We start from the raw sequence: 50,865 nt of genomic DNA, 5'->3' as shown, positions 1-50,865 counted from the left end.
AAATGGAGAATGTGGGCTTCTCGCGTGACCCGCAGACGTACATTGACGCCTTCATGGGTGGGGCGTGGTATGACCGGGCCGGGCGGAAGGAAGCCGAGCCGTTCGCGCAGGGCATTGCCCAAATCGCCAGCCAGACCGCCGGGAACCTTTTGGATATTGCCGGGGCGCTGCCGGAGCAGATCCGCCAGCAGGCGCTTTCCGGGCTTGAGACGGCAACATGGTCAGCCGGGCGTGGCATCTCCGATGCCTCGTGGAATTTCCAGTGGTGGGAAGAGGGCATGGCCGAAGAACGGCTTGAGGAAGCCGCCGAGGACATGCGCAACCAGATGACCGCCGTGGCGCAAAAGGTGTTTGCGGACGCGGGCATCTCGCAGTTCTTTGATTCGTTCGACGTCACCACCGACGAGGGGTTGCAGAAGGCGTCTACGGCGCTTTCCGCCATCAACGCGGTGACGAGCGCGACCGAAGCCATTACAAACCCGCTGTCCGAGATGGAGCAGCAGGCGCAGTCCGCCAAGGAGCAGCTCGACGCATGGACGCAGGGCATGAAGGATTCCGGTGTGAACGCGCAGTACGCTGCGGATCTCATTGATGAGTACCGGAACGCCTTCATCAACGATTACATCAATACGTTGGATGAATCGCTGCATCCGCTTTCCGCCTATGAGCAGGCGGTGAAGGCGGCGAACGAGGCTGTCGATCAGCGCAAGAAGGCGCTTGAAATCATCGGGGCTACGGAATCGCAGCTTGCGCAGGTGGAGGCCATGCGCGCGGAAGTGGTGAAACAGGCCACTGAGGAAATGCTGCGCACGTTCGATCAGTCCATCGCGCAGCGGTGGGCGGCGCTTGACGGCACCAGTGACGAAGTAAGCCGGGCCATTTCGCAGGAAAACGAATTGCGGGAAGCGATCAGCCAGTTCGGTGAAGGCTCCGCGCAGGTTGCGGAACTCATGAAGCTGCACGCGGCGGAAACGGCAAAGGCCGCGCAGGACGCCGCGAAATCCGAATATGATTCGCTCAAGGCGCAGATGGATGCGCTGGAGCAGCAACGGCTCCAGTTGCAACAACAGGCGATCCAAGAAGAGATCAACGCCCTTAACGAGCAGCTTTCCGCCGCGCAATCTCTCAAGAACACATGGGAAAACCTTGATAAGAGCCTTGAACAGTCCCGTTACGGCCTGTTCGCCGGGAACGCCAACATTGACGCGGAGAACCGTCTCGGCACGGTGCAGGCCGAGTTTCGGAGGCTGTCAGGGCTTGCTCTGGGCGGCGACTCCGACGCTGCGGGCCAGCTTGCGGGCGTGGGCAATTCCCTGCTCGATCTGGTGAAGCAGACGGCGGGGACGGAAGAGGAATACCTCGACGCGTTCTGGGCGGTGAATGCGCAGTTGAAAGCCGCGCAAGAGGCGGCGGGTGCGCAGGTGTCCGCCGCCGACAAACAACTTGAAACGCTGCAAGGCCAGCTTGATGCCCAGAATGCGGCCCTTGAGCAGCTTCAAGGTCAGAGCGCGACACTTGAAGAAATCGAGAAGCAGATTGCCGAGCTGAAACCGCTTTTGGATGCGGCGGCGGACAAGGCCGGGGTCAAGGCGTTCGCGGGAGGCGGCCTTGCCATGCCGGGGTGGGCGCTTGTGGGCGAAAAAGGGCCGGAACTGGTGAATTTCTCGCAGCCGAGACGCGTCTACACTGCGGCGGATACGGCGGCAATACTCCGGGGCGCGATACCTGGGGCAACATCCGGGGAAAGCCGCGAAAGCGGTGGGGAGGCAAGGGCATTGCGGCAGGAAGTCCATCAGCTTCGTCGGGATATGAATATTCTCCTCAGTGAGGTGGCAAAGTACGGGCGGCGCGTGTCGGATTTGGTCGAACTCTGGGATGTTGAAGGCGTGCCGACGAAGGTGGGCGTATGAAGGTCATAGAGCCACAGGCCGTCAGGCTGTTGTCCAGTTCCGTGCCGGAAGATGACGCCCCGGCGTGGGCTACGGAAGCCGCGTATGGCGTCGGGGATTCCGTCGTCTACGGGCATGAGGTTTACAAGGCCGTAGGCGCCAGCACAGGCAAACAGCCGGATCTGCATTGCGAAGGGACAGACGCGGTGTGGCGGCTCATGGGGCCGACGAACCGGTACGCCATGCTCGACCAGTACGTGTCTACGCAAACCGTTGCCCCGGCGGACGCCGAGACGCTGACGTTCACGGTGTCTTTCAACCGCTGTACGGCGTTTGCGCTCCTGAACTTCAAAGCCACGAGCATCCGGGCCGTGGTGAAGGACGGCGACGGCCTCGTTATGTACGATAACACCGTAAACACATTGAAGGATGTTGACGGTTATTGGGAATACTATTTCAGGCCCCTTGAGCGGGTTGTTGATCAGGCCGTGACCAACATTCCCTTGTCGCCCGTGGCCACGCTGGAGGTGACGCTCACGCAGAAGGGAGGCCCGGCGCTCGGCCATGTCGTGGCCGGACAGGCATGGCCCCTTGGCCTGACGCTTTACAACACGCAATGCTCCATCCGCGACTATTCCCGGAAGGATACCGACGAGTTCGGCAACACGCGGCTGGTCAAGCGGGCCAACGCCAAGCGCACGAGCCTGCCCTTGTATCTGCATCCGTCCCGGCTCGATACCGTGCGGGAAATCCTTTCCCGGCTGCATGGCCTTCCGGCGCTGTGGCTTGGCGACGACAACGAGGGCATCGGCTCCTACCAGTCGCTGACGGTTTGGGGGTGGCTTGAGGATTGGCGGGCAACTTTTGAAGGGCCGAACGAAATTTCCATGAGCGTTGACATACAGGGGTTGAAGTAATGGCAGTAAAACAGATTCCCAAGATTTCGGATCTCCCGGAGCCGCCGGACAGGCTGGTGGGCGATCAGGAACGGTTTGACGTGCTGACGTTCAACAGTCTGAAAGCGCAAAAGAAGATGGTCAACGAAGACCTGAACAAGACGCTTATTCCAGCATTGAACCAGTTCGCCGTGGATGTGAATGGCAGCGTCGAAGCAGCCGCAGCCTCAGCTACGGCAGCCGGGGAAAGTGCAAACCGGGCTCAGAGCCTCGTCAATCAGTACAGGGAAATGACCGCTGAGGCCGTCACTCTGGCGTCGGGGGCCGACGCGACCGCAACCTTTGATCCCGGCAATTCCAAGCTCACGCTCGGCATCCCACGCGGCGACACGGTAGTAGGTTTGACGAACGTCTCAAGTTTCAGGCTCGATCCTGACACCGGGCATTTGCGGTTTATGGTCGTGACATCGTCCGACATCACGGATGGTTACATTGATGATCGTGGAAATCTCATTATTTCCGTCAGCTAAAGGAGGACAAGCATATGGCGGGCAATACGCTTGACCTTGGCCGCGTCCGGCTTGTGCATAAAGGTGTGTACAGTTCCGGCACGGCTTACGAGTTTTTTGACTGTGTGACCTATAACGGTTCGTCATACGTATGCACGGCGTCAGGCGGGAGCCCCGCCGGGACGTTGCCCACGGACACATCAAAGTGGGCGCTCATGGCTCAAAAAGGCAATACGGGGGCTACGGGCGCAACGGGGGCTAAAGGCGACAAAGGGGATACCGGAGATACGGGAGCGAAAGGCGCAACCGGGGCCAAGGGCGTTTCGTTTGCGGTGAAGGGCGCATGGGCCAGCGGAACGGCCTACGTAAACAACGCTGCGCAAATTGACGTGGTGACGTATAGCGGCAGTTCCTACGCCTGCGTCAAAAGCCATACGTCTTCATCTTCCATTCTGCCGACCAACGCTACGTATTGGACGCTGATCGCACAAAAGGGAGCGACTGGAGCGACAGGAAAACAAGGAGAGAAAGGGGATAAGGGAGACAAGGGGGAACAAGGGCCGAAAGGCGCAACCGGAACGAAAGGCGCAACTGGAGCAACAGGACCGCAGGGGCCAAAAGGCGATGCGGGGGCGAGCATTACCGCAGTGGCCATCAACGCCAACGGGCATTTGATCGTTACGATAGGAGATTAACAAATGGCGCAACAAACATATGATCTTGGGCCGGTGTGCCCGATCTATAAAGGGGATTGGTCGGCAAAGGCCACATACGAAACCTTGAACATGGTTCGCCACGGCACTGCGCTGTGGGTAATGACCGCAAAGACCTATACTGTGGGCTCCACACCGTCCGACTCATCGACGTTCTGGAAAAAGGCCGCACAGGACGGAGCGGCGGGAGCGAAAGGCGCAACCGGGGCCAAGGGCGCTTCGCTTGTGGTGAAGGGCGCATGGGCCAGTGGAACGGCCTACGTAAACAACACTACGCAAATTGACGTGGTGACGTATAACGGCAGTTCCTATGCCTGCAAGAAAAGCCATACCTCCACCACCTCCATCCTCCCCACGAATACGGCTTACTGGACGCTGATCGCGCAAAAAGGCGCGACTGGAGCCAAAGGCGACAAAGGTGACAAAGGGGCCACGGGGGAACAAGGGCCGAAAGGCGACAAAGGTGATACGGGCGCTACTGGGCCGCAAGGCCCTAAAGGAGCCACGGGAGCGACAGGGCCACAAGGCCCGCAAGGGCCTGCGGGAAGCACTAGTTACGCGGCACACTCGGCAGTAGTTACGCCTAATGTAGTTGCTATATCTGAAAGGACTGGCGTTAACCTACCGAATGGAGGAACATGGCGGTATCTTGATAAGGGAACAAAAGCAATAGATGAAGCTGGAGGAACAATGGTTACCGGGCCAGCCCTTGCTATCAGAATAGCATGAAAAGGATAAAAAGATGACGGACTACAGACAAATCATCCACCGCACTTTTGACGACTCATACGTCATCACGAAAAATGGCATGCCCTACCATGTCTATCCCTACGCCGCCGAATTCGCGGAAGAATGGGACGAGGTGTTTGCCTACGCCGAAGCGCATCCGGAATGTGTGACCGAAGAAAAACCCTATGTGCCCACGCTGGAAGAGCTGAAAGCAGCGAAGAAGGCCCGGATCGACGCGGAAACGTCCGCCGCCATTGCTTCCGGGTTCGACTATGCCGTGGGCGGAGTCACCTATCATTTCAGCTATGACACCTTTGACCAGCAGAATTTTGCGGATACGGCGAATGTCTGCCTGATGAAGCAATCGGGAATGCCCGGCCTGCCCGAATCCGTGACGTGGAACGCCTACACAGTACCGGGCGGTGAACTTGAGCGTTTGACGTTCGACGCATCGGGCTTCCTCGCGCTCTACGCGGGCGGGGCCATGAATCACAAGAACGAGACGATGCAGCGCGGCGGGGAACGTAAAGCGGCTGTGGAGGCCGCGACCACGCCGGAAGAGGTTGAAGCCGCATGACCTACGGAAAACACATCCTCATCGGCTTCGATCAGTTCCTCAACACCCTCTTCATGGGCTGGCCTGACGAAACCTTGAGCAGCCGATGCTGGCGGTGGGAACAGGCAGGCATACGCACATGGCCCCGCAAGCTCGTGGACGCGCTGTTCTTCTGGGAAAGGGAACACTGTAAGAGCAGTTACGAAAGCGAGAGGGAGGGCAGGCAGTCGCCCCCTGAACTGCGGCGCGTGACCCCGGAAGCGTAAACCGTTAGAGTATGTTCAGGCAGAGGCGGGGGAGATTGGAGCCTCCCCCACCGGCTCGGCGTCTCACCGCCGAACCACGGCCCCACACGATGATTGCAGCATCGTGCAAGGTTTCCGCCAGTGTTTGTGCCCATTCTACGGGGCGCACGAAGGGTAACAGGCGGAACGGCGGGGCGCAAGACAGGACTCAACTCAGTGATGATAGGAGCTGAACAGGATAAGCGGCAGGATTGGACGTTTCAGGGGTTTGCCCCTCAGTTTGATGTCCATGTACGGGAGCAGTTGCCGTGGTATGGGATGGTGACGGAATCCATCGTGCTGATTGCGCGGCATTACATTCCTCGGCGGGGTCTGGTTTATGACCTTGGGGCCAGCACGGGGAACGTCGGGCGGGCTCTTTCGCCGACGCTGACGGAGAGAAACGCACGGCTTGTTGCGCTTGATGAAGTCCCGGACATGGTGAAGGCGTACAATGGGCCGGGTAGGGCGGTCATGGCTGACGTAGCCCGATATCCCTATAAGCCGTTTGATGTTGCTATCTGTTTCCTTGTCCTCATGTTCCTGCCCGTCCCGGAGCGGCGGCGTTTGCTTGCGACGCTGAGGGGGAAGGTGAAGCCGGGCGGGGCGATTATCGTGGTGGACAAGGAAGAATCCCCCGGCGGTTATCCGGCAACGGTGCTGTCCCGGCTGACGTGGGATTGCAAGCTCAGGCAGGGCGCGGAGCCGGGGGCGGTGATGCGGAAAGAGCTTTCACTGTCCGGCGTGCAGCGGCCTCTTTACCGTGGGGAGTTGGGGCCCGACGCCGTGGAGGTGTTCCGGTTCGGAGATTTTGCGGGATGGTTGATTGAGGGATAGAAAAAGCCCTCTCGGTAGTTCCGGGAGGGCTTTTTAGGCACATATTTTGACACATATTTGTGGTCTATTTCGCCACATTTTGACACATTATGCTGAGTGTAAGTTTAATTATTTAAATATATTAAACTATTGTCTAGTCCCTACGACGGGGACAAGGCCGTCGAAACAGTTATCCGCGAAGCCCGTGAACACGGTTTTCAGGGGATAAAGCTGCATCCCCTTTTCAATGCTTTTACGGCGAATGACGCCGTGGTGCATCCCCTGATGGAAGTCGCGCAACAGATGGATTTGCCTGTATTCATCCATTCGGGGCATCCACCTTTTTCCCTTCCCCACAGCATCATCCAGCTTGTGGAGGATTTTCCGAAAGTACGGATCGTGATGGTACACATGGGACATGGAAACGGCATCTACATTCAGGCCGCCATTGATCTTTCCAAGAAACACGACAATGTGTACCTCGAAACATCGGGGATGCCCATGCACACCAAAATCCGCGAGGCCTATAATACGGTCGGCAGCGAACGGGTTTTCTGGGGGAGCGATGCGCCGTTCCATCATTACCGGGTGGAAATGCTGCGGACGGAGGTCTGCGGATTGCCGGAGAACGCCCTTGAGAAGATCTTTTATCGCAATATCAAGCAGTTCTTAGGATTCTAGTTCAGATCCACAAAAAAAGAAGGCTGTATCATAGAAAACGGTTGATGCTTTATTTCCTTGAAATTCCAAAGAAATAACTAATAAAATCCCCCAATCACAGAGCCCACCAGCAGAAAGATTAAAGGAAAAGCATATATTTTCAATATATTGCTGAAATAAGACAACCATGTACTATGACAGAGCCAAAAAGAAAAGCCCCGTATGACGGGGCTTTCTGTCATCTGGAGGAGAAGATGAGCAGGAGCGCCAATGCGGTGAAGATGCATGCGGTGATCCGGTTGAGGATGATTTGCCCCCGGATGGAGGCGTTGAACCACTCGGCAAGCCTGCCGCCAAGGAACGAAACACCTCCGAAGACGATTAGCGTAGCGAGCTGAAAGAGGAGGCCAAAAGTGATGATCTGAAACGGGACATTTCCAAGTTCCGGTTTGGCGAATTGCGGAAGGAAGGCGAGGAAGAAAAGCGTAACCTTGGGGTTGGTAATGTTCATGATCACACCCCGCCGATACAAGGCCCAGTATCCGGGAAAGGTGCTTTGTTCAAGCCATGCCCTAGATGCGCCGCTGCGGAAGGAAAGCCATGCCAGATACAGCAGGTAGGCCGCCCCTGCACATTTCAAGACAGTAAAGGCCATCTCGGATGTCTGGAACAGTGCCGCAACGCCGAGGGCTACGGCTGCCGTATGCCCGAAAAGCCCGGTCATCAGCCCTAACGTGGTCATGATGCCGGCCCGAAAGCCATACAGGGCGGACTGGGTTAAAACGAAAATATTATCGGGGCCGGGGGCTAATCCCATTACTATGGCAGCAACAAAAAACGCTCCGAGGGTTTCAAGAGGCAGCATGTTCATATTCCCTATGGCATTGATGTGTATGACAGGCTGTATCTCTAATGCCTCGAAGCGGAAAAAGCAAACTTCAGAAGTGAGCGGATCAACCAAGCTCCATATGCCGATGCTCCACGGAAACAGCATAATCTTGCCGTTTGAGTGCCCGCATAAGGGCTTCTGTCATCGCCACGGAGCGGTGTTTCCCTCCCGTACATCCTAAGGCTACCGTAATACGGTAACGTCCTTCAGCATCATAAAGGGGCAAAAGAAAAGATAAAAAATCAATAAGCCGTTTTTTGAATTCTTTACCTGAAGGTTCACTGAAAACATATTCGGCAATGGCGCTCTCTTTTCCCGTCTGCGGGCGCAACGCTTCGACGAAGTAGGGATTGGGGAGAAAACGCAGATCAAAGACAAGATCCGCTTCGCGGGGAACGCCGTATTTGAACCCGAAGGAAATCAGATTGACCTTGATGGTGTGAAGGCGTTCTTGGGTGCTGTTCCATTTGCGTTGAATGCTCCGCCGCAAGTCGTGGATGGAAAAGGAAGAGGTATCGATGACATTATCGGCGATTTCCCGAACGGGAGCAAGGCGTTCCATTTCTTCGCGTACGGCCTGTTCCAAGCCGACGCCTTCCCGCTCAAGCGGATGGGGACGGCGAGTTGTGGCGTAGCGCCGCATGATGACGGCTGGATCTGCTTCCAGATAAAGGATCTTCGTGCGGAATCCCATACCGGACAGCCGATGCAGCGCCTGATCGAGTTCAGCCATAAACTCGCTGCGCCGCTGATCGAAACCGAGAGCTATGCCATGAGAAGGCTCAACGGAGGAACCCTGTAGAAGGCGCACCATCTCCGGCATGAGCTCTGGCGGCACCCCGTCCGCCGTGAACAGGCGCATGTCCTCAAAGACATGAAGTACAGTACTTTTGCCTGCACCGGAGAGCCCGGTGATGATGAAGATCGGCTTATCAGCATTCGCTTTGAGGCCTTCGGGAGTAGGGTTCATCGACTTTGTCACGGCATGTTTAGGAAGGAGAGGCTGATCCGTCATGAGTGCTTCCGTAGTAACAGGAAGCCCGCCCGGTGATACTCTCCGGGCGGGCTTGTTGAAATTACTTTATCGTATCGGCACAAGCCCTAGAAAATAGGATCTATCAATCCAAGGTTACCGTTCTTACGCCGATAGATGACATTGATGCGATCATTTTCCGAATTTAGGAAAGTGAGGAATTCAAAGTCATTTGCGTCAAGCTGCATGGCCGCTTCGTCGGGACTCATGGGCTTGGGAGAAAAATGGTCGCGCCCCGTAATCGTGCGTTCACCATCCTCTTCCGTTACTTCAAACGTATACACGTCAATATCATTGGCGCGCCCCTTCCGATGGATTTCCTTGTTCCGGGAAACAAACTTCTTGACCTGAGCTTCCAGCTTATCAAGAACAAGGTCGATGGAGGCGTACATATCTTCCGAGGCTTCACTGGCGGCAATATTGATGCCGTCACCGGTAAGCTGAACTTCAACGCGCTGGCGGAACTTGTCGACCGCCATATTTACCTGCGCATCAAGAGCGGGGTTCTTGCCGAAGAACCTTCCCAACTTCTCCATACGGCGACGGGCATACTTACGTAAATGTTCAGACGGCTCGAAATTCTTGAAAGTAAAGGAAATGTGCATGAAGCCTCCTTTGGCTGCTAACCAGTCCGCACAACGAATACCAAGATATCCGCAACGGACATTGCTTTGTCAGGCATGATTCCTTTACAACAACCTTTTTGAGGTCCTGTCAAGGGCTCTCAAGCGGCCTCGAACGGCTAAAAATGGGCCTTCCTTCTGGATGATGACGGAATATCCATTGCCATCCGGTACTTGGCTACCGTTCTCCGGGCTATATTCACCTTTAAGTGTTCCTTGAGAATTTCACCGATGCGTTCATCCGAGAGGGGATTTTTAGGATCTTCTTCACTGATGCACTTTTTGATGAGCGCCTTAACGCTCTCCGAACCCACTTGGCTTCCGTCATCCAATTCCAGCGCGCTGTTGAAGAAGAACTTGAGTTCGTACACGCCAAAGGGGGTTGCCACATACTTATTGGTCGTGATGCGGCTGACCGTGGATTCGTGCATGTTGATATCGTCGGCGATGTCTTTCAGGATAAGCGGCTTGAACTTGCTGATCCCTTCCTCAAAAAAGCCGCGCTGATGTTTTACAATACTTTCGACAACTTTGTACAATGTCCGCTGCCGTTGGTGCAGGCTTTTGATAAGCCACGCCGCGGAACGGATTTTTTCGTTGAAGTATTCTTTTTCCTTGCTGGACGCGTTTTCCGATGCATTATCATACACAGGGCTCAAGTGCAGATTCGGCAGTCCGTCCTCATTGAGGACAATAAGGAATTCTCCGTCCACCTTGTATACAAAGACATCAGGGCTGACATAAGTGGACACACCTTCGCCAAAACTCGCTCCAGGCATGGGATCAAGGGACTGGATGATATCCAGGTATTCCTTGAGTTCATCCATATCCAGCCGGAACTTGCGGAGCAGGGGCTTGTATCTGTGGGCCTCCAGATCCTCAAGGTGATCGCGCACGAGATCGACAAGGACCTGATCCCTGTCATATCCTAACGCCTTTATCTGGATGAGGAGGCATTCTTGAGGTGTTCGGGCGGCGACACCCACCGGATCGAATAACTGGATGGCCTTAAGAACCGTCTCTACCTCTTCGGCTGTAGGCCATGCCTTGTCTTTCGTTTCGTCGGTTGAAGCCTCGCCAGCAAAATCCGCACGTGCCATCTCCGCCATTTCTTCAAGGGATGCTTGAAGGTAGCCGGAAGAAGAAAGATTTCCGATAATGATTTCACCGAGTTCTTTCTGATCGTCAGTAAGGGAGGAAAGGCGGAGCTGCCACATAAGGTGGCTTTCAAGCGTGGGGCTGGAGGCATATCTGGCTTCCAGAGAACTCATTTCTTCGGGGAGCTCATAGTCTCTGGGCTGGACTTGCTGCGGGGTACTTGCGAATTCTCCGAGATAGTCTTCCCAGTCTTCGGAGCGGGCCACTTCCCGATCGTATGTAGGCTCATCGCGTGGGGATTCGGGGCGGACTTCTGCGGGGGGCTCGTTGGAGGGCTCATCCTGTATTTCTTCGAGAAACGGGTTTTCCAGCAGCTCCCGCTGAACCGTTTCCACAAGCTCCAAGCGGGATAGCTGCAATAGGCGGATAGCCTGCTGCAATTGTGGTGTCATCACCAGCTGTTGTGAAAGCTTAAGCTGCTGTCTGAGTTCCAATGCCATGCAAATATCCCGTTGTCATAAGAGTCTGTCCAACCCGCAGGAACACCTTAAAGAGGAGGGGAACCGACGGTACCCGTCAGGCCAAGAGCAACCGAGCATCTTTATGCCTCACATGCAGGGATTATGCCACATGCTCAGGGATGTTGCAAGAACAGGGATGCTTTTTTCTTCTGTTCTTTTCTTGTAGGTGGTTATTTGATAAAAAAGAAATGAGAAAAAAACTGGTTATTGCATTTGCCACAGAAAAAAAGATCGGTACCGGAGTACACGATCTTTTTTATCATTACAAAGAATAGCGGGCTATGGAACCTCAGAGCGAAAACCCTTCTCCAAGATAGACGCTCCGAGCCTGTTCATTATTGACAATGGTTTCCGGTGTCCCGGAAAGAACGACCTGCCCTTGCACCATGAGATAGGCCCGGTCGCAAATCGTCAGAGTTTCACGGACGTTGTGGTCAGAGATGAGAACTCCGATCCCGCGATCGCGCAAGGCGCGCACCAAACCTTGAATATCGCCCACCGCAAGGGGGTCAATCCCGGCAAACGGCTCATCGAGCAGGACGAATTTCGGTTCCCGAATAAGCGCACGGGCAATTTCCAGGCGTCGGCGTTCCCCACCGGACAGGTGCATAGCGTGGGATTTTTCCAGCCTGGTGAGGCCGAAATCTTCAAGCAAGATATTCGCCCTTTCTTTCTGCTCCTTGCGGGAAAGACCCGTATGCTCCAGAATAATCTGAAGGTTTTGACGCACCGTAAGTTTTCTGAAGACGGAACTTTCCTGCGGGAGGTAGGAAATGCCCACACGTGCGCGCTCATGGAGCGGCCAAGTTCCAATATCCTGAGCTTCAAGGAGAACCCGCCCTGAAGACGGTTTGATGATCCCGGTCAGCATATAGAACGAAGTGGTTTTACCCGCCCCATTCGGGCCGAGCAGACCAACAATTTCCCCTTGGTTCACTTCGGGGGAAACGCCGCGCACGACCTCGCGTTGGCCGTACCATTTACGTAAATCAACTCCAGACAGTCGGGCCATCAGCGGTTCCCCCGGATCGGGCTGGAGCTTTTAGAGCCGGAAAAGACCGCTTCGACGCGCTTCTTGGAGCCGCCCATGACTTCACTACGGTTTTCTTCCGTAAAATATTTGATGGTCTCCCCAGTAACCGTGTTTTCCCCGTCGGTCAGACGGGGATCGCCTTCCATGAGAAGGACGCCGTCGTCCATCGTATAGGTCGCTTTCGCGCAAGTGCCGTTGCGGTTTTCGCTTTTCATGCGCACACTCCGTTCGGCGACGATACGCTCTACATCACCGGCGACCATTCCGGCAGGCATGCCGCCTTTTTCGTTTTCTTTCTTCTGTGCGTCCCCTTTGGGCGGCTTCAAATAAACCGTGATCCTGCTGGCCCATATTTCAATATCCGGTCGGACTACATGGACGTTTTTGTCAAAGATGACGAGCTGTTTTTCAGCGATATAGGTCAGCTGATCGGAGGTGATCCGTGTTTCAACATTTTTGGCGGGCTTTGGCGGCGTCACCGGCGCTGCCCACAGCGGAGCAGAGCAGAGCAGGCTTAAACTCAGTGTGGTTATACCTAAAAAAAGTTTTTTCATAATGTTTTCCTAGCCGTAACCCATTGAAGCTATAGCGGCTTATTTCTTTGCAGGTTGAGGTAATTCTTGCTGGGGATTGGCCTGCGTTTCATGCGGGGAAGGTGCGGCATTGGCGTTTGTGGCATCGGGGCGGGGCTTGAGTACGACCAGTACGCCTTCCGAACCATGTACTTCATTGGCAGCAAGATCCCAAGCAAGAAGGGTGGCTGTCCCGGATGCCGTGGGACTTTCAAACACAGCACCTTCTGGAAAGGTCATAAGGCGCTTATTGGCATCGTAGTTCATGCGCGAACTGGTGATGACTTCATCATAACGAGTGATGACGACATCATCCCAAAGTGTGAGGAATCGCTGGTTGTCGGTGATTTTTCCAAACTGGGCCTGCACATCAAGAACATCATCGTCAGGGTTGCTTGCGGAACCTTCACCGAGCGCATAACGGACGACGGGCTTGTCCACATCGATCGTATCGCCGTTTTGGGACATATGGGCCCAGCTCGCTTTGAGACGCCACAGTTCCAATCCTTTATTTCCTTGGAAGAGGTTGATCCCCTTAATGGCCAATCCAGCCACTTCCTCAAGCGGGTTGCCGGGTTGTGTGGCGTTGTCTTGCAGCTTCGCCCCGTCAAGAGACTTGATGCCGCCCTTGTTGGCGACATCAAGCAGCCTGCCGATCAGCGTTGTTTCCCCGCCACGCTTCGCGACATACCAACCTCCAGCGAGAAGTGCCGCCAGAGCGGCAATAAGCAGGATTCGTGACCGTTTCATTCCAACCGCATCCAATGCTCAAGCAGAGCGTCACGTTTCCCTTGGCAAGTCAACAACAAATCGACAAATTCCCGGACGGCGCCGCATCCGCCTTCCTTTTGGGTTACGAACTTCGCCAGTTTTTTGACGTCCGGCATGGCATTCGCAACGGCGGCGGGCAGCCCCACACGAGACATCGGTGCAAGATCGACCCAATCATCCCCAAGGTAGGCGATTTCGTGCCACTCAAGGGACATCCGTTTACGCATCCCGTCAAGGATAGTACATTTATTGTCGGATCCGCCGTGATACTCGGTCACGCCAAGGACTTCGAGCCGCCTCACGACGCAGGGCACATCCATGCCGGAAAGGACGGCGACTTCAATCCCCGCTGTTTTGGCCAGCCGAATGCCGATCCCGTCAAGGACATGGAACCTCTTCATGGCGAGTCCGTTAGCGTCATAGTAAAGGCCGCCGTCCGTCATGACACCGTCCACATCCAAGACAAGAAGACGGATGCGTTTGGCGAGGCTTTCAAGCGATTCGTGCCGTGGAGTGGAGGACTGGCCGGATCTTCCGATCCCATCGGAATAAAGGGTATTACAAGTCATAAGGAATGTTCCATATGGCTGAAAGTTGCTTCAAGAGCGCCGGAAGCTTGGCCACGGGCCAACTGTTGGGGCCGTCGCACAGGGCTTTGTCGGGATCCGGGTGGCATTCCATAAAAATACCGTCTGCCCCAGCCCCCGCAGCGGCACGGGCCAGTGTGGGCACGTGATGCCGTTCACCGCCGGAGCAGCTGCCTTTCCCGCCGGGGAGCTGAACGGAATGTGTCGCGTCAAAGATTACCGGGGCGCCCAGCGCACGCATGATGGGTATGGAACGAAAATCGACCACAAGGTTATTGTATCCGAAAGAGGAGCCTCGCTCCGTCAGAAGGACGCGGTTATTGCCAGCCCCGACCACTTTATCGCGCACGGGGGCCATATCCCACGGGGCTACAAACTGGCCTTTTTTGACGTTGACGACACGGCCCGTCCGTGCCGCCGCCAAGAGCAGATCCGTCTGGCGGCACAAAAAAGCGGGGATCTGAAGAATATCCGCCACCTCACCGACAGGCCCGGCCTGTTCGGGCAGATGGATGTCCGTCACGACGGGCAGCCCCGTTTCCTCCTTGATCCGAGCCAGCCATTCCATGCCTTTAGCCAAGCCCGGGCCACGGAAGCCTTTCCCAGACGTTCTGTTGGCCTTATCCCACGAACTCTTGAAGACGGCAAACAATCCGGCCTCCCTGCTGGCCTCGGCTACGGCGTGCGCCGTGTCCAGCGCCAATTCAAAGCTCTCCAGAGCGCAGGGGCCCGCAAAAATAAAGTGCTCCTTCCGAAGCTGGCTATAGAGCTCGTCCGATGTCATCATGGGCATTCCTTAACGGTAAAAGGGGTTCTCGCTAGGAGACGACCTTGCGGTCATTCCGGTTTTATCACCGGAATGACCGCAAAGGAATAAGCATTATGGGAGGGAAGTCTACTTCTTGCGAGCCATGCAAGACGCACGGATGAAGTCCTTGAACAGCGGGTGGGGCTTCATCGGGCGGGACTGAAATTCAGGATGGAACTGACAGCCCAAGAACCACGGGTGATTGGGGATTTCAACGATTTCCACCAGCGTACCGTCGGGAGACTGGCCGCTGAAAACCATGCCCATATCCGCAAGACGTTCGCGATAGGCATTATTGAATTCGTAACGATGGCGGTGACGTTCGTTGATATTGGCCGTTTTGTAGGCCTCAAAAGCGTGGGTCCCTTCCGAAACGGTGCAGGGATACGCGCCGAGGCGCATGGTTCCGCCCTTGTCGCTTTCCGCATCGCGGCGTTCCACGGCCTTTTTGCGGAAATCGTACCATTCGGTCATCAGGTAGATGAGCTTATCCTTGGCAAATGGATTGAATTCTTCGGAGTTGGCTTCTTCGATGCCGACGACGTGGCGGGCGAATTCGATGACCGCACACTGCATGCCGAGGCAGATTCCGAAGAAGGGGACATTGTTTTCACGAGCGTAGCGGATAGATTCGATTTTCCCCTCGACGCCGCGATACCCAAAACCGCCGGGAACAAGGATGCCGTCAGCGCCCTTAAAGGTTTCGGCGACGTTTTCAGCCGTTACCTCTTCGGAGTTCACATAACGGAGATCCACAGCGACCCTGTTGGCGATGCCGCCATGCACCAAAGCCTCGTGAAGGCTCTTGTAGGCTTCCTTCAGTTCGACATACTTGCCGACGATGGCGATGGTGACCCGGCCCTGCGGATTCTTGACGTTGTGGACCAGCTCTTCCCACGGCTCAAGCTTGGCGTTGCGGGCGGGCAGGCGCAGCATGATGGCGACCTTCTGATCCAAGCCTTCTTCATAAAGCTTTAAGGGCAATTCGTAGATGTTGCTCACATCCACGGCGGAGAACACGGCGTCTTTGTCCACATTGCAGAACAGGGCGATTTTGGCGCGGAGGTCGGCGGGGACGGGCTCTTCGCAGCGGCAGAGGATGATGTCAGGCTGGATGCCGATGGAACGGAGTTCCTTGACGCTGTGCTGCGTGGGTTTGGTCTTGTGTTCCCCGGCGGAACGGAGGTAGGGCACGAGCGTCAGGTGGATGTAGAGGCAGTTGTCGCGGCCCAGTTCGGAGCGGAGCTGACGGATGGCTTCAAGGAAGGGCAGGCCTTCGATGTCGCCCACCGTGCCGCCGATTTCAATGATGGCGACGTCGGGAGCGGGATTTTCGGGTTCATCCTTGGCGAGGCTGAGGATGGCGTTTTTGATTTCATCGGTAATGTGGGGGATCACCTGCACCGTGCCGCCGAGGTAGTCGCCGTGGCGTTCCTTGGTGATGACCTTATAATAGATGGAACCCGAAGTCGTGTTGTTTTTCTGGGAGAGCGCCGTATTGAGATAGCGTTCGTAGTGCCCCAAATCGAGGTCCGTTTCCGCACCGTCATCCGTAACGTATACTTCACCATGTTGATAGGGGTTCATGGTTCCGGGATCCACATTGATATAGGGATCAAGTTTTTGGATGGTCACGGTCAGCCCACGCGTTTTCAACAGTGCGCCGATGGAAGCCGCCGAAAGCCCTTTGCCGAGAGAGGAAAGGACGCCACCAGTGATGAAGATAAACTTGGTCTTCATGAAAAACCTCGATTTATGATTTTCCCGCCGTGACGGAGGGGATACAGTGTACGAAACTCGCTCTGAAACAGGATACATCAGAAAAGGAGAGAACGCGAACACAAAAAGCCCGCCTGAGCGGGTCGATACGCGGCTGGTTCTGTAACGGAAACAAGGCGTTGACTTAGGCACCCGCCTGTTCCAAAAACATAATTCCTCTGCTCTTCAGCAGGCCATTCAGATGCACGCAAACAATATCTGCCAACTATAGCCTGTTTTCAGAAAAAAAACAGCCATTGACTGAAAAGAAACACCCGCATAAAGTAAATCCCCCATTCCAGACTGGCTCCTGTTTTTGTTTCATCAAAGGACGCAGCTGGAGCATGCAGGCGCGTTATCGCTTTTTCGTTAAGTAAGATTTTAATTTTTATGCAGGAAAAGGGTGGACAATGAGTCAGGTCAACACGCTGGTCATTACCGGATACGGCACCAATTCGCATCAGGAAACAGCGCATGCCGCACGTCTGGCTGGTGCGGACAGGGCTGATGTGGTGCATTTTTCCGACATTGTGGCTGCGAAGGTCCGCCTGAGCGAGTATCAATTCCTTATTTTCCCCGGCGGATTCCTTGATGGAGACGATCTCGGTGCGGCACAGGCCGCGGCACAGCGCTGGCTGCATCTTTCCGATGCTGAAGGTCAGCCCCTGTTGGACAGCTTGAACCGGTTCGTCGATGCGGGAGGTCTTGTGTTGGGGATCTGTAACGGATTCCAGTTGCTCGTCAAGCTCGGTATCCTCCCCGCCTTGGACGGGAAGCGTTTTGAGCGGCAGGTTTCCCTCAGCCATAATGACTCCGCCCGCTATGAGGACAGATGGGTTCAGCTCAAACCTAACCCTGACAGCCCTTGTATTTTTACCAAAGGATTGGCTGTCCACGGGGTGCTGCCGATGCCTGTCCGTCATGGCGAAGGCAAGTTGGTGGCCCGCGATGCCGCGACCTTGCAGCGGTTGCAGGACGAAAATCTGATTGCGTTGCAATACACGCACCCGGAAACTGGCGAGGTCACGCAAGAGTATCCTTGGAATCCGAACGGTTCCCCGCTGGGCATTGCCGGCCTGACGGATCCGACCGGGCATATCCTCGGACTGATGCCGCACCCTGAAGCATTCCATCACGCTACGAATCATCCCGGTTGGGCGCGCGGGGAAGTCGCGGTGCCCGGAACCGCACTTTTTGCAAACGCTGTCCGATACCTGCGTGAGAATCCCGTTAACCACAGCTAGAAATCTACTGTTCGGCAAGATAGAGGAATTGGGAGCATGAAACAGTCGGAACTCATTGCGCTCATTGAACGGACGGCACCGCTCGCGATCGCCGCGCCTTGGGATAAGTCGGGTGTTCAGATCGCTTCCGCACGGCAGGACATCAATCGCCTCGCCGTGTGCCTTGATCCGACGCCGGAATCTATCCGCATCGCACTGTCCGAAGGGGCTGAAATGATTTTGGCCCATCATCCGCTGACGCTGGAGGGACGGTTCACGGATCAGCTGGACAGCTACCATGAAGTCCTTTCGCTGGTGTTTCGGGCCGATGTGCTGTTGTACTCGGCGCATACGTCCCTTGATGCGAATCCTTTGGGACCTGTCTCGTGGCTGGCAGACGAACTGGGGCTTTGCCGTATTCCTTCCTCTGATACCAAGGATGGCGAGGCGGCACATGGAATGCCATTGCCGCTGACTGTGCTGGAACAGACGGGGACAATGGAGCGGGGCGGCAGTTCGTACGCCTGCGGCTTCGGTGTCGTCGGTGATTGTGCGGTTGACATCACCCCGGAAGAGTTGAAAAAAATGTTGGCCTTATGGCTGGTGGGGAGTTGTCCCCGCTTGGCTGGAACCTTGCCTGAGCGCATCCGCCGCATTGCCATCTGCCCCGGATCGGGAAGTTCGCTTGCGCCTGAGGCCGCTGCCTGTGGCGCGGATCTGCTCATTACCGGTGACTTGAAGTATCACGCTGCGCTCGATCTTCCCCTTCCAGTGCTGGATGTGGGGCATTTCAGTCTTGAAGAAGAGATGATGCGGCGTTTTGCCCTGCAATTGAAAGAGAATGTGTCTGATGTCGCCGTGCAGTTCGTGCCCGCGCAGGATCCTCTTGCGCCGTTTTCCCCCACAGACTGAGGCGTAATTCGTTATCAGATTTCAGGAGAAGAGTTGTGAGCCTTTATCTCGAACAAATCCGCCAACTCGTGGCCCTTCAGCGCGTGGACGATGCCATCCATTCTGTGGAGATGGAACTCGAACAGGCCCCGAAGGAATTGGAAGATCTCAAAAAACGTTTTGCTGCTGCAAATACGCAGCGCGAGCGGGTACTGGAAAAGCTTGCGCACTTGAAGGAACAGGAAAAGCGTATTGCCGGCGAACTTGATGACGACAGCAGCCGCATCAAAAAGAGCAAGAGCAAGATGATGCAGGTATCCAACTCCCGGGAATATCAGGCTATGGCTCGGGAGATGGACAATATGGAAAAGGTGAACCGTTCCCGTGAAGAGGAACGTGCCGCCTTGTTGGAGGAAAAACTGCATCAGGACAACGCACTGCAGGAAGTTGACGCTATATGGGCCGACCTCAAGGCCGAATTGGAAGCTAAGCAGATCAGCCTTGAAACGCGGCAGGATGAGGCCCGTAAGCGCTTGGATGAGCTGGCCCAGGTGCGTTCCGAAACAGGCTCCGCTGTGCCGCGTCCTGTCCTTGATCGCTATGAGTTCATCCGCCGTCGTCTGTCCCATCCCGTGATTGTGCCCGTGACCGCCGGAGTTTGTTCCGGTTGCCGGATCATGATTCCCCCCCAGACGTTCATTGAACTGCAGGGCGGCCATAAGATCATCAACTGCCCCAACTGTCAGCGTTTGATTTACTGGGTGGAGCACTTCAACGAAGAGACCAACCAGACGGCTGATGAAATGGCGCACGACGCTGAATAGTATTTAAGTTTGGCTCTGTTATAGTATGTGGTTGTTTCATCTCCACAATGCGGTGAAAATATAGCATTTTTCTCTGGTTTTCCCCTTGGCGGGAGCCACAGATAAGGCATTTTGTCGGTTATCCCTTTGGAGCTTCAAGTAAAAAAGCATCAACCATAACCATTTTCTATAACACAGCCTTAAGTTTTCGGGAGCCGGATGGATTGTCGCCGCGTTCATTGCGTTTCGGCGTGACGGACGGAGAGGAAAGTCCGGGCTTCATAGGGCAGGACGCTGGGTAACGCCCAGGGGGAGCGATCCTCGGAGAGCGCCACAGAAAGCAAACCGCCGCCTTCGGGCGGTAAGGGTGAAACGGTGGGGTAAGAGCCCACCAGTCGGCACGGTGACGTGACGAGCTCGGCAAGCCCCGTCCGAAGCAAGACCAAATAGGGAAGCGGATCGGCCCGATCAACGCTTCCGGGTAGGTTGCTTGAGGGTACAGGTAACTGTGCTCCTAGAGGAATGACAGTCGCCATACCATCCGTAAGGATGGGGTGGTACAGAACCCGGCTTATAGTCCGACTCCCGATTTGAAGCTCCGGTGACGGTTTTTGCATATGCAGACTTCACCGGGGCTTTTTCGCATCCAGCATATAAACGAGGTTAGTCATGGCGTGGGCACTTCTTCTTGCAGCAGGGCAGGGGAATCGGTTGGCTTCGGCTACGGGCGGGCTTGCCAAGCAGTTTTTGGACTGGAAAGGTGCCCCGTTGTATTGGGAATCGGCACTTGTCTTCTCACGATGTGCGCGTGTAGAGGGGCTTGTTTTTGTGTTCCCGGAAGCGTGCATTGATGAAGAACACAAACGGGTTACGGTCCTGATGAGGGATGCTTCCCTAGGGCTTCCTTGGAAAGTTGTGGCTGGCGGGGCGTTACGCCAAGATTCCGTCCGAAACGGTTTGTCCGTTTTGCCGGATGATTGCGAGGAAGTTCTGATCCACGACGCGGCAAGGCCGTTTGTTTCGCCAGCTTTGGTCAATCGGATATTGGACGGGCTGCACGGCGAAACTCCGGGGGAGCGTATCGCGGCATGTATCCCCGGCGTTCCCGTGGTGGACACTATTAAAGTAATGGATGGAGATGGAAAGGTTGTTGCCACGCCTGATCGGAAACATTTGAGAGCGGTTCAGACCCCGCAAGGTTTTTCCCTTGCTTTTCTACGGGCTGCCCATCAGCGTGCGGAGCAGGAAGGCTGGGTTGTCACTGACGACGCCAGCTTGCTCGAATTGTGCGGGCACGCTGTGCATGTTGCGGAGGGAGAAGTGGGGAACAAAAAGATCACGACACCTGAGGATTTGGAAATGTTGCGTATGGCAGGAGAGCGTATCCCGTGTGTCGGGTATGGATATGATGTCCATAAGTATGCCGGTGGCAGTGAGACGAAACAACCTGCCCGGCCCATGCGGTTGGGGGGGGTGCCCATTGCCGGTTCGCCAGACGTGCTGGCCCATTCTGATGGGGATGTTTTGCTGCACGCGCTGATGGATGCCTTGCTCGGCTGCATCGGAGCGGGGGATATCGGAACCTTCTTTCCTGATTCCGATCCTGCATTCGACAATGCCAATTCGGCTGTCTTGCTGGACACTGTTCTGGAGCATGTCCATAAGGCCAATGTACAGATTACCCATGTGGATCTGACTGTCATTGCCCAGGTTCCTAAAGTTAGTCCGTATAGGGAGGCTATCCGGCGGAATATAGCGCGGTTGCTCGGATTGGACATGGGAGCGGTGAATGTGAAGGCGACGACGGAGGAGGGGCTTGGTTTTACAGGGGAACGGCTGGGAATAAAGGCCGTCGCCGTCGTTATGGGACTTCGTAACAATAGAGACGCATAATTATTTATATTATGTAAAATTTAAAATCCAAACAAATACACTGAAAATAACAGATAACCCTTTGGGTTAAATGGAAGTTCCATGTCGTCCTTGTAAAAGTTCGTATGTTGGTGTAACAAGCAATACGGACCCTTTCCGGGGGTATTTCTAACCTTTTTCGCATCGTGAGCCGTTATGAGCGACCTTCAGCAGGGTATGGACTGTCCTTGGTTTTCTTCTTACGACAAAGGTGTGCCGCATGACATAGCCATCCCCGAGGGGGGGCTGCAAAATATCCTCGATACTGCGGCGGAAGCATACGGACAGCGTGAAGCCATCGTCTTTCAAAATACGCATATTTCCTACAAGGAACTGAAAGAATTAGCTGAAAAACTTGCCGCTTCGCTTCGGCGGCGCGGGATTAGGCCGGGAGATCGTGTTTCCATCATGCTCCCGAACCTTCCCCAGACATTCATAGCATTTTGGGGCGTCATGAAGGCCGGAGCCGTCGCCGTCATGACCAACCCTCTTTATATGGAATCCGAGCTGACGCATCAGATCAAGGATTCCGGCGCAAAACATCTCATCACCCTTGATATTTTTTGGCCCAAGATCGCGGCGCTGCGGGAACAGCTCGAATTGGACGTTTGCTATGTGACGCGTGTCCGTGATGCGTTGAAATTCCCCTTGAGCTGGCTGCAGCCGTTTTCGGCTCGGCGGCAGGGTACATGGGTTCCCGTTCCCTTTGACGGAAAAAAGGTCGTAGCATGGAAAGACCTTTTCAAAACAACCGAGCGCCTGAGCGTGGAAGTGACGGATGCTCACGAGACCATTGCCTTGTTGCAATATACGGGAGGCACTACGGGGCTTTCCAAGGGGGCTATGCTGACCCATGCAAACCTGTTGGCCAACCTTACCCAGCTGATGGCGATCATTCAGCAGCCCCCGGAAAAGGAGCATGTGTTTCTGGCCCTATTGCCTTTGTTCCACGTGTTCGGTTTGACGATTACATTGTTGTTGCCCGCAAGGATGGCCGCACGAGTGGTTCCCATGCCGCGGTATGTTCCTGCCGACATGCTGGAGGCATTCAAAAAGTATCAGTTTACGGCATTCATTGGCGCTCCTTCCGTCTATATTTCCCTGTTGCAGCAGAAAAATTTGGCCCACTACGATTTGCACCATATCGTATTCTGTATTTCGGGGTCAGCCCCCATGCCTGTAGAATGGCTGAAAAAATTTGAAGAAGTGACGGGTACGCCCATCACGGAAGGCTTTGGGCTGACGGAGGCTTCGCCCGTTACCCATGCCAACCCCGTGTTCGGGAAGCAGAAACCGGGCTCCATAGGCGTGCCGGTTCCCGGAACCCTCGCCCGGATTGTCGATACGGAAAACGGTGAAAAGGTTTTGGCGCACAACGAGATTGGGGAATTGGTCGTCAAGGGGCCGCAGGTTATGAAGGGCTATTGGAAGCGCCCGGAAGAAACCGCCCGAACCATTCGCGACGGCTGGTTGTACACCGGTGATATCGCGTACATGGATGAAGAAGGCTATTTTTATATTGTCGACCGTAAGAAAGATTTGATCATCGTTGGAGGGTATAATGTCTATCCTCGTGAAATTGATGAAGTCCTTCATACGCACCCCAAAATTCGGGAAGCTGTTACCGTAGGCGTCAATCACCGTTCCCGTGGTGAGACGGTCAAGGCGTATATCGTCCCGAAGGAAGGGGAGAACCTGACCGTACCGGAAGTCGTGGCTTTCTGTCGCCAGAAGCTGGCTTCGTTCAAGGTGCCTCGCTTGATCGAGTTCCGCGAGGAACTGCCGAAGACGATGGTAGGTAAAGTTTTGCGGCGCATTCTGCGGGAAGAAGAACTGCACAAGAGTGATGCGGAACAGAATAAAGAGCAGCTTGTCCCTGAGGATGCGCTGAAGGAAGAAGGTTCCGCTCCGAAACAGGTCGAAACCGAAGAAAAGGAAACAAAACAGGGTAGCTCCGAAAAGACGGACGGAAACGTATGAGGTTGCTTCTTCAGCGGGTTCGTGAGGGAAAAGTCACCATTGAAGGTCAAGATGTGGCAGCTATTGGCAAGGGCTTGGTTGTCCTCGTTGGTTTTGGCCCGGAGGATACGCTTGCTTTGCGCGGCGGCAAACTTTGGAATATGCTGATCGAAAAGATGGTGGGGCTCCGCATTTTTCCTGACGACGGGGGAAAGATGAACAGAGGGATAGAGGAGGCCGGCGGGGAAATCATTCTGGTTTCCCAGTTCACGCTGTACGCGGACTCCCGAAAGGGACGTCGCCCTTCGTTCCACCTATCGGCCCCTCCGGGCGTGGCGGAACCGTTGTTTCAGCAATTTGTGGAAGATGTACGAGCCAGACTGCCGGGACGGGTTCAGCAGGGCGTGTTCGCTGCGGATATGGACGTTTCCCTCACGAATTGGGGGCCTGTAACGATCTTATTGGACTCAGCAGATTTTAGCGGATAAGCGAATGTGATAGATAAACAAAAAGGACGGCGTTTCAACGAGCCGTCCTTTTTGTTTTGTGTGATTTTTGGGGCTGTCAGCAGTTACGCTTTGAAAAGCTGGGTTGAGAGATAACGTTCGCCGGTGTCGGGCAGAACCGTCACAAGGCGCTTTCCTTTCCATTCCGGTCTGTTCGCCAGAAGAAGCGCGGCCGCGATGTTGGCGCCGGACGAAATACCGCAGGAAATGCCTTCTTCCGTCATGACGCGCCGAGCCATTTTGATGGCTTCCAGACCAGGGATAGGCAGCACTTCAGTCAACAGAGAACGATCCAACAACGTGGGAACGAAACCGGCGCCAATGCCTTGAATGAGATGCGGCCCTGCGGGATTGCCCGAAAGGACGGCTGATTCCGCAGGCTCGACAGCGAACAGCCCCACTGAGGGAAGGTGTTTGCGCAGGTAGCGCCCTGTCCCCGTGATGGTTCCGCCTGTACCTACGCCCGCGATAAAGGCATCTACCGTTCCTGCATCTGCGAGAATTTCCGGCCCCGTCGTGCGGTAGTGCGCTTCCGCATTCTCCGGATTGGAGAACTGATCCAGAAGTACATAGCCTTTCGTGGCGGCCAGCCGTTGGGCTTCCTCAACGGCCCCTCCCATGCCCTTCGCGGCGGGGGTGAGAATGAGTTCCGCCCCAAAACCACGGAGCAGGGCTTTGCGTTCGTCACTCATGGATTCCGGCATCGTCAGGATAAGCTTGAACCCCATGCAGGCGGACACGACCGCCAAGCCGATGCCGGTGTTTCCGCTGGTCGGTTCGACAATGGTTCCGTTTGGCTTGAGGATGCCTTTCTCGATAGCCCCCTGAATCATACAAAGGGCGGCACGGTCTTTGATGGAGCCGCCCGGATTGCGGGATTCGACTTTGACCAGAATTTCCGCATCAAGGCCTTCAGTCAACTTGGTGAGCCGTATCAACGGCGTTTTTCCGATGCTCTGCAACAGATCCATGATGTTTTCCTTTTGCTCCGAGAGCAGATTACAGGACGGAATGATATATTTTTTCCAATTCGATACATCGCGCTTCGACGGAGTAGCTTTGCCCTCTGCGGGCGCTGTTGGCTCCCCACAGTTTACGGCGTTCAGGGTCAGCAGCCATTTCCTGCAAAGCTCGCGCTAAGGCTTCCGTATCATCCGGTGGGACGAGCAGCCCATTATTTTGAGCTATTTCCGGAACTCCACCCACCGTCGTCGCCACTATAGGCAACCCCATACGGATAGCCTCAAGAAGCGTATTGGGAGCCGAGTCCATATTTTTTGAAGGAAAGACAAACGCATCGCCTACCTGGAGGTAATCGCTGACGCATTCGGTCTGCCGTATAAGGCGGACTTTTTTTCGGATTCCCAACGTATCGCAGAGAGGAAACCAGAGATCGGGATTGGCTCCCACCATGACCAGATACGCGTCAAGGCGTGCGGCGGAAAAAGCCTTTAGAAGCGGTTCTATCCCCTTGGCAGGATTGTTATTTCCTACATAGGTAAAGATAAGGGCGTGTTCGGGGATGTCCAGTTCCTGTTTTACGGCGGAAGCGGAGCGCGTGGGAATCACGCGGGCATCGGGAATGCCGTTCGGGATGACGTGGATTTTGTGTTTGGGGCAACACCAGCTGATTGCCTTGGCACAGGCTTCCGAATTGGGGAGGAAGGCCTTCATCGAGGGCGAAAGGTAGGGGAGGGGATTGCCCGGGCGGTATATGACGCCGCGATGTGCGACGCAGGCCAGCTTCCGTTTCTGCCAAAACAGGCCCCACCATGCGACGCGTTTTACAGCTTTATTGTGAAAGGCATGAACGATGGTCGGCGTATCCGGCGAGGGGAAGAGACTTTCCACATAAGCACGGTGCTGTGCCGGATCTTCCGGCAACGTATGCCAGAGGGGATTGGATGCCGCATTGGGCAATTCCCAGAGCATCGAGTCATGGGGGAGGCAGAGCGCCACATCATGGCCCCGTTCGCTCAACCCTTGGGCTTGATAAACTGCTTGGCGTGTACCGCCGCTGCGGTTGCTGGACGAGGTAATGATGATGACACGCATGACGGACTCCCCTTTAGGGCGCGGTGTGTAGACGCAGTTGTTCAGATAAGATGGTGAAAGATATCGGTATAGGTATTTCGCATGAGCAGGGCCAATTTAAGCCTCTGTGCAGCAGTGTCTCCCGGCTTGCGTCGGAAGAGGGAAATGATATGCCCGCTTACGGCTGTAAAGTCCGTATCGCCGCGTTCCCCGAATTTGTCGATATACGATCGTACAAGAAGATCGAAGGCGTTGGCCTGTTCCCGTTCTTTATTGGTATGCGCCTGTTCGTATAGCCCAAGCATAAAGCGTTCAAAGAGGAGCTCGCCATCGGAGGGGAATGAACGCTTCAACCCAAGACGCCAGAGGCCGATGCCCATGGCGCGCAGTTCCCGGATAGCCCGTTTTCTCTGGCGAAAATGCAGCTTCCGTATGCCCAGGAGCTCAAGCTCCTGAGCAAAATCCATACTTTCCAGTATGGCGGAGAAGTTTCCCAGCACCTCTTCCGTCATATCGGGCAGAGAGTCTTGAGAGGCTATTGACACAATCCGCTCCGGAATCAGTCAGAAGATTTGTTGGAAGAGCGTTTGCGTCCTTTAAAGCCGCGACCGCCTTCACGCTTGCCTTCCTTCTTGTCTTCCTTAGAGAAGGGCTGGCCTTTGCGTCGCCCCCCTTCCCAGCCAGGCTCGTTTTCCCGTGGACCACGCCGTCCGCCGCCAGTATGGGACTTGGGGGGCCGCGCCGTACCCTCCGAGTCCTTACGCGGCGTGCCCGCAGGAAGGAATGTCGTAGGATTAAGGCTCTTCTGGTAACAATCATCGAGAAGCAGCGTCAACAAATGCCGTTGTTCCGGATCTTCCGCGAGGCTTTGCACCAGCGGCTCAAAACACTTCATGCGTTCACGTTCCAGCCCGTTGAGCTGCCGGAAACGGGCTTCAAGAAGGGCCGTGACCCGCATACCAACAGCGTGGGCGACTTCTTCATCTGTAGGGGCCATGTGCTGGGCGAGCGGTACCTTGAAATACTTGGCGATCCGCTGGAGTTCCATTTTTTCCATGATGTCGACGAGGGAAATGACCACACCGGCGGCTCCAGCGCGTCCGGTACGTCCTGCCCTGTGGATGTAGGATTCCCTGTCATCCGGCGGCTCATAGAGAAACACATGGGAGAGTTCGGGAATGTCAATGCCACGTGCGGCCACGTCCGTGGCGACGAGGAACCGAATGCTGCCTTTGCGCAGCCGGGAAAGGACGTCTTCGCGGCGGCTTTGGGACAGGTCGGCGGATAACTCGTCGGCGTTGAATCCAAAGCCTTGCAAGACGGCGGTCACGAAGTGCACTGTAGCTTTGGTGTTGCAGAAAATGATGGCGGAGGCCGGGTTTTCGACTTCCAGGATCTTGATCAGGGTGCGATCCTTTTCCATGCCCTTACATTCGCAATAGAGGTGCTGGACTTCAGCCACATGGATTTGTGTCGTGGACAGGGAAAGCATTTGGGGATCGGTCAGGAATTCCCCCGCCAGCTTGAGCACATGGGGCGGATACGTAGCTGAGAACAGCATCGCATGGATGGATGTTTTGGGCAGATACCGCTGTATTTCCTTCATATCCGGATAGAAGCCGATGGAAAGCATACGGTCGGCTTCATCAAAAATCAGAGCGGAAATATGATCAAGGCTAAGCGTGCGCCGAAGGAGATGGTCAAGCACACGGCCGGGCGTCCCCACAACAACGCTGACCCCCTGACGGAGCGCGTCCATCTGCTTGCCGTAACCGACTCCGCCATAGACGGCGGTCACGGTAAAGCCGCTCCCTTTGAAAAGGGTTTTGGCTTCCTGCTCCACCTGAACGGCAAGCTCACGGGTCGGGACGAGAATGAGCGCTTGTACGGCGGGCATGGCCGGATTCAGGCGGGCCATGAGCGGAAGCAGATACGTTCCCGTCTTGCCGCTGCCCGTACGGGACTGAACCATAAGATCCCGTCCTTCGAGCAGATAGGGGAGAGCACGGGACTGCACGGGCATAAGGCTGTTCCAACCGGCCTTGGCACAGGCGGTCTGAAGCAATTGAGGCAGATCGGCGAGGGAGACTTCCGGTAGGGCGTTTTCGGGCTCATCGACGGAGATGATTTCAGAAGAAGTCTGGATGGAGCCGGAAGGATGAGACTTGGCTTTGGCTTTCTGAGCAGCCGGGTTGGCCTTAGCCTCTTGTATTTGTTCAGTCATGTGATGTCCAAAAGTGAAAAGGTGGAACAGGAACTCCGGATTCCGGGAATATCCCTATCGGGGAAGCATCGGAGAGCTGAGTCATCATATACGATGGTTGCCCGGTACGGAATGGAACTTTTCTTAAACAAAGAAAAAACGGCAAAGACGTTGTGAAAGGTTGTCTCGTATGGCCTCCGGCAAACAGAGCCGACGGCATGTTGGCCCGTCAGTCGAAAAAAGAAAAAACCAACCCTCAACAACACAAGCAAAGAAGGATAACAGACTTACAGCACAAGGCAAGATCCGGGAGAGGCCGTTTCGCAGGTATTTTTCCTGGGTCGTGTCGTCAACTATATAATCTATTGAAAATATTTAACTATCTTTAAGTCGCAAAAAGATTGTTTTTAATAATTCAAAATAGTTATATGTAGAATGATGACACAACCTAGGCTTTATCATGTATGTGGTCGTTTCATCTCCACAGCAGCACGGTGAAAATACAGCCTTGTTATCCATTTCTCCCCTTGGTGGAATACATGGTTAAGGCACTTTGTTGGTTATTCCTTTGGAATTTCAAGGAAAAAAGTATCGGCTATTTTCTACGGCACAGCCTTTTCCTAAAAGAAAAGCCCATAAATAAGGTCTGGTTCTATAATGATACCCCCTCAGGGGGATTGTCCCAGCGCAACAAGGCATATTCGCCCTCAACCCATTGTATGGATGATGGCTGGATACCGAGTTTCTCCCAGCGGGGGAGCAGGCTCCCTTTATAGCCGAAGAAAAATCCTTGGCAATATTTGGGGAAGAAAAGCTCGTCCGGCGGCAGGAAGGCATTCAACGCGAAGTGTGAGCGAACTGTTTCAAACAGTGCTTCACTTTGGATGATATTGCCGAGAGCCGGATGACGGGGCCCCGCCAGTATGGATTCATCCAATTCACGCTCTGGGGCGAGGCTTAACCGGATGACGGGGATTCTCCGGGCCCATGCTGAGGCAAGAGCTTTTCCAAGGGTGGTTATCGTCGTGTCTAGTTCCCAAGGAGCGTATTGGCCCATCCTCCAGCGTGTCGCCAGGGGCGTACCGTCTACGACGAGGCAGGGGTAAAGGCGTAAACAGGAAGGAGAAAGCGCAAGGGCCTCTTCCACATCTTCAGAGAAGCGTTGTGGAGTGGAACCGGGCATGCCGGGGAGCAGTTGGATGCCAAGTTCGAGGCCGCTTTCCTTGATTAAGCGGCAGCCTTCCCGTGCCGTATCGCCGCTGTAGCCACGCTGTACCGCCGCTAATGCTTCCGTATGAAATGACTGTATCCCCAGTTCAACGAGATCCAGTCCCGCATGGCGCAATGCCTCTAACCGATCCGGGCAAAGCGCATCAGGGCGCGTCGAGCACCGAACTCGGCATACGATATTTTTTTCTTTGGCCTGCATGGCCAAAGTCAGGCATTCCATCTGAAGGCTCTCGGGGAGAGCGGTGAATGTGCCGCCGTAGAAGGCCAACTCGATGGGACGAGAGGCCGCCTGTTCCATACGGTGTCTCTCCAATTCAGACAAAAGATTGGCAAGGGCTTGCGGGTATGGTAGGGAATCGGAGCGTTGAGAGTGTCCCGTCTGCTTGTCTTGAGCGCAAAAGAGGCAACGATGTGGGCAGCCTGCAAAAGGTAAAAAGAAAGGGACGATGGCGGGACGCTGTCGTGGGGCTGATGCACCGGGATTGCCAATAGGAAAAAAGCATTCGCGCACCGAACGTCCCGTGGAAGAGATTTTTTTCATACCTGTTGATTTGTGTGGTATTAGACGATAAGTGTTAATGTACCTTGGCGCTTATCGATTTGTACACTGTGTTTTGTTTAAAGGCTATCCCACAGTCACCGTAGAGCTTGAGCCCGAGGCAAAAAAAGGAGCTGTTATGCCTGTATCACAACATGAAGATTGTATTTTTTGTAAAATCGCACATGGGGAGATACCTTGCACATCCGTCTTTGAATCCGAAGAGCTGATAGCTTTTTTGGATATCAGCCCAGTCAATAAAGGGCATACATTGCTTGTTCCCAAAGCACATATGGAAACACTGTTCGATATGCCGGATGATATAGGCCAAACGCTATTGGCCGCTATGAAGCAGGTAGGTGCTGCCGTTATGGAGGCGACGGGTGCAAAAGGCCTGAATGTCGTTCAGAATAACTACCCCGTTGCGGGCCAGCAAGTTCCGCACGTGCATTGGCACCTCATTCCCCGGTTTGCTGATGACGGCCATATGGCGTGGCCGCAGGGAGCATATCAAGATATGCAGGAGATGGCTGCCCTTGCTGGTGCTATCCGAGGAAAATTATAACCGATAATTTCAAGCATGAACAGAAAAGAGGCATATTCTTCCACTGTAGGCATGCAATCTTCTTGAACTATAGATAAATAAAGAGTATACTTAGGGGCAGGCGAACCTCGTTTCGAGCGATAGTGCGTCTTTGGGGGAAGATGTATCCGAAACGGATCGAGAAAAGTGGTTTCGCCTGTTTTTCTTTACAAAAAACTGTGTGGGGTCTGATAAGAGTGACAACAGGCTGACACAGGGTGTTGAGAAAAACATATTTGGGAGTCGGCAGCAACGAAGAGTCTCCAGTTCTCCTCAAGAGGGGCCTTTCGTCAAAGGGCATTGCGACGGAATGTCTCGCGGAGGAAACGATACTTGTGGAATGCTCTGGATGCTCGAACATTTTGGGAAGTATGGAGGAACTATGAACAGAGCACTGACCAAAGCGGACATTGTAGAAGCCATTTATGAGAAGACCGATAGAAACCGCGCTGATGTGAAGAACACGGTGGAAATTCTGCTGAGTCTGATGAAGCAGGCCATCAAGAAGGATGATGCCCTCTTGGTGAGTGGATTCGGGAAATTCGAGGCTTATGATAAGGAAGCGCGCAAGGGCCGCAATCCTCAAACGGATGAGACCATTACGCTCCCTCCCCGCAAGGTGGTCGTGTTCCGTCTGTCTCGCAAGTTCCGCGCGGAACTGAACGGCGAGGAAGTTGAAGCCTAGTGCTTTGTTAGCGTTGGAAGAATATGTATGGAGAAGGGAGGGAAAGATTTTGAAAAACTTTCTCTCCCTTCTTTAGTTTCCCAGTGCAGGCCCGCCCGTCCTTTTAAGGGCTTTCGTGTCTATCTCATTGGTTTAGATTGTTTTGGAGAACTATAAAGCGCCCCTTATACATGGCATGAAGGGGCGTTTTTTGTATTGTGCGGCTTAGTTTTGAAGCCAGCTTTGTACGATTGGGGCAGTGAGAAGCTGTTCGGCAATGAGTGCGTTTCCCGTTTTTCCCGGATGGATCCCGTCATCCAGATCGGCGACGTATACGGCAGGGAGCCCTTTAAGGAGATCAAGGTAGGCAACGCCTAGATCAAGGCAAAGCCCGGCATAGGTTTCATTCAATTTATTCAACCTCTCCATATGCTCCGGGTTTTTTACCGGGGGTGGGCCCATCATAAGGACCGGGGCTTCCATCTGTGCTTCGGAAAGAATGGCTTGAGCGTTTTGGATGCTGTCCTTTATGGGGACAACGACATTGCCGTTGGGGGCCGCCATGTCCACGGTGCCGAAGCAGAAAATCAAATAGGGCACGGTGGCGTCATTGACGCGGGAACGGTATTCGGAAGCCCAACGCTCCCGGATTTGAAGGCTCGAATGTTTACGGGCACCTAGATTGTAGAAAGTCGAAGGCGGAACGGGAAGGCCGGTGCGTTGGGACGCCAATCCGGCGAATCGTCCGATCCAGCCGCCAGCAAGGGTATCATTGACCCCCAGAGTGATGGAGTCGCCAAAAAAGAAAAATGTTTTCATAGCTTTCTCCCTGTTTCAGCAAACCAGTCCATGTCCTTTCTACTTTTTTCTTATAGCAATGCCTCTAACCTTTTTCCGCAACATGCAGGCACACAATGCCTGAGCACAAAGGAATATGGTAAATCCGTTTAAAACCCGCAGCACGCAGTTCATCGCTCAAGGCTTCCGCCGAAGGGAACTCGATGATGCTCTTGGCAAGGTAGGCATAGGCTCCGGGATCTCCAGAAAGCCTGCCTATGATGGGCAGTATCCTTTTCAGATAAAAATTGTAGATACCGAGCCAGATGCGCTTTTTTCCTGTCCCAAATTCCAAGATGCATGCCCGCCCTTTTGGTTTAAGAACCCGCGCCATCTCCGCAAAAGAGGCTGAACGGGGGGCAATGTTGCGGATGCCGAACGCCATAGTGAGGCCATCCATACATGCGTTGGGGAGAGGCAGGGCACGCGCGTCGGCTCCGACGGAAAGAACGAAGTCTTTGTCCTCTTCCGAAAGTTTTTTTTGCCCATGTACCAGCATGGGAGGGCAAAAGTCCATTGCCAGTACCTGTGCCGTGGGATGGCGCTTCCGCACCGCTAATGTAACGTCCAACGTGCCCGCAGCAAGATCGAGAACCCGTTTCCCTTCCGCCTGTCCGGGAAGCACTGCATCGGCAAGGCATTTCCGCCAGCCTTGATCCAACCCTAGGCTTAAGATTCTGTTCAAAGGATCATACCATTTGACGATACGGGCGAAGAGCCCCGAAACTTTTGCCGCATGTGCATCGACAGCCGTTCCGGTTTTTTCTTCAAGTTCTTCTTGAGTTTTTTCAGCGTTCACTGGCGCTATCCTGTGTCGCGTTGTCTTCCAGCGTATCGAGAACAATCTTGTAGATGGCAGGGAAATGTTCTGCGAAATTGCTTGGGGAAATACGCTGCGTTTCGATGAATTTGACGATGATTTCTTTCGTAACCTGTAAAGCTTCTTTATTTTCTTTACCCATGAGTACCCCTCACGGTTCAATGTCGGAAAACCCGTCCGTTGGGGAATGGCCTTGACCACAATGGACAAAACCGGACGGGGAAACAGGAAGAAACAGGCCATGCTCCTCCCCATTTTTTTCATATATATCACGTAAGCATGTTCCGGTCGAGCGGTATAGCCGCCACTATCGCGGCAAAAGTCCGCCCTGCAACAATGCGCGTACTAATTTTTCATCATAGTGGAGTGCGGTTAAAGGAAAAGGCGTCTCCTTTTCGGGATGACGCCTCTGCATTTAAGGATGGTATGGCGAATTATTCAAACGTTTCCGTACCGGTATTCAGTTCGCTGGCATCTTCATTTTCCTCAAAAGGCTCTTTCCCCAGATCCCCTTCAAGTTTGGAAACGAGCAGGGCACCCGTGGCGTCGCCGAGGACGTTGATGGAGGTGCGGATCATATCAAGTACGCGGTCGATACCCGCGATCAGGGCCAAGGCTTCCAACGGGATGCGGATCTGCGTGAAGACGAGGCTGACCATGATAAGGCCCGCACCGGGCACGCCGGCGGTGCCGATCGAGGCAAGGAGCCCCATAAGCATGACGGTGAGCTGGTCGCTTAAGGTCAGCGGGATGCCATACACTTCGGCGGCGAAAACAGCCGCGACGCCCATATAAATGGCGGTGCCGTCCATGTTGATGGTATTGCCGAGCGGGATGGAGAAGCTGGCCACACCCTTGGAAGCCCCAAGGCGGCGTACGGACTGCAAGTTAGTAGGAAGGGCCGCGGCGCTGGAGCACGTTGTAAAGGCGATGAGCCACGGTTCAAAGATACCGCGGAAGAATGTGGGAAGCGGAATGCGTACCACGTACTTGACCAGCGGACTGTAGCAGATGAGAACATGCAGGGCGGACGCGATGGCCGAGACAAGGATGAGCTTGCCGAGAGGCAAAAGTACCTTAAGACCGTGCTGGCTGACGGTATACGAGATGAGGCCGAACACGCCGATGGGGGCATACATCATGACCATATTGGTCATGCGGATCATTACGTCGCCGATGAGTTCAAAAATACGGAGCAGCGGCTTGCCCGTTTCGCCGAGGGAGCTCAAGGCAAAGCCGAAAATGACGGCAAAGAAGATAACCTGCAGCATGTTGCCTTTGGCGAGGGCATCTATGGGGTTCATCGGCACAATGTCAAGCAGGGTCTGGATCAGGCTGGGCGGCGTAATCTGTTTGGCTTTCAGGCCTTCCGTGGAAAGATCCAGCCCAATGCCGGGCTGCATGATATTGGCGAGGAGGAGCCCGATGCCCACGGCAACACCCGTGGTGAGGAAGTAGTAGACGAGCGTTTTGGTGGCGACGCGCCCCAGTTTGCTCAGGTCATGGATGCCTGCGGCCCCCGCGATGATCGTAGCAAGAACCAACGGCACGACCACCATGCGAATCAGGGTGATGAAAAGCTGCCCGAACGGACGTAGGTAGGCGGCGGTAAACTCGGCCGACGTCATGCTTCCGACGATGACGCCAAGGATAAGCCCGATGACCATCTGCACCGGAAGGCTCATTTTGGAATGTTTCTTTGACATAATCTCCTCCCCTCATAACGATTGATGTAGTCAAAACGGCTGTCTGTAAACAGGCAGCCAAGGTACGGCTTTACGGTCATAGACAATTGTGGCGCAAAGGACAAGAACTAATTGTTTTTTCATTTATTAAATAAAGTAACTGGGTTGAAAGATTGTAAATCGGTATTCCATACACGCTATGCCGTAGTGGGTGATGTGATCTGACCAAAAGGGAAAAAGGGGCATACGGCAGGGTTGACAAGGCCATGCAAACAGGCTCAAAAAAGAAACATGTCAAGAGAAGCCTTCACCCGGTGCATTCCCGGATGGTATCAGTGTTTCTTCAAGCTTTCATCGGAACGGAGACGATATGAGCACAGGACAGATGGACAACAAGACCTATGACGTCATTTTTGTCGCCCGCAAGAATGCGGAAAACAAGCATGCCGGAATGATTGCGGAAAATGTGGACAAGGCAACCGCCATTCGCTTCGCCCAAAGATATTGCCACCGTAACGAAGACAACGAAGGTGTGATGATTGCCTATCACGGGACGACTGTTCAGCCGGAAGGCTCGGAATGGTGGTTCCACTAGGAACAGCTTTCCAAAAGAAACAAAGACAGCCCGGAATTTTTTCGGGCTGTCTTTGTTTTACAGTGCGCATACTGCGGGGTTGAGGCGATGTATGGAACTACTTTAACGCGAGCTGGGCAATGGCAGGGATACTTTCAACCAGCAGAGTCGTTACCTTTTCGGCGTTTTGCTTGAAGACGAGAGATACTTCCTCCCAACTGACCGGGGCTTCGTCTTCCTTCCAGCAGTCATAGTCCGTGGACATGGCTACAGCGGCATAAGGAATGCCCGCTTCATTGGCAAGTGCCGTTTCCGTGGAAACGGACATGTTGATGACATCAGCCCCCCACGTACGGAACATACGGGATTCCGCCTTGGTGGAGAAGCGGGGGCCTTCGATGGTGACGACGGTTCCGGTGGGATGGAAAGGAAAATGGTTTTTGCGGCAGCCTTCAATTAAGATTTGGCGCAGAGCGGCGTCAAATGGTTCGGCCATGGGCGTATGGACGGGCTGGCCCGGTTCGAAATAATCGTGGAACGTCATTTTCCGCTGTTTGGTAAAGTCGATGAATTGATCAAGAATGACGAGATCGCCGCGCCGGATTTCCTCCCGGAGGGAACCGGTCGCCGTCGTCGCGAGGATGTGCGTGCATCCGGCATCTTTGAGGGCTTGGATGTTAGCCCGGTAATTGACCGAAGAAGGCGCAATCGTATGGCTGCGCCCATGACGCGCCAATACGATCACAGGAACGCCCGCAATTTCGCCTTCCCGGAGCGGCGAGGACGGTTCGCCCCATACCGTGCCAGCGAAGGTGTCCCGCGCGTTGGTAAAAATGTTCAGGTTGTCGAGGCCGCTGCCGCCGATGATGCCTATTTTGATGCCCATGATCAGTCCTTTGTCGTGTTTAGGGAAAGAATGAGGTTGAGGGTGGAGGCGATGCTTTCACCGTACGCGAAAACGCCTTCATTATGCCCGGCCGTTACGAAGACTCCTTCGGAAGGAGAAAGTTTTTCCGCAATCAAAAGCGTCACTTCACGGGAAAGGGCGGGGGTTCCGTAGGCGATGGACTCCGGAGTCCGGGGGAAGCCTTTCGCTAAAAGGGACGTAAAGAGGAATAGGCTGTGGATATGGATGACGCAATGAGCTTTGTTGGCCGCGTCGTAAACGGCCCCGTGCGTCATGGACTCCGAAGAGGCTTGGACGGGGCCGAAGGATGCCACGGTATTTTTGAGAGGATCAAATGCGCGGACGAGGCTGTAACCTTGTTTTCCCAGAAGGCGGCTGGAGCCGGTTCCGCTCCCGCTGATGAGGAACAGGTTTCCTGCCAGCCTCAAAGAGATGTTCCCGTAACCGATGCCGGAAGGGTAAATGCCGATGAGCCCTACGTCATGAAGCGTTGTGCGCGCCGCATCCAGTTCAGGAAAAAGCGTCAGCGCATCAAGCGCCGTATCCCGTAGTTTGGCAGGCAAAGTACAAAGATACGTCTTGATGTCTCCCACCGTATGGCTGGCTTGGTATTTGACGACGCCGTCAATCGGTTCAGCGGTCATGGCGTGCCGTTCCTAGGGATTCGGGATACAGGGAGGCAATGCCTTCTTGAGTGGCCTGACAGATGCCGCGTTCGGAAATGAGCCCTGTGATGAGCCTATTCGGGGTGACGTCGAACGCCCAGTTTCGGGCTGGAGTTTCGTCCGGGCAAATCTGAACGTCAAGCACGCTGCCGTCGGGCATTTTCCCGCTCATGATGCGGACTTCAGCAGATCCGCGTTCTTCAATGGGGATTTCCGCCACGCCGTCATCAAGGGAAAAGTCGAACGTCGAGGAGGGGAGCGCCACATAAAAGGGAACGCCGTTGTCATGTGCGGCCAGAGCCTTAAGATACGTCCCGATTTTGTTGGCCGCATCACCCCTGCGGGTAACCCGATCCGCGCCGACGATAACGATGTCCACCTGCCCGTGCTGCATGAGATGCCCGCCCGCATTGTCTGCGATCAGCGAGTGAGGCACGCCGTGCCGTGAGAGCTCCCACGCCGTGAGGCTTGCACCTTGATTGCGGGGACGGGTTTCGTCGACCCACACATGCACGGGAAGCCCCGCGTCATGTGCCGTGTACACGGGGGACAGGGCCGAACCGTGATCGACGAAGGCCAGCCAGCCCGCGTTGCAATGCGTCAGGATATTGATGGGGCCCCCGTTTGTTTTTTTTACCGCCAGTGCTTCAAGCAGCGTTTTTCCATGCACGCCGATGGACTTGCATGCCTCGGCGTCTTCGTCGGCGATGGCTTGGGCGGTTATTTTGGCGATATGCCGTTTTTCTTCCGGGGAATTCCCCCGCGTCATGGCGGCAAGCTGGCGGTCAACGGCCCATGCCAGATTGGAGGCCGTGGGGCGGGTTCGTTTCAAGGCGGTTGCGGCGTCGGACATGAAGGCGTCGAAAGCTTCAGTATCCTTTGCGGGAGCTTCGCAGGCTGCAAGCCACATGCCGTATCCGGCTGTTGCACCAATGAGCCCCGCGCCTCGGACGAGCATGTTCCTGATGGCGTCGCAAACCGCACTGAACGATGTGAGCGTCGCCGTCTCGAAACGATGGGGCAGTACATGCTGGTCAATGACATGCAGACGATCCGCCTCGTCAAGCCAGATCGTCCGATATGCTTTTCCGTCTATATTCACGTCCTCATCTCCCTAATCGGATATTTTTATGTTTCATACCCGTAGGGTGGAAGGAATGTCCAGAGGCGGATAGTGCGGGGAAAAAGGATTTTGTTGCGGTAGGGCGTTCAGTGTGGGGTAGAATCTTTTTAGCACCGGTGCAACTAGTCGGTCGCCGTGTGCCCGCTGGCGCTTGGGCAGGCATAGAAAAGAGCGGGGAAAGTTTTTCTCCCCGCTCCTTACAGTCAGTGTGTGGGGTGATCAGGCTGATAAAGGAACGTACCGCTCAAGCGAGATCTCAGGATTTTGAAATGCGGATTTTGAGTTCGCCGGGTGGCTTGGAACACCCCATGCCTGAAGCTGATGTAGCGCCATACCCACCAGCGTGTCCATCCGCGACAGCAGCAGGGGGCTCAGCGTGTTCCCATAGGTCATGTCCAGAGGCTGGGCTCCGATCAGCCGGATTTCCTCCGGGAGGCAGTCCTTCAGCTCCGCAAGGGCCAATACTTCGGAAAAGCTGTTCTGGTGTAGGCTCATCTTGTGCGCGCTCAAATAGGCCGGGATGCCGGTGCTGTCCTTCTCGACGATGGTTCCCGGCTGGAGCCCGAAGTCCACGGCATCCAGCAAAAGCAGGCGTGTGGCCCGTTCCACGAAGGCCAGCAGAGGATGCCCCTGTGTTCCGGCATCCACGATTTCCACATTGTCGGGAAAGGCATACCGTGAATAGAGCCGTTCCGCGACCCGGACGCCGAAGCCTTCATCCCCATAGAGGATATTCCCCAGTCCCAATACAACGATCCGTTCCATAATCAGCCTCCCTTTCCTGAGCGCAGCAGCCGGAATCCGCTGAACATGGTCGAGACGAGCGTGGACTTGCCCATGATTTCTTCACGGATGACCATATACAAATGAATGATGATGAAGCACATGAGGAACAGCATACCCAAGCGGTGGTAGCTGTGCAGATCCCGCCCGCTGTCGCCGATCCAGTAAATGAAGTCCACCACCAGATGGAACGGCTGGAGGATGGCCGAGTCGGACGATTGGACGTACATGCCGAAGCCCGTCAGGATCATGATGATGAGCAGGTTGATGCAGGTCATCATGCCGAGCTGGGCCAACGGATTATGCCCGATGTGTTCGCGCGGGGTTCTGTCAAGAAACAGATACCAGCGGAAGTCCGACAGCAGATCCTGCCACCAGCTTTTTCTCCAGAACGGAATGACGAAGACCTGTCTGGAATACTTGTTGCCGAAGAACGCGAAGATGATGCGCCAGAGCAGGCCGATGGCGATGATGAACCCGGCGATGAAGTGGGCCATACGGGTATAGCCCATATAAAAAAGGTAGGTCGGATCGCCGTCCAGCGAATGCCACGGCTTGCCGATAATGTACCCCGTGGGGATAAGCACGAGAAACGAGAGCACCATGCTCCAGTGCCAGATGCGGATCGGCAGCTGGAAGACATAGATGGGTTTCCCTTCCTGAATAGGTTCGTTCATGGCGTCCTCCTTAGTCCATATGGACCGTCAGCAGTTCGCTGCCGTCCGGCCCCAAGACGTGCGTCGCACAGGCAAGGCAGGGATCAAAGCTGTGGAGCGTCCGCAGTATTTCCAGCGGCTGCTTGGGCACATCCATCCTTGTGCCGAGCAAGGCGGCCTCATACGGGCCGAGTTGTCCGCCGTCGCTGCGCGGTGCGGCGTTCCATGTGGTCGGGACGACGCACTGATATACGTCCACCTTCTTGTTTTTGATGACCGTCCAGTGGCCGAGCGCGCCGCGGGGGGCTTCGGTGAAGCCGACGCCGCGGGCTTCCTGCGGCCAAGTGTCGGGATCCCACTTGTTGGTGAAGACGGCGGTGCTGTCGCCGTTCTTGAGGTTCGTTATGAGCTTGTCGAAAAAGACCTGCATGGTGTCGGCCGCCCAATGCGCTTCCTGCGCCCTGGCGAGGATACGGCCCATAGTCGATTGCAGCGATGTGACGGGCGCCCCGATCCGGGCGCACAGATCATCGACGCGGGCGACGATGTCCGGTTGCTTGAGCTGGTAGGCGATAAGTGTCCTTGCCAGCGGCCCCACTTCCATCATGTTGCCGCGCCAGCGGGGTGTCTTGATCCACGAATAGGGCGCGTTTTCATCAAGCTGCTTGATGTCCGTCCTATTGCCCTTGGTTGCGGGGCCAAGCTCGAAGTGAGGCACTGTTTCGCCCTGATAGGGATGCAGGGAAGTAATGCCTTTGGGATACGTGTACCACGAGCGCCCGACTTCTTCACGGATCTGATCCTCGTCGGACAGGTCGACGGGCAACACTTCATTGAAGTTGCCGTTGATGATTGCCCCTCCGGGGATGAGCAAGCTTTTTTGCGAGTAGTCGTTGGCGATGGATGGGAACGCCCCATACGCCAGCAGCGACTGGTTGGAGAGGCCCGTGCCAAGATGCAGCCATTCAGGATAGGATTTGGCGAGGGCGATACTGTCGGGAAGGAGCACCTGTGCCGAGAATTCACGGCAGCGTTTGATGATCGACTGGACGAGCTCAAGACGCTCCATGTTGATGACGTCGGCCCCGCCCTTGGCGTTGATGTTGAGGGCCAGAGGAACGCCGCCCACCAGCCAGTTGGGGTGTGGGTTCTTGCCGCCGAAAACCGTATGGATCTGGACGACGTCTTTCTGAAAGTCGAGAGCCTCAATATAGTGGGCCACCAGCATGAGGTTGGCCTCGGGCGGGAACTTATAGCCGGGATGCCCCCAGTAGCCGTTTTTGAAAATGCCGAGCTGTCCGGTGGAGATGATGCGAACCAGCTTTTCCTTTACGGAGGCGAAATAGCCGGGGGAGGACTGCGGCCACGGCGAAAGGCTTTGGGCAAGATTGGATGTTTCTTTCGGATCGGCCTTGGAAGCGGAAGCCACGTCGATCCAGTCCAGCCCGCCGAGCTGGTAGAAGTGCACCAGGTGGTCGTGATACCAGAGGGCCAGTTGCATCAGGTTGCGGATGATGTTCGCGTTGTCGGGGATGTCTATCTTGAGTGCGTCCTCGATGGCATGGACGGAGGCGAGTGCGTGCGTGCCCGTACAGACGCCGCAGATGCGTTCCACAAAAGCCCAGATATCGCGGGGGTCACGGTCTTTGACGATGATTTCCAGCCCCCGGAACATGGTTCCGCATGAGACGGCGTTGGTGATCACGTTGTCGTCGTTGATGTTCACTTCGCATCTGAGATGCCCCTCGATGCGCGTAACCGGGTCGACGACAAGACGCCGCCCCGAGTCGTTAACGGTGTATCCCTGCGTTGTGTATTCGTAGGCCATGATCAGTTCCTTTCAGAAGGGGTGGAGTCGTTGGAATCGTTTTTTTCAGCCTGTGCGGACTTGGTTTCCTTGGAACAGTCTCTGTCCTTGCCGTAGCGGTGCTTGAGGTGCACGGCGGTACTGATGGCCGCGTGCGTCACCACGCCGGCACCGATGCCGGCGACGGCGGCCACGCCCACAGTTTCGGCCGTCGTGTTGGTTCCGAATTGTGGGATATTGGTGATGCGGTCGTAGAAGGAACCGTGATCCCAGAAATTCTGTTCGGCACAGCCGATGCAGCCGTGGCCGGACTGTATAGGATAGGAAACCCCGTTGTTCCACCGGGTAACGGGGCAGGCGTTGTAGGTCGTCGGCCCCTTGCAGCCCATCTTGTAGAGGCAATAGCCGAGGCTTGCTGCGGCGTCGTCCCATGATTCCACAAACTGCCCCGCGTCGAAGTGGGCGCGGCGCACGCACTGGTCATGCACACGTTTGCCGTAAAAGACCTCTGGGCGACCCTGCGAATCGAGTTTGGGGAGTTGATCATAGGTCAGGATGTAGGCGACGATGTTGCTCATGACGTCCGGGATGGCGGGGCAGCCCGGAACCTTGATGATAGGCTTGTCGTGGATGACCTTGTGGATAGGGGTTGCCTGCGTGGGGTTGGGGCGGGCAGCCTGCACGCATCCCCATGAGGCGCAGGTCCCCCACGCGACGATGGCCTTGGCTCCGGCGGCTCCGCGCTGGAGTTTGTCCATGAAGGGACGCCCACCGTCGATGCAGTACATGCCTTCTTCGCCCAGAGGCGGATTGCCTTCCACGGCAAGGATGTAGCGTCCCTTGTAGGCGCTGATGGCTTTTTCAAAACATTGCATGGCCTGATCGCCCGCCGCCGCCATGATGGTGTCCTGATAGTCCAGCGCGATCATGGAAAGGATGATGTCGGAAGCCAAAGGATGTGCCGAGCGGATAAAAGATTCCGTACAGCAGGAACACGAAAGGCCATTGATCCAGATGACGGGCAGATACGGTTTGGTTTCCATAGCGTGGGCGATTTCGAGGTGCCCCATTGGGCCAAGGCCCAAGGCAACCGCCGCCATAGAGCAAAATTTCAGGAAATCACGTCGGCAGATACCTCTGCGGCGCAGCACTTCGTACTGGGTTTCCTCTGGGTTGAACATGGGTACATCCTTCTTTGGGTCAGCGTTGCATTCAAGACGTGTCCTTGGAAAAAGGCACATCCGTACGGACGGCTTCTTCTGCCGTATCTGTTTTACACTGAAGCCTTTTCGGGGATGCCCGTCAACCGCATGATAGCTGGATCACTATGATAAATGCGGGATTGGGAGCCTTGAGTCGTTAGAATGTGCCGGGAAAACAAAAGGCTTTGTTATAGTATGTGGTTGTTTCATCTCCACAGTACGGTGAAAAATACATCCTTTTTTCCTGTTTTCCCCTTCGGGATCCACGGCTAAGGCATTTTGCCGGTTATCCCTTTGGAGCTTCAAAAAAAAGCATCAACCATTTTCTATAACACAGCCAAACAAAAAAAGGCATACCGAAAAACGGTATGCCTTTTTTCTGGCGAAAGAAGGGAGAAGAATCAGCGTGCGCCCTTGGGGAAGAGCACCACGCCTATGGTCTTAAGGATGATCCGAACGTCCAGCAGGATGGACATGTTTTTGGCGTAGTACAGGTCATATTCCAGCTTGCGGCGGGCATCCTCGACGGAGGAGCCGTAAGGATAACATACCTGGGCCCAGCCGGTGACGCCGGGCTTGACCGCGTGGCGCAGGCTGTAGAAGGGGATTTCCTTCTCAAGTTCACTGACGAATTCAGGGCGTTCCGGGCGAGGCCCAATGAGGCTCATTTCGCCTTTGAGGACGTTCCACAACTGGGGCAGTTCGTCGATACGGGTTTTGCGGATGATTTTCCCCACTTTGGTGACGCGGGGGTCGGACTTCATGGCCCAGACGGCACCGTTTTTCTCGGCGTCAGTACGCATGGAACGGAATTTGTAAACGGTGAAATCCTGCCCGAACAGGCCCACACGACGCTGCCGGTAAATGACTGGGCCGGGAGATTCCGCACGGATGGCAATGGCGGTGAGAAGCATGATGGGCGACGTGCAGAGCAGCAGGCCGAGTGTGGCGAACAGATCAAAAGCGCGTTTGAGGCGGCGCAGGGAGCCTCGGGTATTGAGAGAAAAGCCTTCTTCCGTGAGCAGCCATTCCGAGCTGATCTGTGAGACGGGGAGCCGATGCACCATATGTTCACAGAAGGAGCGGACATCGACGATCATCTGCCCGTGCAGCTTGGCATGCAGCAGTTCGGTAGCGATGTCTTCATCGATGGGAGCGTCGGGCAGCAAGACAATCATGGTGGCGTTTTGCTGTTTGGCGATTTCCTCAACCTGCATGGGGGTGCCAAGATAGGGGATTTCCCTGTCGTTGTCACAATCGCCCACATAACCGACTATGTCGGCGTCGGTCAGGGATTCGGAAATGGTTTGCCGTACCTTCCCTGCGCGATCCGTCCCAATGAGCAGGATTCTGGCTTTATGCACAAAACGGCCGATGTGCTTATAGTAGAGCGCACGCCAGCCGAGGCAGAACAGAAGGCACAGGCTGAAAAGCAGCAGCAGTGTCTTACGATCGAAACGCCAGTGCTGGAACGCATAAAACGCGGAAGCGGAAGCGATGGCGCCAAGGAAGAAAGCTATAAGAACCCGGCCGGTGGTGTCCTTGAAGTCCTCAGCCCCAATGTTATAGGCATCCAACACATAAAAGAAGAAAAGGTAGGAGGCGACGGTAAACAGCGACGCCCCTGTGTAGTCGTGCAGAACGGAAAGATCCGCGGGCAACATGACCCAGCCGGTAATGCTGAGCGCCGCAAGGATGCAGACGGCATCCAGAACTTTAAACAGCCCTTTGCGATAACCGCTGATAAGCAAGGGAAACCTCCAGTGAGTCCTCGTTAGGAAACCAACTTCATGACGTTGAGGATAAGATCGGCAGCCTTACGGGCATCCAGTTCTGTTTCCGCAATGGCTCTTCCTTCCTTCCCCATACAGGCCGCCAGAGCGCCATCCTCTAGAAACGATTCCAACGCCTTTGCCAAGGCTTCGGGAGTCCGTACAGGCACGAGAAAACCATTCTTCCCGTCGACGACCACATCTCGGCATCCGGGAACATCGGTTGCCACGATGGGACGCCCCATGCTCATGGCTTCCATGAGCGAACACGGCAACCCTTCCCGCCACGATGGAAGAACGATAACATTCGCCTGTCCAACATAGGGACGCACATCACGCGTGACGCCTAGGTATTCAATAATGCCTTCCCGCTCCCATCCCTTAACCGTTTCAAGAGGGACTCCCCCCCTAGAGCTTTCAGGGGCACCAAGGAGCTGGAAACGGGCATTGGGATACCGTTTTTTTACTATCCGGGCCGCTTCCGCATATTCATACAGCCCTTTGGCTTCAAGAAGCCTTCCCACGAGAAGGAATGTAAGGGGAGCTTCGGGAAGAGGTGCCACGGCAAACTTGTCCGTGTCCACTCCCGTACCTTTGGTCATGACGACATGGGCACCGCGCGGGAGGCAATGCCAATCCCGAAACGTCCGGACATCATCCGTATTCTGAAAAAATACGGCATTACTAAAAGAAAGCGAAATACGGTAGAGGAAGGAGGCCAGATACGTAAGCATCTTTTTTGCGGGGGTATTGGCCTCAAACATGTATCCGAGTCCCGTAATCATGGCATAACGGGATCGGATGCCCGCCAAAGCCGCCATCGGGATCCCGTAAATAACCGATTTGATGGTGGACGCATACAGGATATCGGCGCGTTCCTCATGGAAAACCTTGTATAGGGCAAAACAGGTTTTCAAGTCATGGACTGGGTTTAACCCCTTGTTATCCAAAGGATAGTTACGGACATTCGCCCCAAGCCCTTTGAGGGTGGTTTCGGCTTCGGAATCTCCCGCAGGGACGAGGCACGTTACCTGATGCCCTTCTTCCCGCAAGCGGGAGATGAGCACACTCCAAAAGCTGACCAGAAAACTGGCCCTATTATTCATAATAATGATGTTCATGGCAGGAAAGTATAGCAGTGCGCTGAAGAGAAAGGAAGAGGGATAGGACACTTTGCCGCAGAAGGGAAAGAGTCAGGTTCGTTTTTTGGGCGGGGCCACCTGTTGGAAGAGGCGCCCGCGTACGACCGATGTTTGGCCGAACTTGTCTTGGAGCTCATCCATGACCTTGTCCAGTTTGATGCGGCGTTCTTCTGTAGCTCGGCTGTCCTTCCCAAGGGTAGGGAGTAATAACTGGTGTGGTGAGCTGTCGAAACCGGAAACGCCTACGCCGATAAGCCGAATTTTTTCCTCAAGACGCATGTGATCGAGCAAATTACACGCTGTCTCATAAATGGATTCCGTAGCGTTAGTAGGGGCATCAAGTGTGACCCTGCGGGTAATGATGCGAAAATCGGCATACTTGACTTTGAGCGTGATTACACGGCCCTGAAGCCGCTGTTTCCGTAGTGTGCGACCTATCCGATCAGCATGGCGAAAAAGCCAGCCCTTAAGGAAGCCTACATCGCGTGTGTCGACATCAAACGTCGTTTCGGCACTTTCTGATTTGGGAGGCGTATAGGGTTCCACTTCTCGTGGATCAATGCCTTGTGCCCGTTCATAGAGGATGATGCCGGCTTTTCCAAAACGACGCTCCCAAAACATTTTAGGATAGCGTAGGACATCGCCTGCTGTCCGGATGGCAAGGTTTTGAAGTTCCCGCACCATTGTTTTTCCCACACCCGGTATTTGTTCCACCGGAAGCGATTGGAGAAAAGCGGACAGCTTATCAGGAGGCAGAATACTGAGTCCATCAGGTTTGTTCAAATCGGAAGCTATTTTTGCAAGAAATTTAACGGGGGCCAGCCCGATGGAGCAGGTCAATCCTCCGGTAACTTCTTTCACTTCGCGTTTGATGCGCCGGGCCATGTCTTCCACAGGGCCGAAGAGTCGCTCCAGTCCTGTCGCGTCAAGGTAGGCTTCGTCGACGGAAGCCTTTTCGACTCGGGGAGAATACGAGCGCAAGACATCAACTACGGTTCGGGAAACTTCGGCGTATCGTGCCATACGCACAGGAACGAGAATGGCATGAGGACAGAGCTGCAATGCCTGTGCTATAGGCATTGCGGAATGGACGCCGAACTTCCGGACTTCATAGGAAGCCGCACTGACGACCCCTCGAGGGCCGCCTCCACCAACGATAACCGGTTTGCCCCGCAGTTCAGGATGGTCTTTTTGCTCGATGGACGCGTAAAATGCGTCCATGTCCACATGCATAAACCATTTCTGCATCTATGAAATATCCTTACAGTATTTATTCCCCTACGTTATTTCATACCGTCTTTTTTGTTAATCTATTGCTGATCAGAGTTTTTTTCAAGCAAGACTAGCTCTCTCCTTGTCCTCTATTCCCTTCTACTCACTGTAATAGTATTTCTCTGGCAGATGGAGGGGGTACCGTGTGCTTGCAGGAAGTTTTGAAATCAAGGGGATGATGGACGACATCCCCTGGAAGAGAAAAGCTGTATGATAGTGAAATTTTGTTAGTAACTATATTAATATATTGATAAATACAAGAGCTAGCATTTTTCAGCAATCTACTTTTTTATTACTTCTGTTCTCTTCTAGCTCAGTTTGAGGGCTGGCCCTAGGAGGCAATTGGCCGTCGCAGCCCTAGAGCCCTTGAAATTTCCCTCTTGTTTTTTAGGATGCTTTGGCGTTTTTGGCGAGGGCGAGAAAACGTTCCGCAAGGACTCCGGGGGCTATGAAACGGCGAGACTCAAAGCTGGTTTCAAGTGCATTCGATTCATTCATGGGCTGGCTGTCATAAGCCGCTTTTAATTCCGCTTCGAAAGCATCTCGTAATTTTTTGAAGGATTGTTCGATTTCGGGATAGTTGTTTTCTTCACGCCAAGGAAGGCGCAAGCTTTGTTTCCAGAGGCGTCCTTTGTGGGAAGGGATTTCTAAATCATAGGTTTTTCCAGACATAGGATTCTCTGAGCGTTCATGTTGTCCGGGATAGCAGAATTCCTGCCAAGAATCGGGTGGTTCCGGGATGGTCGAAGCGACGCGGATGAACGGCAGAGCCAACTCTCGTTCATGCTCCTCAAGGGTTACCGTGTAATGAAGAATAGGGCGGATATTACCGCGCCGTTTGGTAATGTTCCATTCTATACGCATGTCGGTAGTCCTATTGTTAGGCGGATGGAAGTTCTTTGAAATATCCCAGTTCACCAAAAGGTGGCGTTGTCCCGTTCGGCTGTTCGGCGAGCCAGAGGACGGGAAAGGCGGGTTCCTCCGGAAATCTGTCACACTCCAGATCAGTGAACCAGATCATGCAGGTGGGGGTGAGATCGTTTTCTTCAATATACGCGGTAACTGGCCTGTAATCCGTTCCGCCGCCTCCCACCGGGGCCAGCCGTAATGGCAGATCCTGTCGGGTAAATGTTTGGGCGGACTGAACTTGCGTATCATGGAACAAGACGGTCAGGAGAGTGTCGTAGTCTTCCAGAATACCGGACAGTTCGGCACAGAAGATTTCAAGAAGCGTATCATCCACGGATCCAGAGCTGTCCACGGCAAGCACTACATGGGGGATACGGGGTTCCTGCCGCGAAGGCAGATAGATGCCTTGGTAAAGGTAGCGGCGGTTTGGTGTGGTCCATGTAGAGTCACCATCCGTACAGTTCTCAAGAAAGCGTTGAAGGATACCTCGCCAGTCCAATGTTGGGTGCAGCCGTTTTCGGAACAAACGGAGAAAGCCCGCCGGCATATCTCCCATATGCTTGGCACGCTGCATAGCCTGAACGAGTTCAATGTCGGCTTCCTGCTCCGCCTGCTTTTGCGCTGTTCCGCTGCCGCCGTCCAATACAGGATGATCACGCACTTCTCCTGTAAAGGCCATGGGCTTTGTTTGTTGCCCGTTGCCTTTCTCTTGACTGTGTTCGGAAGCTCCGTGTCCCCCCAATAGTTCGGCCTCGCCGCGTTCTCCTTCCGTAGTTTTTTTTTGATCTTTGGATTCCCCTTTCCCTTCGCCCGATTGTCCCGTACCGCCTTCTGCTTGTTCGGTTTCCTCCTGAACTTCCGGGCGCTCGGCACCTTTGTTGGGCGGTTCATCTTGAAGGCGGGCCAATTCTGAATATAATGCTTCGGCGGAAAGCCCGGCATAAGCCGGATCGTGTGTGGCTCCTTGGGGGAGAGAGAATCCTGCATCCAACAAAAGTTGGTTGACAACAAGATCACAAGCTTTATTCCAGAGCGCCGCATCGCGCCCTTTACGACGGACGTGATGGGCACAAGCCAAATGCATGACCTCATGCGCCTGCGCCCCTATGAGCGCGGCCTCGGACAATGCGGCGGCATAAGAGGGGTTAAAGCCGAGAGTACGCCCGTCCGTCCAGAGGTCACTGCATGTGGGATCCGGCTTCAGCTTCAGACGCAGGGCGATGGAGCCGAAAAAAGGATGATCCAATACGAGTGCCGCCCTAGCGCGGATCATGGCAAGATGGGCTTGCCGTTCGAGTGGTGTCATAATGTTACATCAAGACGTGAGCGTTGGCCTGAGCCCAGTCGGCAAAGGCAGATGTATGGACGATACGCTCGTCACGACAGACGGTGTCACGCATGAGCAGAACACCGAATTCAGCGGGCAGGCGTCCGGCATAGGCTACAAGAGCCTTGACGGTTTCAGCGGAAGCTTTTTCTGAAAGGGCTTCACATACGGCATACAGCGCTGCCGGATCATCAGGCACGAGAGCGTCATCCGGATTGTCAAGGATATCTTCCACTGAAGGGAGCTCACGCCAGACGTGAAGGAATCCCATGAATTCAGCCGCCGCGCCATCCCCCACCGTCCCACGGAAGAGCTCATATTCCACATTCGGATCGGGATTGGCATTAAGAATGCCTGACAGGAAAGCCCATGAGCGCGGAGAGGCGAACGCCTTCCCGGAGGAAAGCGGATCAAAGTCATGGAGCAGTTTGGGGCGGAATCGCAGAAAAGCAATTATTTCACGCCTGATACCCGCTTGCTGTGCCCACTGGAACCAATCATCAGGGCAAACATCAAATTCAAGGTGTACCATGCGGTTCGCCAGCGCGGAAGGCATCCGGTGGGTAACGGCCTTGTCCTTTTCACGGTTGCCGGCCGCTATGATGCTCCAGCCGTCGGGCAGACGGTACTCCCCGATTCTTCGGTCCAGCACAAGCTGGTAACAGGCCGCTTGAACCAATGGCGGCGCAGCGTTCAGTTCATCAAGGAAGATAATGCCTTGTTCTGGATCATCCGGGCCCGGGAGAAAGGCGGGCGGGCACCATTCCGCACGTCCGTTTTCAAGGCGGGGAAGTCCACGAAGATCGACAGGATCGAGCAGAACCGCTCGTATGTCACGCAAGTCCATACCGCGATCCGCAGCGACTTTCGCCACAATCTGGCTTTTGCCTACACCCGGTGCACCCCAGAGGAAAACCGGTTGATGAGCGGAAAGAAGCGTATGGAGCGCTGAGGAAATTTGAGAAGGTGTCATGAAGCCATCCATGAAAGAGGGTCGTTGTTTGCGAAGGACTATAGCTATATGAAAATGAAAGTCAATATCTAAATAGATTTTAGGCCGCATGGGATGGAGGTTGATGAATCTATCATTCTGGAGCAGGATGCTTTCCGTGGACTGTGCGAAGGTTTGTCGGTGGCCTCTCATGCCAGTGACGGCGGATACAGACAGCATCTCAAAAAAATTCCAGTGTGGATATGTAGGGAATAATTATGGAGTTGTCCTATATTATTACATTTTCCGGTTGGTTCTTGGGGGGCTTTGTTAATATCGTTACGGGGATGGGGGGTCCCATGATTGCCTTGCCGCTCATGGTGCTGTTCATGGATTTTTCCTTGGTTATTTTGGTAGCCTGTCTGTTGTCTGTGCTGACTAATATTTTGCTGGTAATTCGATTCTGGCATTATACTGATTGGAAGGCTGTCTGGATGCTGGTGCTGGGGAGTCTGCCGGGGGTGGGGCTGGGAGTTTGGAGCTTGAAACACATTCCGGCTTTCGGGTTGGAAATTTTTTTAGGGAGCATGCTTATCGCGTTTGCCGTTTGGCAAATGTGGGGTGGCCTCAATTTACGGGGTTCATGGGGAGACGGCGTTCTCGCACGGTTAGGTTGGGGGGCTGCGTCTGGGATGTTTACCGGTGCCGTGGGGTTGGGTGGACCACCGCTGGCGGTATGTGCATCGATGGCCGGATGGGATAAGAACGTAGCTCGGGCCATCTTCGGGGCATTTTTTATGTTCAGTATCAGTATTGCCGTGATATTTGACATTCTTTATGGGCTGGTCACTCCCGTGGTTATGCAGCACACACTAGTTGGACTTCCAGGCGTATTGTTAGGGACGCTGGTCGGCCTACCTGCTGCGCGCAAGATCCGTCAGGAAACTTTCCGCAGAAGCATGATGTGGATAGTATTGCTGGGGGCCATTTCTTTATTGTTCAAGGCTTTTTTGCATTGAGCGCAGCCTCTTCATAGCTATCGTTATCCGGATATTCATATAGAAAGTATATTTTTTTGTTTCTAACTTCCTTAAGTAAGTTGGAAGACATTGAGCGTCTTCCAACTTTTCTTCGACTTAAGTTTGGACGATGTGATGTCCTCT

50 protein-coding genes and 1 other RNA gene are annotated in these 50,865 nt (G+C 54.6%); 20 read left to right on the top strand and 31 right to left on the bottom strand.

The window, feature by feature from the left end:
* The 9 genes from ACZM8Y_RS10120 to ACZM8Y_RS10080 form a co-directional block, all read left to right on the top strand.
* Nucleotides 1-1,910: hypothetical protein (locus ACZM8Y_RS10120; RefSeq protein ID WP_489501720.1), on the top strand; the 1,910-nt coding region annotated here is incomplete at its 5' end.
* On the top strand, nucleotides 1,907-2,806 hold the full coding sequence (locus ACZM8Y_RS10115) for a hypothetical protein (protein WP_482333222.1): 900 nt from the start codon (nucleotides 1,907-1,909) through the stop codon (nucleotides 2,804-2,806). The genes ACZM8Y_RS10120 and ACZM8Y_RS10115, both read left to right, overlap by 4 nt.
* Complete coding sequence (locus ACZM8Y_RS10110) at nucleotides 2,806-3,315, top strand: hypothetical protein (RefSeq protein WP_482333224.1); 510 nt, start codon at nucleotides 2,806-2,808, stop codon at nucleotides 3,313-3,315. The genes ACZM8Y_RS10115 and ACZM8Y_RS10110 overlap by 1 nt, the downstream gene beginning before the upstream one ends.
* Before the next feature lie 14 nt (nucleotides 3,316-3,329).
* Entirely contained in the window at nucleotides 3,330-3,989 is a 660-nt protein-coding gene (locus ACZM8Y_RS10105; RefSeq protein WP_482333227.1) for a carbohydrate-binding protein, read from the top strand.
* Nucleotides 3,990-3,992: 3 nt separating this feature from the next.
* Nucleotides 3,993-4,736 (top strand): carbohydrate-binding protein, encoded by a 744-nt coding sequence (locus ACZM8Y_RS10100; RefSeq protein ID WP_482333230.1) that lies wholly within the window; start codon nucleotides 3,993-3,995, stop codon nucleotides 4,734-4,736.
* A 13-nt stretch (nucleotides 4,737-4,749) separates the two neighbouring features.
* Nucleotides 4,750-5,313: a DUF4376 domain-containing protein gene (locus ACZM8Y_RS10095; RefSeq protein ID WP_482333233.1), complete on the top strand. Its 564-nt coding sequence runs from the start codon at nucleotides 4,750-4,752 to the stop codon at nucleotides 5,311-5,313.
* A complete protein-coding gene (locus ACZM8Y_RS10090; protein ID WP_482333236.1) occupies nucleotides 5,310-5,558 on the top strand; it encodes a pseudouridine synthase in 249 nt (82 codons plus the stop codon). Before ACZM8Y_RS10095 ends, ACZM8Y_RS10090 begins: the two co-directional genes overlap by 4 nt.
* A gap of 198 nt (nucleotides 5,559-5,756) precedes the next feature.
* Complete coding sequence (locus ACZM8Y_RS10085; protein WP_482333246.1) at nucleotides 5,757-6,413, top strand: class I SAM-dependent methyltransferase; 657 nt, start codon at nucleotides 5,757-5,759, stop codon at nucleotides 6,411-6,413.
* 129 nt (nucleotides 6,414-6,542) lie between these two features.
* Nucleotides 6,543-7,073, top strand: coding sequence for an amidohydrolase family protein (locus ACZM8Y_RS10080; protein ID WP_479859263.1), 531 nt, complete (start codon nucleotides 6,543-6,545; stop codon nucleotides 7,071-7,073).
* A gap of 217 nt (nucleotides 7,074-7,290) precedes the next feature.
* Here ACZM8Y_RS10080 and ACZM8Y_RS10075 read toward each other — a convergent pair whose 3' ends face one another.
* The 10 genes from ACZM8Y_RS10075 to pyrG all read right to left on the bottom strand — a co-directional run bounded on the left by ACZM8Y_RS10075 (nucleotide 7,291) and on the right by pyrG (nucleotide 16,727).
* Nucleotides 7,291-7,917: a LysE family translocator gene (locus ACZM8Y_RS10075; RefSeq protein ID WP_337432025.1), complete on the bottom strand. Its 627-nt coding sequence runs from the start codon at nucleotides 7,915-7,917 to the stop codon at nucleotides 7,291-7,293.
* Between the two features lie 88 nt (nucleotides 7,918-8,005).
* Nucleotides 8,006-8,911, bottom strand: a complete 906-nt coding sequence (gene rapZ, locus ACZM8Y_RS10070; protein WP_482333248.1) for an RNase adapter RapZ — start codon at nucleotides 8,909-8,911, stop codon at nucleotides 8,006-8,008.
* Nucleotides 8,912-9,042: 131 nt separating this feature from the next.
* On the bottom strand, nucleotides 9,043-9,579 hold the full coding sequence (gene hpf, locus ACZM8Y_RS10065; protein WP_302553993.1) for a ribosome hibernation-promoting factor, HPF/YfiA family: 537 nt from the start codon (nucleotides 9,577-9,579) through the stop codon (nucleotides 9,043-9,045).
* A gap of 137 nt (nucleotides 9,580-9,716) precedes the next feature.
* Complete coding sequence (gene rpoN / locus ACZM8Y_RS10060; protein ID WP_302553994.1) at nucleotides 9,717-11,195, bottom strand: RNA polymerase factor sigma-54; 1,479 nt, start codon at nucleotides 11,193-11,195, stop codon at nucleotides 9,717-9,719.
* A 310-nt stretch (nucleotides 11,196-11,505) separates the two neighbouring features.
* Nucleotides 11,506-12,228 carry an LPS export ABC transporter ATP-binding protein gene (lptB, locus tag ACZM8Y_RS10055; protein WP_482333240.1) on the bottom strand — a complete coding sequence of 241 codons (723 nt, stop codon included), beginning with the start codon at nucleotides 12,226-12,228 and terminating at the stop codon, nucleotides 11,506-11,508.
* Nucleotides 12,228-12,803 (bottom strand): LptA/OstA family protein, encoded by a 576-nt coding sequence (locus ACZM8Y_RS10050; protein WP_482333242.1) that lies wholly within the window; start codon nucleotides 12,801-12,803, stop codon nucleotides 12,228-12,230. Before ACZM8Y_RS10050 ends, lptB begins: the two co-directional genes overlap by 1 nt.
* A 39-nt stretch (nucleotides 12,804-12,842) precedes the next feature.
* Nucleotides 12,843-13,571, bottom strand: a complete 729-nt coding sequence (lptC, locus tag ACZM8Y_RS10045; RefSeq protein ID WP_302553997.1) for an LPS export ABC transporter periplasmic protein LptC — start codon at nucleotides 13,569-13,571, stop codon at nucleotides 12,843-12,845.
* Nucleotides 13,568-14,161: a KdsC family phosphatase gene (locus tag ACZM8Y_RS10040; RefSeq protein ID WP_337432020.1), complete on the bottom strand. Its 594-nt coding sequence runs from the start codon at nucleotides 14,159-14,161 to the stop codon at nucleotides 13,568-13,570. The genes lptC and ACZM8Y_RS10040 overlap by 4 nt, the downstream gene beginning before the upstream one ends.
* A complete protein-coding gene (gene kdsA / locus ACZM8Y_RS10035; protein WP_479858663.1) occupies nucleotides 14,151-14,972 on the bottom strand; it encodes a 3-deoxy-8-phosphooctulonate synthase in 822 nt (273 codons plus the stop codon). Before kdsA ends, ACZM8Y_RS10040 begins: the two co-directional genes overlap by 11 nt.
* 102 nt (nucleotides 14,973-15,074) lie before the next feature.
* Nucleotides 15,075-16,727 carry a CTP synthase gene (pyrG, locus tag ACZM8Y_RS10030; RefSeq protein ID WP_302554000.1) on the bottom strand — a complete coding sequence of 551 codons (1,653 nt, stop codon included), beginning with the start codon at nucleotides 16,725-16,727 and terminating at the stop codon, nucleotides 15,075-15,077.
* Nucleotides 16,728-17,155: 428 nt separating this feature from the next.
* Here pyrG and ACZM8Y_RS10025 point away from each other — a divergent pair, with 428 nt between their 5' ends.
* The 7 genes from ACZM8Y_RS10025 to dtd all read left to right on the top strand — a co-directional run bounded on the left by ACZM8Y_RS10025 (nucleotide 17,156) and on the right by dtd (nucleotide 24,020).
* The gene (locus ACZM8Y_RS10025; protein WP_308771011.1) at nucleotides 17,156-17,989 is read left to right on the top strand and encodes a phosphoribosylformylglycinamidine synthase subunit PurQ; all 834 of its coding nucleotides are present in this window, start codon (nucleotides 17,156-17,158) and stop codon (nucleotides 17,987-17,989) included.
* A gap of 36 nt (nucleotides 17,990-18,025) precedes the next feature.
* On the top strand, nucleotides 18,026-18,880 hold the full coding sequence (locus ACZM8Y_RS10020; protein WP_479858662.1) for a Nif3-like dinuclear metal center hexameric protein: 855 nt from the start codon (nucleotides 18,026-18,028) through the stop codon (nucleotides 18,878-18,880).
* Nucleotides 18,881-18,915: 35 nt separating this feature from the next.
* Nucleotides 18,916-19,683 carry a zinc ribbon domain-containing protein gene (locus ACZM8Y_RS10015; RefSeq protein WP_479858661.1) on the top strand — a complete coding sequence of 256 codons (768 nt, stop codon included), beginning with the start codon at nucleotides 18,916-18,918 and terminating at the stop codon, nucleotides 19,681-19,683.
* 190 nt (nucleotides 19,684-19,873) lie between these two features.
* Nucleotides 19,874-20,252, top strand: an RNA gene (rnpB, locus tag ACZM8Y_RS10010) — RNase P RNA component class A.
* A gap of 79 nt (nucleotides 20,253-20,331) precedes the next feature.
* Nucleotides 20,332-21,555 carry a 2-C-methyl-D-erythritol 4-phosphate cytidylyltransferase gene (ispD, locus tag ACZM8Y_RS10005; RefSeq protein ID WP_479858660.1) on the top strand — a complete coding sequence of 408 codons (1,224 nt, stop codon included), beginning with the start codon at nucleotides 20,332-20,334 and terminating at the stop codon, nucleotides 21,553-21,555.
* Between the two features lie 174 nt (nucleotides 21,556-21,729).
* On the top strand, nucleotides 21,730-23,553 hold the full coding sequence (locus ACZM8Y_RS10000; RefSeq protein ID WP_487479901.1) for a long-chain-fatty-acid--CoA ligase: 1,824 nt from the start codon (nucleotides 21,730-21,732) through the stop codon (nucleotides 23,551-23,553).
* On the top strand, nucleotides 23,550-24,020 hold the full coding sequence (gene dtd / locus ACZM8Y_RS09995) for a D-aminoacyl-tRNA deacylase (RefSeq protein WP_302554588.1): 471 nt from the start codon (nucleotides 23,550-23,552) through the stop codon (nucleotides 24,018-24,020). The genes ACZM8Y_RS10000 and dtd overlap by 4 nt, the downstream gene beginning before the upstream one ends.
* An 83-nt stretch (nucleotides 24,021-24,103) precedes the next feature.
* On the opposite strand, the gene cysK is transcribed toward dtd, so the two are convergent.
* The 5 genes from cysK to ACZM8Y_RS09970 form a co-directional block, all read right to left on the bottom strand.
* Nucleotides 24,104-25,009, bottom strand: a complete 906-nt coding sequence (gene cysK / locus ACZM8Y_RS09990; RefSeq protein ID WP_479858374.1) for a cysteine synthase A — start codon at nucleotides 25,007-25,009, stop codon at nucleotides 24,104-24,106.
* A 28-nt stretch (nucleotides 25,010-25,037) separates the two neighbouring features.
* Nucleotides 25,038-26,093, bottom strand: a complete 1,056-nt coding sequence (locus ACZM8Y_RS09985) for a glycosyltransferase family 4 protein (RefSeq protein ID WP_479858373.1) — start codon at nucleotides 26,091-26,093, stop codon at nucleotides 25,038-25,040.
* A 41-nt stretch (nucleotides 26,094-26,134) separates the two neighbouring features.
* Nucleotides 26,135-26,617 (bottom strand): hypothetical protein, encoded by a 483-nt coding sequence (locus tag ACZM8Y_RS09980; RefSeq protein ID WP_479858372.1) that lies wholly within the window; start codon nucleotides 26,615-26,617, stop codon nucleotides 26,135-26,137.
* Between the two features lie 14 nt (nucleotides 26,618-26,631).
* Nucleotides 26,632-28,296, bottom strand: a complete 1,665-nt coding sequence (locus tag ACZM8Y_RS09975) for a DEAD/DEAH box helicase (RefSeq protein ID WP_482333884.1) — start codon at nucleotides 28,294-28,296, stop codon at nucleotides 26,632-26,634.
* 631 nt (nucleotides 28,297-28,927) lie between these two features.
* Complete coding sequence (locus tag ACZM8Y_RS09970) at nucleotides 28,928-30,046, bottom strand: elongator complex protein 3 (protein ID WP_489501719.1); 1,119 nt, start codon at nucleotides 30,044-30,046, stop codon at nucleotides 28,928-28,930.
* A 136-nt stretch (nucleotides 30,047-30,182) separates the two neighbouring features.
* Here ACZM8Y_RS09970 and ACZM8Y_RS09965 point away from each other — a divergent pair, with 136 nt between their 5' ends.
* Nucleotides 30,183-30,608, top strand: a complete 426-nt coding sequence (locus ACZM8Y_RS09965) for an HIT family protein (protein WP_482332855.1) — start codon at nucleotides 30,183-30,185, stop codon at nucleotides 30,606-30,608.
* A gap of 400 nt (nucleotides 30,609-31,008) precedes the next feature.
* Nucleotides 31,009-31,311 carry an integration host factor subunit alpha gene (locus ACZM8Y_RS09960; protein WP_302552040.1) on the top strand — a complete coding sequence of 101 codons (303 nt, stop codon included), beginning with the start codon at nucleotides 31,009-31,011 and terminating at the stop codon, nucleotides 31,309-31,311.
* A 204-nt stretch (nucleotides 31,312-31,515) separates the two neighbouring features.
* Here ACZM8Y_RS09960 and ACZM8Y_RS09955 read toward each other — a convergent pair whose 3' ends face one another.
* From ACZM8Y_RS09955 to ACZM8Y_RS09945, 3 genes are all read right to left on the bottom strand, one after another.
* Nucleotides 31,516-32,109, bottom strand: a complete 594-nt coding sequence (locus ACZM8Y_RS09955) for a GDSL-type esterase/lipase family protein (protein WP_482332857.1) — start codon at nucleotides 32,107-32,109, stop codon at nucleotides 31,516-31,518.
* Nucleotides 32,110-32,173: 64 nt separating this feature from the next.
* Nucleotides 32,174-32,926 (bottom strand): ubiquinone/menaquinone biosynthesis methyltransferase, encoded by a 753-nt coding sequence (locus ACZM8Y_RS09950; protein ID WP_482332872.1) that lies wholly within the window; start codon nucleotides 32,924-32,926, stop codon nucleotides 32,174-32,176.
* A gap of 455 nt (nucleotides 32,927-33,381) precedes the next feature.
* A complete protein-coding gene (locus ACZM8Y_RS09945; protein WP_482332859.1) occupies nucleotides 33,382-34,653 on the bottom strand; it encodes a dicarboxylate/amino acid:cation symporter in 1,272 nt (423 codons plus the stop codon).
* 349 nt (nucleotides 34,654-35,002) lie between these two features.
* On the opposite strand from ACZM8Y_RS09945, the gene ACZM8Y_RS09940 reads away from it, so the two are divergent.
* Complete coding sequence (locus ACZM8Y_RS09940; protein WP_302552036.1) at nucleotides 35,003-35,227, top strand: hypothetical protein; 225 nt, start codon at nucleotides 35,003-35,005, stop codon at nucleotides 35,225-35,227.
* A gap of 97 nt (nucleotides 35,228-35,324) precedes the next feature.
* Here ACZM8Y_RS09940 and mtnP read toward each other — a convergent pair whose 3' ends face one another.
* From mtnP to ACZM8Y_RS09875, 13 genes are all read right to left on the bottom strand, one after another.
* Nucleotides 35,325-36,092, bottom strand: coding sequence for an S-methyl-5'-thioadenosine phosphorylase (gene mtnP, locus ACZM8Y_RS09935; protein WP_308771918.1), 768 nt, complete (start codon nucleotides 36,090-36,092; stop codon nucleotides 35,325-35,327).
* 2 nt (nucleotides 36,093-36,094) lie between these two features.
* Nucleotides 36,095-36,757 (bottom strand): class II aldolase/adducin family protein, encoded by a 663-nt coding sequence (locus ACZM8Y_RS09930; RefSeq protein ID WP_479858368.1) that lies wholly within the window; start codon nucleotides 36,755-36,757, stop codon nucleotides 36,095-36,097.
* A complete protein-coding gene (mtnA, locus tag ACZM8Y_RS09925) occupies nucleotides 36,747-37,880 on the bottom strand; it encodes an S-methyl-5-thioribose-1-phosphate isomerase (protein ID WP_479858367.1) in 1,134 nt (377 codons plus the stop codon). Before mtnA ends, ACZM8Y_RS09930 begins: the two co-directional genes overlap by 11 nt.
* A 240-nt stretch (nucleotides 37,881-38,120) precedes the next feature.
* Entirely contained in the window at nucleotides 38,121-38,666 is a 546-nt protein-coding gene (hybD, locus tag ACZM8Y_RS09920) for a HyaD/HybD family hydrogenase maturation endopeptidase (RefSeq protein WP_337432187.1), read from the bottom strand.
* A gap of 2 nt (nucleotides 38,667-38,668) precedes the next feature.
* A complete protein-coding gene (gene cybH / locus ACZM8Y_RS09915; RefSeq protein ID WP_337432188.1) occupies nucleotides 38,669-39,361 on the bottom strand; it encodes a Ni/Fe-hydrogenase, b-type cytochrome subunit in 693 nt (230 codons plus the stop codon).
* A 10-nt stretch (nucleotides 39,362-39,371) separates the two neighbouring features.
* Complete coding sequence (locus tag ACZM8Y_RS09910) at nucleotides 39,372-41,168, bottom strand: nickel-dependent hydrogenase large subunit (RefSeq protein WP_479858366.1); 1,797 nt, start codon at nucleotides 41,166-41,168, stop codon at nucleotides 39,372-39,374.
* Nucleotides 41,169-41,170: 2 nt separating this feature from the next.
* The gene (locus tag ACZM8Y_RS09905; protein ID WP_479858365.1) at nucleotides 41,171-42,328 is read right to left on the bottom strand and encodes a hydrogenase small subunit; all 1,158 of its coding nucleotides are present in this window, start codon (nucleotides 42,326-42,328) and stop codon (nucleotides 41,171-41,173) included.
* A 422-nt stretch (nucleotides 42,329-42,750) separates the two neighbouring features.
* On the bottom strand, nucleotides 42,751-44,100 hold the full coding sequence (locus tag ACZM8Y_RS09900; protein ID WP_479858364.1) for a sugar transferase: 1,350 nt from the start codon (nucleotides 44,098-44,100) through the stop codon (nucleotides 42,751-42,753).
* A 23-nt stretch (nucleotides 44,101-44,123) separates the two neighbouring features.
* Nucleotides 44,124-45,242, bottom strand: coding sequence for a glycosyltransferase family 4 protein (locus ACZM8Y_RS09895; protein ID WP_337430769.1), 1,119 nt, complete (start codon nucleotides 45,240-45,242; stop codon nucleotides 44,124-44,126).
* Between the two features lie 72 nt (nucleotides 45,243-45,314).
* Nucleotides 45,315-46,511 (bottom strand): DNA polymerase IV, encoded by a 1,197-nt coding sequence (locus ACZM8Y_RS09890; protein ID WP_482332866.1) that lies wholly within the window; start codon nucleotides 46,509-46,511, stop codon nucleotides 45,315-45,317.
* 411 nt (nucleotides 46,512-46,922) lie between these two features.
* The gene (locus tag ACZM8Y_RS09885) at nucleotides 46,923-47,399 is read right to left on the bottom strand and encodes a hypothetical protein (RefSeq protein WP_479858362.1); all 477 of its coding nucleotides are present in this window, start codon (nucleotides 47,397-47,399) and stop codon (nucleotides 46,923-46,925) included.
* Between the two features lie 16 nt (nucleotides 47,400-47,415).
* On the bottom strand, nucleotides 47,416-48,750 hold the full coding sequence (locus ACZM8Y_RS09880; protein WP_479858361.1) for a vWA domain-containing protein: 1,335 nt from the start codon (nucleotides 48,748-48,750) through the stop codon (nucleotides 47,416-47,418).
* 4 nt (nucleotides 48,751-48,754) lie between these two features.
* Nucleotides 48,755-49,744: an AAA family ATPase gene (locus ACZM8Y_RS09875; RefSeq protein ID WP_482332874.1), complete on the bottom strand. Its 990-nt coding sequence runs from the start codon at nucleotides 49,742-49,744 to the stop codon at nucleotides 48,755-48,757.
* Nucleotides 49,745-49,980: 236 nt separating this feature from the next.
* Between ACZM8Y_RS09875 and ACZM8Y_RS09870 the strand changes: the two genes are divergently transcribed.
* Entirely contained in the window at nucleotides 49,981-50,721 is a 741-nt protein-coding gene (locus ACZM8Y_RS09870; RefSeq protein ID WP_479858360.1) for a sulfite exporter TauE/SafE family protein, read from the top strand.
* Nucleotides 50,722-50,865 lie beyond the last annotated feature (144 nt).

Source organism: Bilophila sp. (genome assembly GCF_057864385.1).
The sequence above is the reverse complement of the archived record's forward strand: the minus strand, read 5'-3'. Positions and strand labels throughout refer to the sequence as shown.

Coding starts and splice junctions, on each gene's coding strand:
- ACZM8Y_RS10095 (WP_482333233.1), top strand. CDS start 4,750: ATGACGGACTACAGACAAATCATCCACCGCACTTTTGACGACTCATAC.
- ACZM8Y_RS09870 (WP_479858360.1), top strand. CDS start 49,981: ATGGAGTTGTCCTATATTATTACATTTTCCGGTTGGTTCTTGGGGGGC.
- ACZM8Y_RS09945 (WP_482332859.1), bottom strand. CDS start 34,653: ATGTCAAAGAAACATTCCAAAATGAGCCTTCCGGTGCAGATGGTCATC.
- hybD (WP_337432187.1), bottom strand. CDS start 38,666: ATGGAACGGATCGTTGTATTGGGACTGGGGAATATCCTCTATGGGGAT.
- kdsA (WP_479858663.1), bottom strand. CDS start 14,972: ATGCCCATGATGACATCGGACGAGCTCTATAGCCAGCTTCGGAAGGAG.
- ACZM8Y_RS10100 (WP_482333230.1), top strand. CDS start 3,993: ATGGCGCAACAAACATATGATCTTGGGCCGGTGTGCCCGATCTATAAA.
- cysK (WP_479858374.1), bottom strand. CDS start 25,009: ATGGATCTGTTGCAGAGCATCGGAAAAACGCCGTTGATACGGCTCACC.
- cybH (WP_337432188.1), bottom strand. CDS start 39,361: ATGAACGAACCTATTCAGGAAGGGAAACCCATCTATGTCTTCCAGCTG.
- ACZM8Y_RS09905 (WP_479858365.1), bottom strand. CDS start 42,328: ATGTTCAACCCAGAGGAAACCCAGTACGAAGTGCTGCGCCGCAGAGGT.
- ACZM8Y_RS09955 (WP_482332857.1), bottom strand. CDS start 32,109: ATGAAAACATTTTTCTTTTTTGGCGACTCCATCACTCTGGGGGTCAAT.
- pyrG (WP_302554000.1), bottom strand. CDS start 16,727: ATGAAGACCAAGTTTATCTTCATCACTGGTGGCGTCCTTTCCTCTCTC.
- ACZM8Y_RS10075 (WP_337432025.1), bottom strand. CDS start 7,917: ATGCTGCCTCTTGAAACCCTCGGAGCGTTTTTTGTTGCTGCCATAGTA.
- rpoN (WP_302553994.1), bottom strand. CDS start 11,195: ATGGCATTGGAACTCAGACAGCAGCTTAAGCTTTCACAACAGCTGGTG.
- lptB (WP_482333240.1), bottom strand. CDS start 12,228: ATGGCCCGACTGTCTGGAGTTGATTTACGTAAATGGTACGGCCAACGC.
- ACZM8Y_RS09895 (WP_337430769.1), bottom strand. CDS start 45,242: ATGAACATCATTATTATGAATAATAGGGCCAGTTTTCTGGTCAGCTTT.
- ACZM8Y_RS09985 (WP_479858373.1), bottom strand. CDS start 26,093: ATGCGTGTCATCATCATTACCTCGTCCAGCAACCGCAGCGGCGGTACA.
- ACZM8Y_RS09890 (WP_482332866.1), bottom strand. CDS start 46,511: ATGCAGAAATGGTTTATGCATGTGGACATGGACGCATTTTACGCGTCC.
- ACZM8Y_RS09970 (WP_489501719.1), bottom strand. CDS start 30,046: ATGAAAAAAATCTCTTCCACGGGACGTTCGGTGCGCGAATGCTTTTTT.
- ACZM8Y_RS09965 (WP_482332855.1), top strand. CDS start 30,183: ATGCCTGTATCACAACATGAAGATTGTATTTTTTGTAAAATCGCACAT.
- ACZM8Y_RS09875 (WP_482332874.1), bottom strand. CDS start 49,744: ATGACACCTTCTCAAATTTCCTCAGCGCTCCATACGCTTCTTTCCGCT.
- ACZM8Y_RS10085 (WP_482333246.1), top strand. CDS start 5,757: ATGATAGGAGCTGAACAGGATAAGCGGCAGGATTGGACGTTTCAGGGG.
- lptC (WP_302553997.1), bottom strand. CDS start 13,571: ATGAAACGGTCACGAATCCTGCTTATTGCCGCTCTGGCGGCACTTCTC.
- ACZM8Y_RS09910 (WP_479858366.1), bottom strand. CDS start 41,168: ATGGCCTACGAATACACAACGCAGGGATACACCGTTAACGACTCGGGG.
- ACZM8Y_RS09885 (WP_479858362.1), bottom strand. CDS start 47,399: ATGCGTATAGAATGGAACATTACCAAACGGCGCGGTAATATCCGCCCT.
- ACZM8Y_RS09930 (WP_479858368.1), bottom strand. CDS start 36,757: ATGACCGCTGAACCGATTGACGGCGTCGTCAAATACCAAGCCAGCCAT.
- mtnP (WP_308771918.1), bottom strand. CDS start 36,092: ATGGGCATCAAAATAGGCATCATCGGCGGCAGCGGCCTCGACAACCTG.
- ACZM8Y_RS09940 (WP_302552036.1), top strand. CDS start 35,003: ATGAGCACAGGACAGATGGACAACAAGACCTATGACGTCATTTTTGTC.
- ACZM8Y_RS10105 (WP_482333227.1), top strand. CDS start 3,330: ATGGCGGGCAATACGCTTGACCTTGGCCGCGTCCGGCTTGTGCATAAA.
- ACZM8Y_RS09880 (WP_479858361.1), bottom strand. CDS start 48,750: ATGACACCACTCGAACGGCAAGCCCATCTTGCCATGATCCGCGCTAGG.
- ACZM8Y_RS10115 (WP_482333222.1), top strand. CDS start 1,907: ATGAAGGTCATAGAGCCACAGGCCGTCAGGCTGTTGTCCAGTTCCGTG.
- ACZM8Y_RS09975 (WP_482333884.1), bottom strand. CDS start 28,296: ATGACTGAACAAATACAAGAGGCTAAGGCCAACCCGGCTGCTCAGAAA.
- ACZM8Y_RS10110 (WP_482333224.1), top strand. CDS start 2,806: ATGGCAGTAAAACAGATTCCCAAGATTTCGGATCTCCCGGAGCCGCCG.
- ACZM8Y_RS10025 (WP_308771011.1), top strand. CDS start 17,156: ATGAGTCAGGTCAACACGCTGGTCATTACCGGATACGGCACCAATTCG.
- ACZM8Y_RS10040 (WP_337432020.1), bottom strand. CDS start 14,161: ATGACTTGTAATACCCTTTATTCCGATGGGATCGGAAGATCCGGCCAG.
- ispD (WP_479858660.1), top strand. CDS start 20,332: ATGGCGTGGGCACTTCTTCTTGCAGCAGGGCAGGGGAATCGGTTGGCT.
- ACZM8Y_RS10000 (WP_487479901.1), top strand. CDS start 21,730: ATGAGCGACCTTCAGCAGGGTATGGACTGTCCTTGGTTTTCTTCTTAC.
- rapZ (WP_482333248.1), bottom strand. CDS start 8,911: ATGAACCCTACTCCCGAAGGCCTCAAAGCGAATGCTGATAAGCCGATC.
- hpf (WP_302553993.1), bottom strand. CDS start 9,579: ATGCACATTTCCTTTACTTTCAAGAATTTCGAGCCGTCTGAACATTTA.
- dtd (WP_302554588.1), top strand. CDS start 23,550: ATGAGGTTGCTTCTTCAGCGGGTTCGTGAGGGAAAAGTCACCATTGAA.
- ACZM8Y_RS10020 (WP_479858662.1), top strand. CDS start 18,026: ATGAAACAGTCGGAACTCATTGCGCTCATTGAACGGACGGCACCGCTC.
- ACZM8Y_RS10090 (WP_482333236.1), top strand. CDS start 5,310: ATGACCTACGGAAAACACATCCTCATCGGCTTCGATCAGTTCCTCAAC.
- ACZM8Y_RS10050 (WP_482333242.1), bottom strand. CDS start 12,803: ATGAAAAAACTTTTTTTAGGTATAACCACACTGAGTTTAAGCCTGCTC.
- ACZM8Y_RS09960 (WP_302552040.1), top strand. CDS start 31,009: ATGAACAGAGCACTGACCAAAGCGGACATTGTAGAAGCCATTTATGAG.